Source organism: Mycobacterium sp. E787 (assembly GCF_001668725.1).
Taxonomy (GTDB): Bacteria; Actinomycetota; Actinomycetes; order Mycobacteriales; family Mycobacteriaceae; genus Mycobacterium.
In genome coordinates this window covers 1-56,620 of record NZ_LZKL01000116.1, presented here as the reverse complement: position 1 = coordinate 56,620, position 56,620 = coordinate 1, and the positions used below count along the sequence as shown (strand labels likewise).

53 protein-coding genes and 1 pseudogene (1 of these 54 cut by a window edge) are annotated in these 56,620 nt (G+C 69.9%); 29 read left to right on the top strand and 25 right to left on the bottom strand.

The genetic code is table 11. The features are described from left to right. Positions 1-466: the 3' portion of a cation:proton antiporter gene (locus A5705_RS22440; protein ID WP_067881234.1), read on the top strand. It extends 830 nt beyond the left edge of the window; the window shows 466 of its 1,296 coding nt (coding positions 831-1,296); its start codon lies off the left edge, out of view; its stop codon occupies positions 464-466. A 4-nt stretch (positions 467-470) separates the two neighbouring features. Here A5705_RS22440 and A5705_RS22435 read toward each other — a convergent pair whose 3' ends face one another. The 3 genes from A5705_RS22435 to A5705_RS22425 all read right to left on the bottom strand — a co-directional run bounded on the left by A5705_RS22435 (position 471) and on the right by A5705_RS22425 (position 3,238). Further along, a complete protein-coding gene (locus A5705_RS22435) occupies positions 471-1,121 on the bottom strand; it encodes a GAP family protein (RefSeq protein WP_067881229.1) in 651 nt (216 codons plus the stop codon). Between the two features lie 30 nt (positions 1,122-1,151). Continuing rightward, complete coding sequence (locus A5705_RS22430) at positions 1,152-2,279, bottom strand: YeiH family protein (RefSeq protein ID WP_067881228.1); 1,128 nt, start codon at positions 2,277-2,279, stop codon at positions 1,152-1,154. Between the two features lie 155 nt (positions 2,280-2,434). Further along, entirely contained in the window at positions 2,435-3,238 is an 804-nt protein-coding gene (locus tag A5705_RS22425) for a Stf0 family sulfotransferase (RefSeq protein ID WP_067881226.1), read from the bottom strand. Positions 3,239-3,638: 400 nt separating this feature from the next. On the opposite strand from A5705_RS22425, the gene A5705_RS27945 reads away from it, so the two are divergent. After that, positions 3,639-3,938, top strand: a complete 300-nt coding sequence (locus tag A5705_RS27945) for a hypothetical protein (protein WP_156738437.1) — start codon at positions 3,639-3,641, stop codon at positions 3,936-3,938. A gap of 15 nt (positions 3,939-3,953) precedes the next feature. Here A5705_RS27945 and A5705_RS22420 read toward each other — a convergent pair whose 3' ends face one another. Further along, positions 3,954-6,563 (bottom strand): LuxR C-terminal-related transcriptional regulator, encoded by a 2,610-nt coding sequence (locus A5705_RS22420; protein ID WP_067881223.1) that lies wholly within the window; start codon positions 6,561-6,563, stop codon positions 3,954-3,956. A gap of 1,021 nt (positions 6,564-7,584) precedes the next feature. Here A5705_RS22420 and A5705_RS29245 point away from each other — a divergent pair. From A5705_RS29245 to A5705_RS22410, 3 genes and pseudogenes are all read left to right on the top strand, one after another. Beyond that, positions 7,585-7,842, top strand: a pseudogene (locus tag A5705_RS29245) (DivIVA domain-containing protein); the annotation flags it as partial. 36 nt (positions 7,843-7,878) lie between these two features. Beyond that, entirely contained in the window at positions 7,879-8,424 is a 546-nt protein-coding gene (locus A5705_RS29240) for a DivIVA domain-containing protein (protein ID WP_369829618.1), read from the top strand. Positions 8,425-8,464: 40 nt separating this feature from the next. Continuing rightward, positions 8,465-8,929: a hypothetical protein gene (locus A5705_RS22410; RefSeq protein ID WP_068280141.1), complete on the top strand. Its 465-nt coding sequence runs from the start codon at positions 8,465-8,467 to the stop codon at positions 8,927-8,929. Positions 8,930-8,952: 23 nt separating this feature from the next. On the opposite strand, the gene A5705_RS22405 is transcribed toward A5705_RS22410, so the two are convergent. Continuing rightward, positions 8,953-10,545, bottom strand: coding sequence for a CdaR family transcriptional regulator (locus tag A5705_RS22405; protein ID WP_156763203.1), 1,593 nt, complete (start codon positions 10,543-10,545; stop codon positions 8,953-8,955). An 84-nt stretch (positions 10,546-10,629) separates the two neighbouring features. Between A5705_RS22405 and pruA the strand changes: the two genes are divergently transcribed. The 4 genes from pruA (at position 10,630) to A5705_RS22385 (ending at position 14,324) form a co-directional block, all read left to right on the top strand. Continuing rightward, positions 10,630-12,270 (top strand): L-glutamate gamma-semialdehyde dehydrogenase, encoded by a 1,641-nt coding sequence (gene pruA / locus A5705_RS22400; protein ID WP_068280138.1) that lies wholly within the window; start codon positions 10,630-10,632, stop codon positions 12,268-12,270. Further along, the gene (locus A5705_RS22395; RefSeq protein ID WP_068280135.1) at positions 12,270-13,232 is read left to right on the top strand and encodes a proline dehydrogenase family protein; all 963 of its coding nucleotides are present in this window, start codon (positions 12,270-12,272) and stop codon (positions 13,230-13,232) included. Before pruA ends, A5705_RS22395 begins: the two co-directional genes overlap by 1 nt. A 103-nt stretch (positions 13,233-13,335) precedes the next feature. Next, positions 13,336-13,554: a hypothetical protein gene (locus tag A5705_RS22390; RefSeq protein WP_068280132.1), complete on the top strand. Its 219-nt coding sequence runs from the start codon at positions 13,336-13,338 to the stop codon at positions 13,552-13,554. Positions 13,555-13,586: 32 nt separating this feature from the next. Further along, on the top strand, positions 13,587-14,324 hold the full coding sequence (locus tag A5705_RS22385; RefSeq protein WP_068280125.1) for an MBL fold metallo-hydrolase: 738 nt from the start codon (positions 13,587-13,589) through the stop codon (positions 14,322-14,324). An 83-nt stretch (positions 14,325-14,407) separates the two neighbouring features. Here the strand turns inward: A5705_RS22385 and A5705_RS22380 are convergent, their stop codons facing one another. From A5705_RS22380 to A5705_RS22340, 9 genes are read right to left on the bottom strand one after another with little or no spacing between them, the layout of a single operon-like run. Continuing rightward, positions 14,408-15,013 carry a TetR/AcrR family transcriptional regulator gene (locus A5705_RS22380; protein ID WP_067881202.1) on the bottom strand — a complete coding sequence of 202 codons (606 nt, stop codon included), beginning with the start codon at positions 15,011-15,013 and terminating at the stop codon, positions 14,408-14,410. After that, on the bottom strand, positions 15,010-16,080 hold the full coding sequence (locus tag A5705_RS22375; RefSeq protein ID WP_068280123.1) for a zinc-binding dehydrogenase: 1,071 nt from the start codon (positions 16,078-16,080) through the stop codon (positions 15,010-15,012). Before A5705_RS22375 ends, A5705_RS22380 begins: the two co-directional genes overlap by 4 nt. 11 nt (positions 16,081-16,091) lie before the next feature. Then, positions 16,092-17,261: a lipid-transfer protein gene (locus A5705_RS22370; RefSeq protein ID WP_068280120.1), complete on the bottom strand. Its 1,170-nt coding sequence runs from the start codon at positions 17,259-17,261 to the stop codon at positions 16,092-16,094. Next, positions 17,258-17,710, bottom strand: coding sequence for a MaoC family dehydratase (locus A5705_RS22365; protein WP_068280117.1), 453 nt, complete (start codon positions 17,708-17,710; stop codon positions 17,258-17,260). Before A5705_RS22365 ends, A5705_RS22370 begins: the two co-directional genes overlap by 4 nt. Continuing rightward, complete coding sequence (locus A5705_RS22360; RefSeq protein WP_068280113.1) at positions 17,707-18,798, bottom strand: acyl-CoA dehydrogenase family protein; 1,092 nt, start codon at positions 18,796-18,798, stop codon at positions 17,707-17,709. The genes A5705_RS22365 and A5705_RS22360 overlap by 4 nt, the downstream gene beginning before the upstream one ends. 8 nt (positions 18,799-18,806) lie before the next feature. Further along, the gene (locus A5705_RS22355) at positions 18,807-19,205 is read right to left on the bottom strand and encodes a Zn-ribbon domain-containing OB-fold protein (RefSeq protein WP_068280110.1); all 399 of its coding nucleotides are present in this window, start codon (positions 19,203-19,205) and stop codon (positions 18,807-18,809) included. Then, on the bottom strand, positions 19,205-19,753 hold the full coding sequence (locus A5705_RS22350; protein ID WP_067881172.1) for a MaoC family dehydratase N-terminal domain-containing protein: 549 nt from the start codon (positions 19,751-19,753) through the stop codon (positions 19,205-19,207). Before A5705_RS22350 ends, A5705_RS22355 begins: the two co-directional genes overlap by 1 nt. Then, positions 19,750-20,949 (bottom strand): acyl-CoA dehydrogenase family protein, encoded by a 1,200-nt coding sequence (locus tag A5705_RS22345; RefSeq protein ID WP_067881169.1) that lies wholly within the window; start codon positions 20,947-20,949, stop codon positions 19,750-19,752. Before A5705_RS22345 ends, A5705_RS22350 begins: the two co-directional genes overlap by 4 nt. Beyond that, positions 20,949-22,172 (bottom strand): cytochrome P450, encoded by a 1,224-nt coding sequence (locus tag A5705_RS22340; RefSeq protein WP_068280107.1) that lies wholly within the window; start codon positions 22,170-22,172, stop codon positions 20,949-20,951. Before A5705_RS22340 ends, A5705_RS22345 begins: the two co-directional genes overlap by 1 nt. Positions 22,173-22,341: 169 nt before the next feature. On the opposite strand from A5705_RS22340, the gene A5705_RS22335 reads away from it, so the two are divergent. The 5 genes from A5705_RS22335 to A5705_RS22315 all read left to right on the top strand — a co-directional run bounded on the left by A5705_RS22335 (position 22,342) and on the right by A5705_RS22315 (position 29,981). After that, positions 22,342-23,811: an aldehyde dehydrogenase family protein gene (locus A5705_RS22335; protein ID WP_068280101.1), complete on the top strand. Its 1,470-nt coding sequence runs from the start codon at positions 22,342-22,344 to the stop codon at positions 23,809-23,811. Beyond that, entirely contained in the window at positions 23,808-26,015 is a 2,208-nt protein-coding gene (locus A5705_RS22330) for a CaiB/BaiF CoA-transferase family protein (RefSeq protein ID WP_068280098.1), read from the top strand. Before A5705_RS22335 ends, A5705_RS22330 begins: the two co-directional genes overlap by 4 nt. A 128-nt stretch (positions 26,016-26,143) precedes the next feature. After that, the gene (locus A5705_RS22325; protein ID WP_067881158.1) at positions 26,144-27,052 is read left to right on the top strand and encodes an alpha/beta fold hydrolase; all 909 of its coding nucleotides are present in this window, start codon (positions 26,144-26,146) and stop codon (positions 27,050-27,052) included. 22 nt (positions 27,053-27,074) lie between these two features. Beyond that, positions 27,075-28,496: an acyl-CoA synthetase gene (locus A5705_RS22320; protein WP_068280096.1), complete on the top strand. Its 1,422-nt coding sequence runs from the start codon at positions 27,075-27,077 to the stop codon at positions 28,494-28,496. Between the two features lie 207 nt (positions 28,497-28,703). Then, positions 28,704-29,981 carry an MFS transporter gene (locus A5705_RS22315; RefSeq protein WP_067881320.1) on the top strand — a complete coding sequence of 426 codons (1,278 nt, stop codon included), beginning with the start codon at positions 28,704-28,706 and terminating at the stop codon, positions 29,979-29,981. 1 nt (position 29,982) lies between these two features. Here A5705_RS22315 and dapD read toward each other — a convergent pair whose 3' ends face one another. After that, entirely contained in the window at positions 29,983-30,936 is a 954-nt protein-coding gene (gene dapD / locus A5705_RS22310; protein WP_156763202.1) for a 2,3,4,5-tetrahydropyridine-2,6-dicarboxylate N-succinyltransferase, read from the bottom strand. An 86-nt stretch (positions 30,937-31,022) separates the two neighbouring features. Here dapD and dapE point away from each other — a divergent pair, with 86 nt between their 5' ends. Genes dapE through A5705_RS22295 form a run of 3 tightly spaced genes read left to right on the top strand, consistent with a single transcriptional unit; the run spans position 31,023 to position 32,765 of the window. Beyond that, positions 31,023-32,087, top strand: coding sequence for a succinyl-diaminopimelate desuccinylase (gene dapE / locus A5705_RS22305; protein WP_067881152.1), 1,065 nt, complete (start codon positions 31,023-31,025; stop codon positions 32,085-32,087). A 33-nt stretch (positions 32,088-32,120) separates the two neighbouring features. Beyond that, a complete protein-coding gene (locus tag A5705_RS22300; protein WP_067881149.1) occupies positions 32,121-32,369 on the top strand; it encodes a type II toxin-antitoxin system Phd/YefM family antitoxin in 249 nt (82 codons plus the stop codon). Next, positions 32,370-32,765 carry a type II toxin-antitoxin system VapC family toxin gene (locus A5705_RS22295; RefSeq protein WP_068280094.1) on the top strand — a complete coding sequence of 132 codons (396 nt, stop codon included), beginning with the start codon at positions 32,370-32,372 and terminating at the stop codon, positions 32,763-32,765. It abuts the gene before it with no gap. 3 nt (positions 32,766-32,768) lie between these two features. On the opposite strand, the gene A5705_RS22290 is transcribed toward A5705_RS22295, so the two are convergent. Together A5705_RS22290 and A5705_RS22285 are read right to left on the bottom strand one after the other, a co-directional pair. Continuing rightward, positions 32,769-34,268 (bottom strand): cellulase family glycosylhydrolase, encoded by a 1,500-nt coding sequence (locus A5705_RS22290; protein WP_067881142.1) that lies wholly within the window; start codon positions 34,266-34,268, stop codon positions 32,769-32,771. Between the two features lie 113 nt (positions 34,269-34,381). Further along, entirely contained in the window at positions 34,382-36,505 is a 2,124-nt protein-coding gene (locus tag A5705_RS22285; protein ID WP_068280091.1) for an AAA family ATPase, read from the bottom strand. A gap of 61 nt (positions 36,506-36,566) precedes the next feature. Between A5705_RS22285 and A5705_RS22280 the strand changes: the two genes are divergently transcribed. The 7 genes from A5705_RS22280 (at position 36,567) to A5705_RS22250 (ending at position 42,527) form a co-directional block, all read left to right on the top strand. Next, positions 36,567-37,130, top strand: a complete 564-nt coding sequence (locus tag A5705_RS22280; RefSeq protein WP_067881136.1) for a TIGR00730 family Rossman fold protein — start codon at positions 36,567-36,569, stop codon at positions 37,128-37,130. Positions 37,131-37,166: 36 nt separating this feature from the next. Then, positions 37,167-38,951 (top strand): long-chain-acyl-CoA synthetase FadD6, encoded by a 1,785-nt coding sequence (gene fadD6 / locus A5705_RS22275; RefSeq protein ID WP_067881133.1) that lies wholly within the window; start codon positions 37,167-37,169, stop codon positions 38,949-38,951. Between the two features lie 447 nt (positions 38,952-39,398). After that, positions 39,399-40,223 carry a dihydropteroate synthase gene (gene folP / locus A5705_RS22270; protein ID WP_068280088.1) on the top strand — a complete coding sequence of 275 codons (825 nt, stop codon included), beginning with the start codon at positions 39,399-39,401 and terminating at the stop codon, positions 40,221-40,223. Next, the gene (locus A5705_RS22265) at positions 40,220-41,176 is read left to right on the top strand and encodes a glucosyl-3-phosphoglycerate synthase (RefSeq protein WP_067881127.1); all 957 of its coding nucleotides are present in this window, start codon (positions 40,220-40,222) and stop codon (positions 41,174-41,176) included. The genes folP and A5705_RS22265 overlap by 4 nt, the downstream gene beginning before the upstream one ends. A gap of 47 nt (positions 41,177-41,223) precedes the next feature. Further along, entirely contained in the window at positions 41,224-41,592 is a 369-nt protein-coding gene (locus A5705_RS22260; RefSeq protein ID WP_068280086.1) for a DivIVA domain-containing protein, read from the top strand. Next, entirely contained in the window at positions 41,589-42,173 is a 585-nt protein-coding gene (locus A5705_RS22255) for a DNA-3-methyladenine glycosylase I (RefSeq protein ID WP_067881122.1), read from the top strand. The genes A5705_RS22260 and A5705_RS22255 overlap by 4 nt, the downstream gene beginning before the upstream one ends. A gap of 186 nt (positions 42,174-42,359) precedes the next feature. Beyond that, the gene (locus tag A5705_RS22250) at positions 42,360-42,527 is read left to right on the top strand and encodes a DUF3117 domain-containing protein (RefSeq protein ID WP_003406247.1); all 168 of its coding nucleotides are present in this window, start codon (positions 42,360-42,362) and stop codon (positions 42,525-42,527) included. A 5-nt stretch (positions 42,528-42,532) separates the two neighbouring features. Here the strand turns inward: A5705_RS22250 and glgA are convergent, their stop codons facing one another. Then, on the bottom strand, positions 42,533-43,696 hold the full coding sequence (gene glgA / locus A5705_RS22245) for a glycogen synthase (protein ID WP_067881120.1): 1,164 nt from the start codon (positions 43,694-43,696) through the stop codon (positions 42,533-42,535). Positions 43,697-43,926: 230 nt separating this feature from the next. On the opposite strand from glgA, the gene glgC reads away from it, so the two are divergent. Continuing rightward, positions 43,927-45,141, top strand: a complete 1,215-nt coding sequence (gene glgC / locus A5705_RS22240) for a glucose-1-phosphate adenylyltransferase (protein ID WP_067881118.1) — start codon at positions 43,927-43,929, stop codon at positions 45,139-45,141. 68 nt (positions 45,142-45,209) lie between these two features. Here glgC and A5705_RS22235 read toward each other — a convergent pair whose 3' ends face one another. From A5705_RS22235 to A5705_RS22210, 6 genes are all read right to left on the bottom strand, one after another. Further along, positions 45,210-46,889 carry a CocE/NonD family hydrolase gene (locus tag A5705_RS22235; protein WP_068280083.1) on the bottom strand — a complete coding sequence of 560 codons (1,680 nt, stop codon included), beginning with the start codon at positions 46,887-46,889 and terminating at the stop codon, positions 45,210-45,212. 18 nt (positions 46,890-46,907) lie between these two features. Further along, the gene (locus A5705_RS22230; protein WP_067881114.1) at positions 46,908-47,582 is read right to left on the bottom strand and encodes an isoprenylcysteine carboxylmethyltransferase family protein; all 675 of its coding nucleotides are present in this window, start codon (positions 47,580-47,582) and stop codon (positions 46,908-46,910) included. Between the two features lie 8 nt (positions 47,583-47,590). Further along, positions 47,591-49,231 carry an ABC transporter permease gene (locus A5705_RS22225; protein ID WP_156763201.1) on the bottom strand — a complete coding sequence of 547 codons (1,641 nt, stop codon included), beginning with the start codon at positions 49,229-49,231 and terminating at the stop codon, positions 47,591-47,593. After that, positions 49,228-50,139, bottom strand: coding sequence for an ABC transporter ATP-binding protein (locus tag A5705_RS22220; RefSeq protein WP_068280080.1), 912 nt, complete (start codon positions 50,137-50,139; stop codon positions 49,228-49,230). The genes A5705_RS22225 and A5705_RS22220 overlap by 4 nt, the downstream gene beginning before the upstream one ends. Then, on the bottom strand, positions 50,129-50,767 hold the full coding sequence (locus A5705_RS22215) for a TetR/AcrR family transcriptional regulator (RefSeq protein WP_067881110.1): 639 nt from the start codon (positions 50,765-50,767) through the stop codon (positions 50,129-50,131). Before A5705_RS22215 ends, A5705_RS22220 begins: the two co-directional genes overlap by 11 nt. Before the next feature lie 297 nt (positions 50,768-51,064). Continuing rightward, entirely contained in the window at positions 51,065-51,733 is a 669-nt protein-coding gene (locus A5705_RS22210) for an O-methyltransferase (protein ID WP_068280074.1), read from the bottom strand. 202 nt (positions 51,734-51,935) lie between these two features. Between A5705_RS22210 and sigE the strand changes: the two genes are divergently transcribed. The 4 genes from sigE to tatB all read left to right on the top strand — a co-directional run bounded on the left by sigE (position 51,936) and on the right by tatB (position 55,250). Continuing rightward, entirely contained in the window at positions 51,936-52,712 is a 777-nt protein-coding gene (gene sigE, locus A5705_RS22205; protein WP_068280072.1) for an RNA polymerase sigma factor SigE, read from the top strand. 143 nt (positions 52,713-52,855) lie between these two features. Then, positions 52,856-53,230, top strand: coding sequence for an anti-sigma E factor RseA (gene rseA / locus A5705_RS22200; protein ID WP_068280070.1), 375 nt, complete (start codon positions 52,856-52,858; stop codon positions 53,228-53,230). Between the two features lie 106 nt (positions 53,231-53,336). Continuing rightward, entirely contained in the window at positions 53,337-54,845 is a 1,509-nt protein-coding gene (locus A5705_RS22195) for a S1C family serine protease (protein WP_068280068.1), read from the top strand. Next, the gene (gene tatB / locus A5705_RS22190) at positions 54,846-55,250 is read left to right on the top strand and encodes a Sec-independent protein translocase protein TatB (RefSeq protein WP_068280065.1); all 405 of its coding nucleotides are present in this window, start codon (positions 54,846-54,848) and stop codon (positions 55,248-55,250) included. An 86-nt stretch (positions 55,251-55,336) separates the two neighbouring features. On the opposite strand, the gene A5705_RS22185 is transcribed toward tatB, so the two are convergent. Continuing rightward, positions 55,337-56,479: an Mrp/NBP35 family ATP-binding protein gene (locus tag A5705_RS22185; RefSeq protein WP_068280062.1), complete on the bottom strand. Its 1,143-nt coding sequence runs from the start codon at positions 56,477-56,479 to the stop codon at positions 55,337-55,339. Positions 56,480-56,620 lie beyond the last annotated feature (141 nt).

Here is a 56,620-nt window from a genome sequence, read left to right as displayed (position 1 = left end):
CCGCAAGCGCCGAATCTTCGACGACTCGATCGACGCGATCAGCAAGGTTGCGTTCGCCTTCTTCATTCCCGTGTACTTCGCGATCGTGGGGCTGAAGCTGGACCTCATCCGCGGTGTCTCGCTGCCCATGATCGTCGTCTTCATCGTCGCCACCTGCGCGGTCAAAATGGCGTCGGTCGCGCTGGCCGGGCGGTTCGCCGGCTTCCGGGGCCTGGACCTGATCAACCTCGGCATCACCACCAACGCCCGCGGCGGCCCTGGCATCGTCCTGGCCAGCGTCGCCTTCGACGCCGGCATCATCAGCTCGAAGTTCTACACCACGCTGGTGGTCGCGGCGGTGCTCACTTCGCAGTTCGCCGGCGCCTGGCTCGACCACATCCTGCGCAAGGGCTGGCCGCTGCTGAAGTCGGACGTCGCGAACGAACCCGTGCAGGTGGTGACGCCGCCGGCGCCGACGCCGGCCTAGCTTTTCACGCGCCGGCCAGGCCGACCGCGAGCAGAACGCCCCCGACGCCCGTGAGCAGGGTGGCCACCTCGATGCGGCGTCGGGACCGGATCCAGGCGTGCAGGGCGCCCATCGTCGCGCGCGTCCGCCGCGGCGCCAGCAGATAGGCGAGCAGCGGAACCTCCACCAGCGCGAAGGCCACGGCGTTGAACATGACCAGCGCCCCGACCTGCGTCGCCGCGGCCGCGCCCGAGGCCAGGATGACGGCCAGCGCGGCCAGGTAGTCCACCGACGGCAGCGCGATGCCGAGGCCGACCACTCCGGCGACCCACAACGAACGCCCGTTCACGAGCCGCCGGCCGTGTGTCGCCAGCCGCTGGGGCACGGCGGCGCGGCGCGTGTCGGGTTTCAGGAGCACCGCGGCGGCGACCAGCAGGGCGAGCACGCCGATGCCGATCTGCACCCTGGGCAAGGTGAAGTACGTCGAGCCCAGCAGCCGGCGGCGCAGCACGAACAAGACGACCAGGCCCACGGTCATGCCCATCGCGAAGCCGCCGCACAGGAACACGAGCAGTTGCAGCAGCGGTCGGGGCCGGTTCAGCATCAGCACCGTCATGCCGACCCGGAACGGTTCGAGGCTCACCGCGACGGCCATCACCAGGATCGTGATCAACATGACGGCCGCCAGGTTACCGTCCGGCCTTCGCTACGTGGTTACGCCCCAATGGAACACGCGGGAGGTGAGCAGCACGAGCCCGAGGGAGACGGATGCGACGACGGTCAGCCCGATGACTGCGACGACGAGCGGACGCCACCCGGTGCGGGCGATCTGCCGGATGTCGGTGGTCAGGCCGACGCCGGCGAACGTCAGCAGGAACGCCCATTTCGACACGTTGGCCAGGTTGGCGGTCTGCCCCTTGCTCAGCCAGTGCGCCGTCGCGATCGCCGAGACCGCGAGGAAGCCGAGCACGAATTTCGGGAACTTCGCCCAGACGAACGCGGCCTTGGCCCTGGCGCCGGGCGCGATCTCGTCGGCCTCCCCGCGGGCGGCCCAGTACAGCGCGAAGCCCAGGACGACGAAGCCGATCAGCGCGTTGCGAGTGGACTTGACCAGCACGGCGATCTTGCCGGCGTGATCGGAGAACAGGTAGCCGGTGGCGGTGGTCTCGGCGGTGTTGTCCACCGCCAGGCCCGCCCACAGGCCGAATTCGTAGTTCGTCAGGCCGAGCAGGTGCCCCAACGGCGGCAACGCGAATAGCGCGACCGCGCCCAGCGCCAGGATCGCCGCGATCGCGTAGCTGACGTCGGCGTTGCGCGCCCGGATCGCGCCCTTGGCGGCCACGATCGCCGACACCCCGCAGATCGAGGTGCCGATCGCCAGCAGCGAACCCAACTTGCCCGACAGCCCGAAGGCGCGCGCGACGATGAGAATGATGGTTCCCGCGACCGCCATGTCCACCAGGATCTGGACCAGGCTGGTGGCGCCGAGCTTGGCGATGTCGCCCAGCACGAATCGCGAACCCAGGGCCACGATCCCAACCTTCAGCCAGAACTGGTAGGTCAGCACGCCAGGCCGAAATATTCGGTGCAGGCCGACGGTGTTGGCGATGACCAGCCCAATCACGATGGCCCACAACACGTATTCGATGTCGGGGACCGTCCAGTGGTGGCGTTTGGCCGCCGCGTTCCACCAGATTTGGGCGTACTTGCCCAGCACGCCCACGGCGATCAGCAGCAGGATGCCGGGCACGTAGTCCAGCGGGCGGCCGCTGGTGAAGGCGGCTTCGGCCGGCTCTTCTTCGGCTTCCGTGGCGTCGACGCTGACGGTGCTCACCGCGTCACCAGGGGATCTTCGGAAGTGCGCCCGCGACCGCCAACGCGACGATCACGCCCGCCAGCAGCGTCGCCCACCAATCTTCGGATAACCGGTTCACGACGCCATGGTGGCGTGGCTCGGGTTCGGGGCCAACCGATTGGCTCGCGCTGAGTTTAGGTGGGCAGCCCGTCGCGCTCGGCGTCGGCACGGTAACGCTCCACCCATTCATCGGAGCGCTGGTCGGCCTGGCGCTCCAGTGCCGGTTCGGGCGCCAGCGCCGGGTCGAGCCCCAACGCCTCGAGGATGGTCGCGACCACCTGAGTCAGGTTGCGCCACAACACCGGGTAGGGAACCTCCAGCGGCTCGATGCCCTCCTCGGCGAACCAGGTCCGCCAGCCCGCCTCCTGGGCGCGCAGCATGGTGACGACGTGCGCGATGGCGCCGGCGTGGTAGGTGGCGCGCGCATCCCGCGTGGGATCGGGCCTGCCGCGCCACACCCGCGTCTGCACCGCGCGCCAGAACGACACGGCCTGCGACACCACGTCGGGCCGGTGCACGTGGATGAGGAGCGGTTCTTCGCCGATGACGTCGCGGATCGCGGCCCGCAGGCCGTCGCCGGACCGGTTCGGCAGGTCCTTCGCGCGGTTCAGCAGCAGCGGCGTTTGGTTCCACATCAGCTTGCCGCCCCAGACGCCGTTCGGTGTCCGGCCGACCGTGCGGATGTAGTCGCGCCAAATCTCGGGCGGCGCGAGGTCCGGCGTCCCTTCGTCGATGGGGTCGAGCAATCGCAGGATCGACTCGTCCTCCACGTCGGCGAACCACTCCCGCGGCTGCGGGGCCTGGCTGGTGGCGGGCAGGTACTGAAAGAACTCCTGGGGTTCCCCGGCCACGCCGGTGGCGCGCAGCGATTCGACCAGCAGCGTGCTGCCGCTGCGCTGAGAAGCCAGCACCAGATATGACGACGGGCCTTCAGTCACCAAGGAAGCCTAACCGGAGCAAAATGCCCCGCAAGTCGTTCGATTGGCTTCACCCTGAACACAACCATTGCGCGATGCGGGGATCACCTGGCGCGTCGACGGGGCCGCTGAATCCGGTGGCGTGGACGGCTTTCGGGGGTAGGGGCATGCCGACGGCGGGCGCTCTGCCCCATCGAGGCGCCCGATCGGCTGTGGCTTTCTGCGACCACAGCGCGGACTCACGGTTCTTCCCCCGGCTGCCCGAGCTGTTCCCGCCGTACTCAACATTGCGATTCGGCAAACGGCGCGCTCAAGAAGTGGAGTAGCGATCGAGTAGTCAACTACGCGTGCCGGGGCGGGGCTCGCTGGGACGATTGGTTGCAGCCCGGTCCCGCACCGAACCAACAGACGAGGGGGCGGTATGACCAACCTCACCATGCGGCGCCTTCGCCCGGTGCTGCGGCTTGTCCCGCACAGCAGGCGGAGGGGTCGTCATCGCGCGCTGCCATACGATCTCCCGGCGGTCCGGATCACCAGCGCACGGCTCGATCACGGTTCCACCGTCCCGCTCTGCGCTATGTGCATCGAAGCCGGCCTGGCGACGGAAGCCACCTACCAGACGAGCGGGCTGGTGTGCGGCTGCGATCGACACATCTACGAGCTGGAGCGAGACGGCAGGGCGGCGATTCACCGTCAACGAAAGCTGACCGCGGCAACATGACGCGATGAACGTCGCTTAATTCTCGTCCCACGACAGTCGTATCAGCTCGACGAGCTGCTCGCGGTCTTCGATGCCGAGCTTGCCGAAGATGCGGTAGACGTGGCCCTCCACGGTCCGCACCGAGACGAACAGCTTTTCGGCGATCTGACGGTTGGACAAACCGGCCGTGACCAGGGTTACGATCTCGCGTTCGCGGGCCGTGATGGGCAACGGCGAGGCGGCCGCTGAGACCGCGGGCGTTCGCATTTCGCCCCTTGCGGCCAACGTGTGCGCGCGGCTCGATGACCGTATTTCCTTGGTGCGCTGGCGATTACGCGCGTGTTCGCGTGCTGCGTGGGCCGCCGCGTCGGCGGCGAGCGCCATCGCGCCCAGGCCGGCGAATCGGTCGCCGGCTGCGTCGAGCACATCTCCGTCGTGTTCGGCCAAGCCGCGGGCGTGCTGGGCGATCGCATCTGCCAGCGGGGTGTTGAGTGTCTCGGCGAGCTGCGCCAACCGCTGGGATTGAGAACGGTCATCGAACCGGACGGCGGTGTGCAGGGCGCGCATCTCGACGGCGCACATCCCGGATTGCCGTGCGAGCTGTGCGGCGCACAGCGCGTGTGTTCGCGCGGCCGTCGTGTCGCCGGCGGCGGCTCGCTCCCAGGCGCGGGCCAGCTCGAGTTCCGGCAAGAACACCGCGACATACGGTCCGTGGGCATCCTCGGCCCTGTGCAGCGCGGCCGCGGCGGCCGCGCTGTCTCCCCGTGCGCCCTCGGCCTGTGCGGACCAGGCAGATACCAGCATCAACCAGCCCGACGGAAAGCCTTGCGCCATGGCCGATATCGAATCCTGAAGGGCGGCACACGCGAACGTCAACCCGCCCCGGGAAAGCTGCACCCATCCGAGCATGGCGTGCAGGAAGGCGTCTGCGGCGGGCCACACCATGGTCGTGGAAGCGTAGCGTTCGCGAACCCGCTCGGCCGCCAAGTCATCACCGGCGGCCGTCAAGGCCACGACTTCGGCCAAACCCATCACAAACCGGCAGGGACCGGATCGATCGAACGCGCCTGCCCGCCCGGCGTCGGCTACCCGCCGGACTTCCTGGAACTGCCCCGTGAGGGCCAACGCCCAACACGTCCACGTTGCAGCCCACATCCTCATCACCGCCGGCACATCGGATTCAAGCACTTCGAATCCCAGGCCCAATGCCGTCCGGAAGTCACCGGAAAAGCATGCGAAGGCCGCTTCCATGGCCGTGACGAGCGGGCGCAGCGCGTCGGAATCGGCGCGGGCCCGTACGTCGGCCAGTGCCAGCCTCGCCGGCTCCACCTGCCGGCAGCTGAAGAAAAGATTCGCGGCGCGCAGACAACCCCACTGCACGACCATCCGCTCGTCGGCACCCTCGGGATCGACGTTGTTGAGCACCGCCTCGACCTCGGCGCCCCGCCCCTGCCAGCCCATCGCCTCCGCCAGCACCAGGGCGGCCGGTAGGCCACCGCCGCGCTCGAAGGCGAATCGGGCCAAGTCCTCTCCGCAATCGATGTCCGACATCGTCATCGCGCTCGCCGCGGCGTCGACGATCACGTCGAGGTCCGGCGTCAGGTCGCTTCGGGTCATGAGTTGCGCCAGCCGTATCCGGGTGCGCACGTCGGGAGACCCCGAATGCTGATGCTGTTTGCGCATCTGCCGCTGAAGTTGTTGTGCCAGCAGGGTTGTCAGCTGTCGCGTGCGCACCACCCCGGCGCGTTGCATCGCCACCTCGCCGAACACGGGGTGACCCAACCGCGCCACCGTGGTGAAGCCGTCGGCAACCAGCCGGATCACTCCGCGTCGCTCGAGACGACTCACCACGTCGGCGTCGCAGAGCTCACGCAGGATCTCCCAGTCCAGCACCTCCGCCGCCGCCAGGATCTCTACGGCCTCCAATTCCTCCGGTGGGAAGGTCTGCAGTCGAAACTCGAGCAGATCGTGGAGTTCGCGGTCCGCACGCAGCGCGCCGTGAAGTTGCCAACCCGCGTCGGTACGCACCAGCACGCCGCTTTCGCGGCCCGCGCCCAGCAAGCTGCGCAGCAGCAGCGGGCTGCCCGCCGACCGGCCGTGCAACGCCGTGATCAGCTCGGTGTCGACGACGCCGCCGAGCACGGCGCGGGCCAGCGCCGCGGTCTGCTCCGGGGTGAATGGGTCAATGTGCAGGCTCAGCAACAACCGCTCCTTCAACAGCGCGGTGACCGCGTCCGGTACCGGCTCGCCGGACCGGATCGTCACGATCAATCGCGCGCTGCCACCGGCCGCGAGTTGTTGCACCAGCGTCGACGACAACGGATCCAGCAGCTGCGCGTCGTCCACGACGACGACGAGGTTGTCTTCCTGCTCCAGGGTGCGTTGCGCGGCCGCGAGCATGGCGGCCGGTTCCCGCGGCGCCACCACGGTCAGGGATCGATAGAACGCGCCCAACGGCACCGCGGAACCGGTCTGGGTGCCCAGCACGTACCGCACCGTCGCCCCGCGCACCTCGAGCGTGTCGGCGAGCGAGTGGGCCAGGGTCGATTTGCCCACCCCGCTGTCGCCGATCAATGCGACGCCGTGCAACTCCGCGTCATCGAGCGCCGCCAGGGCGCGGCGCAGTTCGGCGTCGCGGGCCACCATCGGCCATTCCGACGCGCTCTCCGTTGGCACGACGCGAAACCTCCATGGCCGAGCGTTTTCGGAGAGGCTACTGATTCCGCCCCGCGGTTCGGCCCGAATTGCGATTTCTGGGCAAAATCCGGTTTGCCGGGGTGGCCGCATGCGATTTCCGACCAGAATCATGCCTCTTGCAGGGTTTTTCGGTGGGTATCGTACTCGACGGTCTTAGGCGCGGCGCAAATCATTCTGCGAGCCGCTCCAAACGGGGGTGGTGATCGATCGCAAGATTCCCGCAAGCGGCCGGCGTTATGCTGCTGCTCCCAGCAAAGGCCGAAAGGATGCCGCCATGGACGCCTCCCGGACCCTCGGGAAAATCGTTGTCGGGGCGATGCTGTCGGGTACTGCGGTCATGGGGGTCACCCCCGGGGTCGCGCAGGCCGACGGGCCCGTACCGCCCGGAGCGTCCGGGCCGTACAAATGCTGCCCGGGAGATCCAATCGGGCTTCATGGAAATACCGGACACGGATGCCCGCCCGGGTCGAACGGGCTTGGCGTTCAGTGGGACCGCAGTCAATGCCATACCTGGTGGGGCGTCGTCTGGGGGCACGGAAACGTCGACGCGAGCGTTTGGGAGGGAACCGATCCTCCTCCTCCGGAGGCGACGCAGAAGCCACCGTGCGGGTTTCCTTTCATGTGTTCGGGCACACCGTGATCGGCGGCTGAGCGGCGCCAAACCGTCGGCGTTGCGGGTGCGCTCGGCGTCGATGCGTTGAGCGCGGTCTCGCCGCCCGGTTCGCCGCCTGGCGGGCATCATCAATCCGCGATCGCCGGGAAGTGGGCGACGGTCGGCACCCGGACACCAGAGCGGTGGCGCTTTCGCCCTTCCGCGGTCGACCGGAGCAGGTCATGATTGTCACCGGGGCCGGCAAAGCGGTGCACCGGATGTGGGTATCGCCGCGCAGTGGTTGACACGGGAGAGGCACAAGAATTTCGCAAATGCCCCGCAGTAATCTCTGGCCACACCGCAGCGACAGGAAGCGCCATGGAGATCAACCAGGACGACCCCGAGAAGCGTATCGCCGACCTGGAGCGCCAGTTGGCCGAGCAACAGCGCATGAGAGCCGCCCCCAGCGCGCCCGCGCGACAAAAGTGGAAGGTCAACAGGTTCGCGCCGGCGACGGGCGATGGCCTTACTGCGGAACAGGTTCGCACCGTGACCTTCTCCAAGCCACCCATCGGGAAGTCCGGCTACAACGAAGATCAGGTCGACGCGTTTCTCGACCTCGTCGAGTCGGCCCTGCGAGACCCCGCCGGACGCGCCCTGACCTCGGAGCAGGTGCGCAACGTGGCATTCGCGAGGCCACCGATCGGACGACGCGGGTACAACGAAGACGAGGTCGATGAGTTCCTCGATCTCATCGAGCAGCAACTGAGCCCGCAGCGGGTCGCGGATTCGCAGCCGCACGTGGCCCGGGTGCCCACGACGCACGCCGCGAGTCCCCAGAGCTCGAGCCGCAGGATCATCAACATCTTCAGCTCTGTCTTCAGCAGCTTTTGGTTTTGGTACTTCATCATTTTCGCGCTCTTCGCCGGCGGTGGGGCCTTGTTGCGATTTCTCGGACGCTTCGTTGCCATGGACCGGCCAGCCCCGAACTGGATGGGCATTGCGTTTTTCGCCATACCCGTGCTGATGTTCGTCGGGTATGTGGTTCGGTCGTGGCAAACCCGCAACAGGCGCCGCCGCCGCTTTTGGGCGACGGGCGGCGACGGAGGGGGCGGTTCCGGATGCAGCGGCGGGCACAGCGGCTGCGGCGGCGGTCACAGCGGTTGCGGCGGAGGATCCGGCTGCGGCGGAGGCGGCTGCGGTGGCGGCGGGCATTGACATACCGAAAATCCGCCGGCGCGGCGGTCGGTTCGATCGGATGAACGCCGCGGTCGCGCGGCTGGAGCTTCCCGCGGCGGTGTTCAAAACCTGCCCGTGGGAGCCGAGATCGCTTGTCGACATCGGGTTGCGGCAGTGGCTGCGTTGCTGTGCGCCCGCGCTGCGGGACCATCGCGTGATCGGGATGCCTTCGCGCGCAGTCGATGAGGCGTGGCACGGACTGATCCTGTGCACAGTCCAGTATGCGACGTTCTGCAGGCGGGCGTATGGCCAGTTTCTGCATCACTACCCGGAGGGTGGCGCACCGGAGGAGGTTCGCGGCGCGTTCGATTCAACCGAAGAGCAGCTGCGCAGGACGGTTCTCGCATGGTCGCTCGTCGCAAACCCGGGCGAGCATTGCGTCCTGTGGGATCTGGACCAACGCGTCGGCGTAGACGAGCCCTGGGGTATCGATCGCGAAAGGGTCGCGGCGATCCAGAGCGCTGCGGCGAAAGCCCATGGTTGATTCGACGACACCCGTTCCCTGAGCTACGCCGAGCGCTCGGTCACCCGCAATCCCAGCGAAAACACCAGCCGCACCTCGGGATCCGACAGTGACGTCGACAGTAGCTTCTCGATCCGCCGCACGCGGTACCGAACGGTGTTGGGGTGCACCCGCAGCGCCCGCGCTGCCGCACCGACGTCGCCGAAGCTGTCCAGGTAGGCCCGCAGTGTCTCGACCAGCACCGGGTCCTGCGCGCGCAGGTCGGCTATCCGCGGATCGACGAGCCGCTCGTCCGCGCCGACCAGGGTGACGATCTCGTCGAGCAGGACCGTGGTGCGCGCTTCGGCCAGTGTCGTCACCTGGCCCATCGAAACCGGGTGCCGCCCAGCGCTATCCAGGACGCGGTCGACCTCCGAACGCGCCGCCGCCACCTCCCTCAGACCGGCGACCGGTGCTGCGATGGCGGCCCGCAGCTCGACGCCGAGTTCGGCGCGCAGGGAGCCGATCGTGCCGCGCACCCATGAGGCGACCGACCGCACCTGTGTCTGGGGCAGCAGCACGTAGATGCGGGATTGTCGCGACGCGACCTGGGCGTCGCGCCGAAAAGCGCTGGCGCTCAGCGCCATTACGTCCGCCATCCGTGGGTGCGGAGTCCCGACGGTGTCCCAGCCGACCAGCGCGGCGACGCCGTCGGAGGGGAGGCCGAGTTCGCGGGCGACGGCGGCCGCGTCGGCGGGTTCGGCGACATCCGCCTCCGAGAGCCCGAGAAGTTGCTGCACCCGCCGCGCGTGCGTCGACGGCCGGGCCGCCAGCCGCGCCATGATTCGCGCGGCGAGGACCGCCGCGCCCCGCAGCATGTCCTCGGCGTCGTCGGCCAGGGGCTGCGAGCCCTGCTGCACCCAGATCGCGCCGGCGAACACCGGCGGTCGGCGGGCAGCGGCCGGTGGCTGGTGGATGCCGATCGCCAGCCGCGGACGCAGGCCCAATTCCGGGCGCTCTTCGACACGCACTACCTCGCCGCTGGAGCGCAGCGCATCGAAGATGCCCCATTGACCGATCCATTCCAGATGCTCGGGCGGCCCGGCGCGCCCCAGGATGGACAGGCGGCGCAGTTCGTCGGCCTCGTCGTTCGACGCCGAATAGGCGAGCACGTGCGACTGGGCGTTCTCGATGCTGACCATGCCGTGGATGCGGTCGGCCAGCGACTGCGCCAGGCCGAACAGGTCGGTGCCCGAGTCGTCGACCGGATCGCCGCGGTCGCCGTGATGTTCCAGCACGTGATTGACCAACTGATAGAGCCGCTCCCAACGCGCCCGCGGCTCCACGGCCACCACCGCCGACCCGGCCGCGGCCGCCGCCGCCACCAGGGCATCGGACGGCTCCTTGACGAAGATCGCCGCCGGTGCGGGCGTCCGTCCGTCGAGCCACCGCAGCGCTTCGTCCGCGGTCACGCCGAGCAGGAAGAAGACGTCGGCCGAGCCCGCCGCCGCCGCAAGGCCGAGGCGCACATCGTCGGAATCGATCAGTGCCGCCGACGCCACCGGCAGGTCCAGGCCGCGCGGGGCATCCACCAGGCTGACCAGCGTCGCGTCCAGCGCGAGCAACAGCTGGCCCAGACCGACACCCGCCACCCGCATGTTGTTCGATCTTACTAGCGGCCGCTCTAAGTCTTGTCCAATCGGCCAACACGATCGGGGGGCGCGCCGGGGATCCTGAGCAGCATGGACGCGATCACTGGGTTTTCTGAGGTACCAGCCCCGGCCAACGAGCCGGTCCACGACTATGCGCCACAATCCCCGGAACGCGCTCGCCTGCTCGCCGAGTTGCGCGCGCTGGCCGACCAACCGATCGACCTGCCGCACGTCATCGGCGGCAACCACCGGATGGGCGGGGGCGAGCCATTCGACGTCGTCCAGCCGCACCGGCACGCCGCGAGGCTGGGCATCCTCACCAACGCCACGCACGCCGACGCGGCGGCCGCCGTCGAGGCCGCGATGGCCGCCAAGAAGGACTGGGCGGCTATGCCTTTCGACGAGCGCGCCGCGGTTTTCCTGCGGGCCGCCGATTTGCTGGCCGGTCCGTGGCGCGAAAAGATCGCCGCCGCAACAATGCTCGGCCAATCCAAGTCCGCCTATCAGGCCGAGATCGACTCGCCGTGCGAGCAGGTCGACTTCTGGCGGTTCAACGTCGCGTTCGCCCGCCAGATCCTGGCTCAGCAGCCCATCAGCGGGCCGGGCGAATGGAACCGCAGCGACTACCGCCCGCTCGACGGCTTCGTCTACGCGATCACGCCGTTCAACTTCACCTCGATCGCCGGCAACCTGCCGACCGCGCCGGCGCTGATGGGCAACACCGTGGTGTGGAAGCCGTCGATCACCCAGACCCTGTCGGCGTACCTGACGATGCAGTTGCTCGAGGCCGCGGGTCTGCCGCCCGGAGTGATCAACCTGCTCACCGGCGACGGCTTCGCGGTTTCCGATGTGGCGCTGAACGATCCGCGACTGGCCGGCATCCACTTCACCGGATCCACGGCCACCTTCCAGCACCTGTGGCAGCGCGTGGGTGCCAACATCGGCGGCTACCACAGCTATCCCCGCCTGGTCGGCGAGACCGGCGGCAAGGACTTCGTCGTCGCCCACCCCTCGGCGCGCCCGGACGTGTTGTGCACGGCGCTGATTCGCGGCGCGTTCGACTACCAGGGCCAGAAGTGCTCGGCCGCATCGCGGGCGTTCATCCCGCACTCGGTGTGGCAACGCATGGGCGACACGTTCCTGGGCGAGACCGCCGCGCTGCGCTACGGGGACATCACCGACCTGACCAACTACGGCGGCGCGCTGATCGACCGGCGCGCCTTCCTCAAAAACGTCGACGCCATCGAGCGGGCGAAGGGCGCGCCCGGCGTCACGATCGCGGTCGGCGGCGAATACGACGACGGCGTCGGCTATTTCGTGCGGCCCACCGTGCTGCTGTCCGACGACCCGACCGACGAGTCGTTCGCGACGGAGTACTTCGGCCCGCTGCTGTCGGTGCACGTCTACCCCGACGCCGACTACGAACGGATCCTCGACGTCATCGACACCGGGTCCCGCTACGCGCTGACCGGCGCCGTCATCGCCGACGACCGGGCGGCCGTGCTGACCGCCCAGGACCGGCTGCGGTTCGCCGCCGGAAACTTCTACGTCAACGACAAGCCGACCGGTGCGGTGGTCGGCCGCCAGCCGTTCGGCGGCTCGCGCGGATCCGGCACCAACGACAAGGCCGGCTCGGTGCTGAACCTGCTGCGCTGGACGTCGGCCCGCACGATCAAGGAGACCTTCGTCCCGGCCACCGACCACACCTACCCGCACATGGCGGCCGACTGATGGCCGGGCTGTTCGCCCACACCGTCCGCCCGGCGATCATGGCGGCGGGCCGGTGGGACGGGTTGCGCCGCACCGCCGAGCGGACGCCGATCACCCCCAAGGTGGTGCGGCGGTTCGTGCCCGGCGAGACGATCGACAGCGCGCTGGACAGCGTTGGGGCGCTGCGTGATTCGGGGCGCCTGGTCAGCGTCGACTACCTCGGCGAGGACGTCACCGACGCCGACGACGCCGACGCCGCCGTGCGGGTGTACCTGGACCTGATCGACCGGCTGGGCCGGCTGGGCCCGGGGTGTGGCGGCGTTCGGCCGCTGGAGGTGTCGCTGAAGCTGTCCGCGTTGGGGCAGGCGGTGGACCGCGACGGCGAGAAGATCGCCCGCGAGAACGCCTGGTCGATCTGCGACGCGGCGCGGCGGGCCGGCGTGTGGGTGACGGTGGACGCCGAGGACCACACCACCACCGATTCGACGCTGTCCATCGTGCGCGATTTGCGGGCCGACTTTCCTTGGCTGGGCACGGTTCTGCAGGCCTACCTGAGGCGTACGCATGCGGATTGCCAGGAATTCGCCGCGGCCGGCGCGCGGATCCGGTTGTGCAAGGGCGCCTACGACGAACCCGCATCCGTGGCCTACCGGGACGACGCCGAGGTCACCGACTCGTACCTGCGGTGCCTGCGTGTGCTGATGGCGGGCAGCGGATATCCGATGGTGGCGTCGCACGACCCGGCGGTGATCGACGCGGTTCCCGGCATGGTGCGCGAATCCGGCCGCGGCGTGGGCGATTTCGAATACCAGATGTTGTACGGCATCCGCGACGGCGAACAGCGACGGTTGGCCGACCTCGGCAACCAGGTCCGTGTCTACGTGCCGTTCGGCACCCAGTGGTACGGGTACTTCGTCCGGCGGCTGGCGGAACGACCCGCCAACCTGAAGTTCTTCCTGCGGGCGCTGACGCACCGGGCGTGAACTCGGGGCTTTCAGTGTGAACGCAGGGCGAAGATTTCGCGAAAACCCCGCCGCGGCGGCACACTCAACGCCCAGGATGCACTCTCGCTATAGATTTGGGGCCATGCGTATCAAGCAGCTGCTGGCCGGTTTCACCGTCGCCGCGGCGCTGGGGGTGGGCGCATCCGGTCTCGGCGTCGGCGCGGCGCACGCCGATCCGCCGCCACCCCCGCCGCCCGGGCAACCTTGGGGCCAACCGCCACCGCCGGCCCCGCCGTCGACCGAGCCCCCGCCGTGGTCCCCGCCCCTCGACTTCCCGATTCCCGTGCCAGGCGCGGGCTAGTAGTCGGCTGAGCCGGGCGTAGCCTCTCGGGCATGAGCCTGGTTATCGACGAGATGCCGGATCTCGGCATCTCGCGGGTGTCGCGCTGGATTTTCAACTGCTATGTCCTGAGGGGCGGCGACGGCGTGGTGGTGGTCGACGCCGGGCTACCGCGGGTCGCCCGCGACCTGGCCGCCGTCCTCGGTGGAGCGCTGCAAGCCGTGGTGGCAACGCACGGGCACAGCGATCACGTCGCGGGCGCGTCGGCGCTCGCCGCGCGGCACGGGGCGCCAATCTGGTTGCCCGACAAGACGCTTACCTATCTCGACGGGGTGAAACCGCGCACTCCGACGCCGGCGAAGGCCGCAACCATCTGGCCCACCATGATCGACCAGCCATTCGATCGAATCGGGGTGGCGGGGCTCTTCGGCGGCGCCCGGGTGGCGGGGTACGGCACCCCGCTCGGGATGCGCTGGAGGGGGCCGTCGCCCGCTGGTGGGCTGGCCGAGGGTCAGCCGGTGCCCGGGGCGCCGGATTGGACCGTGGTCAATGCCAACGGTCACACGGACGACAGCATCGCGCTCTGGAACCCGACCACCCGGACGCTGCTGTCCGGCGACGCCGTGCTGTCCGTCCGCGGCCAGGCCTGGCACACGCCGGAGATCGTCGACGCCGAGAGCGCCGCCGCCACCCGCAAGCGCCTCGAGGAACTACCCGTCGCGCATCTGCTGCCCGGCCATGGCCGGCCGGTTCATGCGGCCGACACCGTTTGGGCCCAGCAGCGCCGTTGAGTGTGCGCTCAGGTACTTGAGTGTGCGTCCAGGGCGCCCCTCGGCGCACACTGGACGCCCACGATGCACACTCATCAGCGCCACTAACCGCGCCGGGGCCGCGCGCGATCCCCGGCGAACCCGCGGAGCACGAAGGCGCGCACGAATTCCGCCGCCACCTCGGGGTCGTCCATGTCCAGGGTCGACGACGGCGTGCTGAAGAGCGAGAAGAGTATCCGGGCGAACCATTCGCCGGCGGCCTCGACGTCGAGGTCTTTGCGGACCTCGCCGGTGAGCCGGGCCGCGGCGAGATACGGCGCGAAGAAGTCGACACACTCGCGCAGCAACACCGCGGCGTCCTTGGTCAGCAGCAGGCTGACCGCGTCCTCGTCAAAGTACTTCTCGGAGGCGATGACTCGCCGCGCCTGGGTCACGAACACCGCCGCGCGGCTCAGCTTGTCCTCCAGCGAGCTGCCCCGGTCCATCGCCTTGGACATTTCACAGTAGAACCGTTCGGAGGCGTGTTCGGCGCAGGCTTCGACGATCGCGCCCTTGTCGCTGAAATACTCGTAAATGGTGCTGCGTGAAACGCCGGCTTGCTTGGCGATGTCGACGATGGTGGCCTTGTCCAATCCCTGTCTGCCGAAACAAATGAACGCGGACTCGACGATGAGTTCGCGCGTGTCGGTGCTCTGCGCCGCCTGAGTCATGGCACCAGCGCCCCGCGCGGCACCAGGCCGGCATCGGCCGAGGCGAAGGCGTCGTTGACCTCGGCGAGGTGGAACGGCTTGGGCATCAGCCGGCCGAATGGAAAGTCGGTGTGCTGCAGGAAGTTCAGGCCGATCGCCAGCGTGACGGGGTCGTAGAGCATGACGCCGCGCACGGCCTTGTTGCCGTAGACCAGCGCGCTCGGGTCGAGTTCGAACGTGCGGCCCATCCCCACGTTGCCGACCTCGAGCAGCGTGCCGCCGTTGTTCAGAAAGCCCACCCCGTCGGGGATGACGCCCGGCACCCCGACCACCTCGAGCACCCAGTCGGCGCCGATGCCGTCGGTGTGCTCGCGGACCCGCTCCGCCACCTCGAAGGTCGAGATGCCGCTCGCGTCGATGCAGAAGGTGGCGCCGAAATCGGCTGCGACATCGAGCCTTTCTGGGATCTTGTCGATGACGATAACGGCGGACGCCCCCGCGGTGCGCGCGACGGCGGCGGCGTTGATGCCCAACCCGCCCGCGCCCTGGATGACGACCGTGTCGCCCAGCCGCACGTCGCGGAGCGCGAACAACACCTGGGCGAGGGCGCAATTCAGCGGCGCGACGGCCTCGTCGGCGAGTTCCTCGGGCACCTTGTACAGCGGCTGCCGCCGGCTGGTGTAGTAGTACTCGCCGTGCGCGGCGACGAAGTGCGGCTCCTGGTCATGGGTGCGGTACTCACCGGCCATCAGGTTCTGGCACGCGTGGGGCCGGCCGCGGGCGCACGCGTGACACTGCCCGCAGGTCCAAAAGTAGGGTGTGACGACGCGATCGCCGACGGCCAGCGGCTTGCCGGTCGCGTCAGTGGTGAGTCCCTCGCCGAGTTCGGTTATCTCCCCGACCATTTCGTGGCCCAGGGCAAACGGGCACGGCAACGGCAGCTCGCCGCGGAAGATGTGCAGATCGGATCCGCAGATGCCCGCCATCCGCAGCTTGAGCGCCGCCGTTCCGGGCGCGGGCGCGGTGAGCGGGAACTCGGCCAGCTCGATCGGCCCCCCGGGTGCGGTCAATACCGCGAGCTTGGGCATGAGCTTCCCCCTTAGTCGGCAGGCGCGAGGATCAGTCCGCTGGTGGGCACGCCGGTTCCCGACGTGACGAGCACGTGCTCGACGCCCTCGACCTGGTTGTGCGAGGTGCCGCGGATCTGCCGCACGCCCTCGGTGATGCCGTTCATGCCGTGGATGTACGCCTCGCCGAGCAGCCCGCCGTTGGTGTTGATCGGGAATTCCCCGCCGAGCGACAGCCGCTCCACGGTGGCGAAGTCCTTGGCCTCGCCGCGCCCGCAGAAGCCGAGCTCCTCGAGCTGCGTGAACACGAACGGCGTGAAATGATCGTAGATGAAGGCGGTTTGGATGTCTTGGGGCTTGAGGCCCGAATCGCGCCAGAGCCGGTTGGCGACCACCCCCATCTCCGGGAGCCCCGTGATGTCCTCGCGGTAGTAACTCGTCATCATCTCGCCGTTGGCGGCCGCGCCCTGGGCGGCCGCGGTGATGACCGCCGGCGGCTGGCGAAGATCCCGGGCGCGTTCGGCGCTGGTCACCACCAGGGCGACGCCGCCGTCGCTCTCCTGGCAGCAATCCAGCAGTCTCAGCACGGGTTCGACGATCCAGCGCGAGTTCTGGTGATCCTCCAGCGTGATCGGGCGTTGGTAGAACCAGGCGTCGGGGTTGTTCGCCGCGTGCGCCCGGTCGACGACGGCGATGCGGCCGAAGTCCTCGTTGGTCACCCCGTACGTCGACATGTAGCGCTGGGCGTGCATGGCGACCCAGGCCGCGGGGGTGAGCAGTCCGAACGGCGCATAGTGCGCCATGAACAGCGGGGTCGCGGTCATGTCGCGCCCGCTGCCGCCGAAGCGGAAGCCGGACCGTTCGTTGAACGCGCGCCAGCACACCACGACGTCGGCGACGCCGGTCGCGACGGCCATCGCCGCGTGCACGACGGTGCCGGCCGCCGCGCCGCCGCCGTGATGGACGCGGGAGAAGAAACTCAGGTCGCCGATGCCCACGTTGCGGGCGATGTCGATCTCGTCGCTGGAGTCCATGGTGAAGGTCACCATGCCGTCGACGTCGGCGGGCGTCAGGCCGGCGTCGTCGAGCGCGGCGCTGACCGCCTCGCAGGCCAATTGGAGCTCGCTGCGCCCGGACTCCTTGGAGAACTCGGTCTGGCCGATGCCGACGATGGCGCAGCTGCCGGGAAGCGAGGAGGTCACGCGCCCGCCCCGTCCAGCAGGCTGAGCACCGCGGTCCCGGAGACGTGATCGCCGAGGCTGTTGGAGCCCTTGAACGTCACTTCGACGAAGTTCTCCCCGCCGGAGCCCTCGGTCTTGGACGTCACGGTGCCGGTGAAGCGCAGCGGGTCGTCGGGGAAGCACGGCACACCGAGGCGGATCGACAGGTTCTTCACCATCGCCTCGGGGCCGGCCCAGTCGGTGAGGAAGCGCACGCAGTACCCGTTGGTGGTCAGGATGTTCATGAACAGGTTCGGCGAGCCCTGCTTCTTGGCGAAGTCGCGGTCGTGGTGCACCGGCATGAAATCCCGTGAGGCGATCGCGCCGGCGACGATCATCGTTGTGGTGATCGGGATTTCGAGCGGGGTCACCTCGTCGCCGACGTTGATGTCGGCCCACTTGAGCGTGGTGCGGCTGTCAGCGGTCGTCATCGGATTCCTTCCGGATAGGTACTGCCGATACTGGCCAGCTGGGCGGGCGCGGGACCGAGGGTGAGCTCGTTGTGCTTGGCCCACAGGAAATAGCGGTGCAGCGGGTAGGTCACGTCGATGCCGATGCCGCCGTGGACCTGCTGGGCGCTGGCGGCGACCCGCGAGCCGGCCTCGGCCGCCCAGAACTTCGCGATGCGGGCCGCCCGCTCGGCCTCTCCCGGGGGGCGTCCCCGCGCGATCAGCCAGGCCGCGTGCCAGGTGGTCCAGCGGATCGCCTCGACGTCGATGAAGGCGTCGGCCAGCCGCTGCTGCACGGCCTGGAAGCTGCCGATGGGCCGCCCGAATTGCTCACGGCCGCTGGTGTACTCGGCCGCGATGCGCAGGGCGCGTTCGCAGACGCCGAGCTGGATCGCGCACAGCCCGACCAGGGCGCGGGTGTGCAGCGATCCGACCGGGCCGTCGAGCCGGTCGTCGGCGGAAACGGTTGCGCCATCGAGGAATACGTCGGCGTGCGGTTCGCGGTTGGTGGTCGCGACCGGCCGGACCTCGACGCCGCCGGCGTCGGCGGGCAGCAGGAAGAGGCCGGCGTCGCCCTCGTCGATGTCGGCCGGAACCACGATGGTGTCGGCGATTTGGGCGGCCGGCACCAGCTCCTTGACCCCGTCGAGGCGCCAACGGGGGCCGTCGCGGCGCGCCGTGGCGGCGGGGCCCTGCAGGCCCGCGGTCAGGATGCGGGTCCCGGCGGCGACGCCGGGCAGGAACCGTCGCCGTTGCTCCGGGTTTCCGTGCCGGGCGATCGGGTCGGCGCCGAGCACCAGCGTCGCGTAGGCGGGCACCGGTGCGACGCTCCAGCCGACCTCGGCCAGCAGCACGCCGAGCTCCAGGAAGCCGCCGCCGTTCCCGCCGTCCGCCTCCGGCAGCGCCGCACCCAGCAGGTCGGCGGCGGCGAGCTCACTCCACAGCGCCGGGTCGTAACGGGTTTCGCCGGCCTCCAGCTCGGTCAGCCGGTCGGGGGTGGCCCGGCGCTCGAAGATGTCGCGGGCGAGCTTGGCGATGGTCTCCTGCTCTTCGGTGAACGTGAAATCCATTGCGCCACCTACCGGGCGGGCCGGAACTGGTGCAGCACCAGGTCGTTGTCGAAGGTCTGGTAATAGATTTCGACCGGCATCCCGACCGTGACGTCGGCGGGGTCGATGCCACACAGGTTCGACACCAGCCGCACCCCCTCGTCGAGCTGTACCAGCGCCACGATGTAGGGATAGTCGAAGAACGGGAACCGTGGTTCGTGCGGCATCACGTAGCTGTAGACGGTGCCGCGGCCCGACGACTCGATCGCCTCCCAGTCCAGGGACCGGCAGTGCGGACACATCGGGCGGGGCGGGTGGCGCAGCGCGCCGCACCCGGAGCAGCGCTGGATCAGCAGCTTGTGCTCGCGCAGCCCGTTCCAGAAGAACTCGGTGTCCGGGCTGATGGCCGGCGCCAGGCGGGGGGCCATCAGCGCGCCGGCCTGAATCGCAACACGCGGAATCGCTGACGCCCCAGCACCTCACCGTTCTGGTCGGTGTAGGTGATCAGCCAGGTCAGGAAGAACCCGGTGCCGAGCGCGGTCGTCTTTTCGTCGGAGACCTCCTCGAACACCGACGTCGAGCTGATGACATCGCCCAGCCGGGGATAGCGTTCGATCTCGAATTCCGAGTTGGTGGCCACGGTGCTGGTGTATCCGGCCTCGTCCAGGAACGCCGTTGGGTTGCTGAGGATCTCGACGGGGGCGCCGCCCCGGTCGCCGATCCCCTCCAGCTTCGGAGACGGCATCGTCCAGGTTTGCAGCATGACCGGCGGCGACACGATGCCGCCGAACCGCGACGACGCCGCGAACTCCGGATCGAGGTAGACGGGGTTCATGTCGTCGAGCGCATGGGCCCAGTGCCGAATCATCGGCTGGTTGACCGGATCCGGTGCCACCGAGGGCAGTCCGGTGCCGCCGGTGGGCTGGCCGACGAGCGCCCGCAGTTTGGCGCGCACCTCGGATTCTTGCTCGGTCATGGTCCTCCTGTTGTCTGCTGGGCGCGAAGGTCGCGGGGCGCCCTCGGCATCCCCAACCCGGCCATGGCGATGATGTCACGCTGAATCTCGTTGGCGCCACCGCCGAACGTATTGATGACCGCCCAGCGATATGCGGTTTCCAGGGCGCCGCGCAGCGGCGCGTCCTCGCCGCGGCGCACCCCGTTGCCGTCGAGCACCTCCAGCAGCTGGCGGGCGACCTGTTGCGTGAGCTCGGTGCCGAAGACCTTGGCGGCGGAAGCCTCTCCCATGCCGAGCACGCCTTTCGTCATCGCCGCGTTGACCCGCATGTTGACGAGCTTGTAGGCGGCGACCTGCGCCTCGACCCGAGCCAGAGCGAGCCGCACCCAGGGCTGGTCGATGACGCGGCCACCGTCGAGATCGGTGACGGTGGCCCACTCCAGGGTCTTCTCGAACAGGGGCTCGAGCGCCCCGAGGTTGCCCAGGGCGGCGCGTTCGAAGTTCAACTGGGTGGTGATCAGCTGCCAGCCCTGGTTTTCGCCGGCCACGATGGCGCTGTCCGGGACCCGGACGTCGTCGTAGAACGTGTAGAAGGTCGAGATGCCCGGCATGGTGTGCAGCGGCTGCCAGGAGAACCCGGGCGACGAGGTGGGCACGATGAAGATGGAAATGCCCTTGTGCTTCTTGGCGTTCGGGTCGGTTCGCGCCGCCAGCCAGATGTAATCGGCATACGCGGCGCCGCTGGTGAACATCTTCTGGCCGTTGATCACCCAGTCCGCGCCGTCGCGCACCGCCGTGGTGCGCAGCGACGCCAGGTCGCTGCCCGCGCCCGGCTCGGAGTATCCGATCGCGAATTCCACGCTGCCGTCGAGGATGGCCGGCAGGAATTTCTGCTTTTGCTCCTCGGTGCCGCATTGCATCAAAGTGGGGCCGACCGTGTTGAGCGTCACCAGCGGGATGGGCGCGTTGACTCGCTGCGCTTCTTGGGCGAAGATGAACTGTTCGATCGCCGAGAAACCCCGTCCGCCATATTCTTTGGGCCAGCCGACGCCCAGCAGGTTGGCCGCGGCCAGGGCCCGTACGCATTCCCGCACCTCGGGACCGCCCTCCATGCGCTCGCTGAGCGCCATGGTTCGTTCGGGCGTCATCACCTTTTCCAGCGCGGCGCGGATCTCGGCGCGCAGCCGCTGTTGCTCGGGCGTGTAGTCGAGCTCCATCAACCGGCCGCCCCGAGCCGCACCGGCATCCGCTTCACGCCGGGCACCATCGTGGCCCGCATCCGGTCCACCTCGCCGACCAGCTCCAGCCGGGGAAACCGCCGCAGCAGCTCGTCGAACATGACCGACGCCTCCAAACGCGCCAACTGCGCACCGACACAAGAGTGTTCGCCGCAACCGAACGCGATGTGCGGGTTCGGGTGCCGGGTCACCCTGAACTCCTCGGAATCAGGTCCGAAGATGTCCTCGTCGCGGTTGGCCGACCCGTACAGCATCACCACCGTGTCACCCTCGGCGATGCGCTGCCCGCGGATCTCGACGTCGGCCGTCGCGGTGCGGGCCATGTGCACCACCGGGCTGTTCCAGCGCAGCATCTCCTCGACGGCGCCCGGGATCAGCGACCGGTCCTCGACCACCAGGCGACACTGGTCGGGGTGGGCGATCAACGCCAGCGTGCCCAAGGCGATGAGATTGCGGGTGGTTTCGTTGCCGGCCACCAGCAACAGGAACGCGAAGTTGAGCAGGTCCTCGTCGGTGAGCCGGACCCCGTCGATCTCCGCGCCGGCCAGCACCGACAGCAGGTCGTCGTGCGCCTCGACTCGCCGCTGGGCGATCAGCTTCTGGAAGTACTCGAAGAGCTGCCCCATGGCCACCAGGGGATCGAGTTCGATCTCCGGGTCGGCGCTTCCGGTGGCGGCGTCCGACCACGCCCGGAACTGCTCCCAGTCGTCGGGAGGGGCGCCGATCAGCTCGGCGATCATCCGGGTGGGCAGCGGGGCGGCGATCTCCTCGGCGAACTCGTGGACCGAATCGGGTTGTACGCCATCGAGAATGCCGCGCACGATCTCGCGGATCTTCGGCTCGAGGACGGCCACCCGGCGCCGGGTGAACCCGGAGTTGATCAGCTTGCGCATCTGCCGGTGCCGCGGCGGGTCGGTGAAGATCAGGCTGCCCGGCTGGACCGGGCTCGGCTGTGCCGGATCGGGGATGGTGATGCCCCCCGCCGACGAGAACAGCGCCGGGTTGCTCGACACGAAGCGGACGTCCTCGTACTTCAGCAGCGCCCAGAAGTTCGTCACATCGTTCCAGCACACCGGCGACGACGCGCGCAGCTCCCGGTACGCCGGGTACGGGTCGCCCGCGTAGAAGTCGGGGGAGTGCAACAGAGAAGCGGGAAACGTGGTCCGCACGGCGGGCCTCCCTCGACAGGCGATCCGACACATCACACCAATGTGTCTTGCGACGTTGTGTCTACTCGGTCCGGCCAGGTCTGTCAATGCACCGCCAACGCAATGAAATAGGACGGAATTCGCCGATTTGATGATTGACGCCGGGGAGCCATGGGTGAACACTGGCTGTCTAGATGACCGACGTTCGGGTGAGGAAGCGCGCATGACCGAGCTGCAAACCGCGGGAAGTCTTGTCGACACCTACCAGCTCTACATCGACGGCAGCTGGGTCGACGCGGAGGACGGTCGCTACGACGACATCAATCCGGCCACCGAACAATCGATCGGCACCGCGCCCGACGCCAGCATCGCCCAGGTCGGCGCGGCGATCGACGCCGCGCGCCGGGCCTTCGACAGCGGGCCGTGGGGCCGCATGGGCCCGCAGGAGCGGGCCGGCTGCCTCAACCAGCTCGGCACGGCGCTGCTGAAACACGCCGACGAGTTCTTCGCGCTGTCGCAGGCGGAGTGGGGCTGCGTTTCGAACGAGCGGATGATGCAGATCGACGGGGCCGGATACATGTCGATGGTCGCGGCCCAGCTCGCCGAACAGCTGGGCGAGGAAGCGGTGACCGGGATGAGCGCGGGCACCACGTTGCTCCGTCACCAGCCGCTGGGCGTCGTATCGGTCCTGACGCCGTGGAACTTCCCGCACTGCCTCAACGTCATGAAGCTCAACCACGCTCTGGCCGCCGGCAACACCGTCGTGCTCAAGCCCTCGCCGCTGACCCCGCTCGCGGGGCTCGCACTCGCGCGGATCATCGACGAGGAGACCGACATCCCGCCCGGGGTGGTCAACGTCGTCACGCCGTCGGGCATCGAGGCGGCCAAGCTGCTCACCGCCGACCCGCGCATCGACATGGTGAGCTTCACGGGCAGTTCGGTCGTCGGGCGCCAGGTCATGTCCGCCGCGGGCGACACCATGAAGCGGATCCTGCTGGAGCTGGGCGGCAAGTCGGCCAGCATCGTCCTGGACGACACCGAGGTCACCGACGAGATGTTGCAGCAGATGCTGTTCGACTCGTGCTCGCTGCACGCCGGGCAGGCCTGCATCCTGCACAGCCGGATGCTGCTGCCCGATTCGCTGCACGACGACGTGGTCGACCGGCTTGTGGCGCTGGCCCGCGACGTCAAGGTCGGCGATCCCGCCGACCCCGACGTGCAGATGGGGCCGCTGATCAGCGCGGCGCAGCGGGACCGGGTCCAGGCGCACGTCGACGGCGCGGTCAACGACGGAGCCCGGCTGGCAACGGGCGGTGGCCGCCCGGCCGGCCTGGACGTCGGATTCTATTTCGAGCCAACGATTCTCACCGGCGTCGACCCGGATTCGACCATCGCCCAGGAGGAGGTGTTCGGGCCGGTGTTGACGGTGCTGCGCTACCGTGACGACGACGACGCGGTCGCCATCGCGAACAACTCCCGGTACGGGCTTTCCGGAGCGGTGTGGGGCGGGGATGTGGACCGTGCCGTCGGCGTCGCGCGACGCATCCGCACCGGGCAGGTCGCGGTCAACGGGTGCGGTCCCGGTGGCGCGCCGTTCGGCGGGTTCAAGCTGAGCGGGTTGGGGCGCGAGGGCGGCGGCATCGCCGGCCTGCACCAGTACATGGAACCAATGGCAATCGGGGTACCCGGGTGAGCGGACCCCTCGCGGGGCTGTCCGTCGTCGAAATCACCAGGGAAATCTCCGGCCCTTATGCGGCAAAGCTTTTCGTCGACCTCGGCGCCGAGGTCACCAAGATCGAGCCGCCGGGCGGAGATCCGCTGCGCCACTGGGGCCCGTTTCCCCGCGGCGTTCCGGATCCCGAACGCAGCGGATTGTTTCAATATCTGAACGCCGGCAAGCGAATTGCGGCGCTCGAGGATGCCCGCGAGCTGATCGCGGGTGCGCACCTGGTCATCGAGAACTTCCCGCCCGGAACGCTGGAAGACTGGGGATTCGACCGCGACGCCCTGAGCGGGCTCAACCCGAACCTGGTGCTGCTCCGCATCTCTGCCTTCGGGCAGTCCGGGCCGTGGCGGGACCGGCCGGCCACGTCGCTGACATTGCAGGCGGCGTCGGGCTGGGTCAGCGCCCGCGATCCCGACCGCCCGCCGGTGCAGGTCGGCGCGCGGATCGCCGAGTACGTCGCGGGCGCCTACGGCGCGCTGGGCGCGCTCACCGCACTGCGTTGCGCATCCGATGAGGTTGTGCAGGTGGATGTTTCGGAATTCGAGTCGTTGCTGTCGACGCTGCCGTATCCCATGCTGATGGCGCAGAAGATGCTCGGCCTGGGTCTGCCCGCCAATGCCCGGGGGGCTCCGATGCTGGGCGTGGTCCGCGCCGCCGACGGCTGGGTGGGGATCAACTGCCTGACGGGCCAGCACTGGCTGGACGTGTGCGCGATGCTGGGACTGCCCGAGTTCGGCGAGCAGCAGATCCCGATCATGTTGGGCGGGCCCGAACGCAGCGAATTCTATGCTCGCGCAGAGCCGTTGCTCGCCGAGCAGACCATCGCCGAGATCGTCGACCTGAGCCAGGCGTTGCGGATCCCGGCCACCCCGGTCAACGACGGCGCCACCGTGCTGGAATGTCCGCAATACGCCAAGCGCGAGTTCTTCCTCGACGGCGGGGCGTTCCAACGCCCCGGTGCGCCCTTCCGCCTGACCAAAGGCCCTGTGGTGCAGCATCATCCGGCATCTACTCGGCCGTCGGGGGCCCTTCCCTTTGCGGGGGTGAAGGTGCTCGACCTCAGCACCTTCTGGGCGGGGGCATATCTGACCTGCTACCTGGGCGCGTTCGGCGCCGACATCGTCAAGGTCGAGTCGATCCAGCGGCCCGACGGTTTCCGCTACTCCGGCGCGTTTCCCTTCGAGGGCGACGACTGGTACGAGCGCAGCGGCCTATGGCAGGCCACCAACCTCAACAAGAAGGACCTCACGCTGGACCTGACCTCGCGGCGCGGCCGGGACATCGTCCGGCGGCTGGCCGCACAGGCCGACGTTGTCGTGGAGAACTTCTCGCCGCGCGTGGTCGAGCAGTTCGGTCTGGACTATGACTCGCTGGTGGCGCTGAAGCCCGACGTGATCATGGTCCGGATGCCGGGTTTCGGCCTTCAGGGCCCCTGGCGCGATTACGTCGGCTGGGCGCTCAACTTCGAGCAGACCGCGGGGATGTCGGCCGTCACCGGATACGCGGACGGGCCGCCGTGCAACCCGCAGGGGCCGGCCGACCCGATCGTCGGCGTGCACGCCGGGGTCGCGCTGCTGGCCGCGCTCGAGCACCGGCGCCGCACCGGGGAGGGGCAACTGATCGAGGTCGCCCAGATCGAGGTCGCCGCCGCCGTGGCCGCCGAACCGGTGATCGAGTACTCGATGAACGGCGTCGTGTCAGCGCGGGAAGGCAACCGCCGGCGCGGCTACCTGCAGGGGGTGTACCCGACGAACGAGGACGGCGCGTGGGTGGCCCTGTCGTTACCCGAAGAGCCGGGAGTCGACCACGACGCGTTCGACGCACTGGTCGCCGCGTGGACCCGCACCCAGGCTCCGGAAGCGATCGTCGAAGCCCTTGCGGCGCAGGGCATCCCGGCCGAGCGCGTGATCACCGGAGAGCGGATGTACGAGATCGCCCAGCTCGACGCTCGCGGGTTCTACCAGGAGCTCGTGCATCCCGTCACCGGATCACACCGGTATCCCGGCTGGCCGTTTCGGATCGCCCCCGGGCCGGCGCGTCACCACCGCAGCGCCCCGCCGACGCTGGGTCAGCACAACGACGAGATCCTTTGCGGGCTCGGCCTTTCCGACGACGAGCTGGCCGCCCTGCGGGCCGACAGGGTCATCGGGGAGCGGCCGCTCGGGTCGTAGCGTGGTCGCACCCCATTCACGAAGTGGTAGCGCCCGCGATAGCGGTTTCGGTGAACGGTCATCGGTCCGGACTCGGTGGCGCTCGTGAGCCTTTGGTAATCGGCTCGTCACATGCAAAGCTTCTGGGCATGGTCATCGAGATCGCCCGCCCCAAGCTCGAAGGCAACATCGCCGTCGGCGAGGATCGCCAGATCGGCTTCGCCGAGTTCGGTAACCCCCAGGGGCGCGCGATGTTCTGGCTGCACGGCACCCCCGGCGCCCGCCGGCAGATCCCGGTCGAGGCCCGCGTCTACGCCGAACAGCACAACATCCGGCTGATCGGCCTGGACCGGCCCGGCATCGGGTCGTCGACGCCCCACCGGTACGAGAACATCCGGGCCTTCGGCGACGACCTGCGGACGATCGCCGACACGCTGGGCATCGACAAGATGGCCGTCATCGGCCTGTCCGGCGGCGGCCCGTACGCGCTGGCGGCGGCCGCGGTGCTGTCCGATCGCGTGGTGGCGGCCGGCGTGCTGGGCGGCGTCGCGCCCTTCCTCGGTGACGAGGGCATCACCAGCGGCCTGATGAACCTTGGCAAGCGGGTGGCGCCGCTGCTGCGGCTCGGGGGCGACCCGCTGCGTATCGGCGCCAGCCTGGTGGTCCGGATGATCCGTCCCGTAGCGAACCCCGCGCTGTATCTGTACGCCGCGATATCGCCCGAAGGCGACCGGCGGCTGCTCACCCGGCCCGAGTTCGGGGCCATGTTCCTCGACGACCTGCTCAACGGCAGCCGCAAGCAACTGGCGGCCCCCTTCAACGACGTCATCCTGTTCACCCAGGACTGGGGTTTCCGGCTGGACGAGGTGAAGGTCCCGGTCCGCTGGTGGCACGGCGACAGCGACCACATCGTCCCCTTCGCGCACGGCGAGCACGTCGTGTCCCTGCTGCCCGACGCCGAGCTGATCGTGCTGCCGGGTGAAAGTCATCTCGGTGGGCTGGGCCGCGGCGAGGAGATCCTGTCCACCCTGATCAAGATCTGGGACGAGCAGGCCTGAGGCCGCCGGGTAACCTGCAGACGTGCTACTCGCGTCGCTCAATCCCTCGGCCGTTACCACCACCGACATCGCCGACGCAGTGCGGATCGACGGCGCCACGCTCAGCCGCAGCGACTTGGTCGGTGCCGCAACGTCGGTGGCCGAGCGGGTCGCCGGTGCGAACCGGGTCGCGATCCTGGCCACGCCGACCGCGGCCACCGTCCTCGCGGTCACCGGCTGCCTGATCGCCGGCGTGCCCTTCGTGCCGGTGCCGTCCGACGTCGGCGTGGCCGAGCGCCGGCACATGCTCACCGACTCCGGGGCGGAGGCGTGGCTGGGTCCCGACCCCGACGATCGCGACGGGTTGCCGCACATCCCGGTTCGGTTGCACGCCCGCTCCTGGCACCGCTACCCCGAGCCGTCGCCCGACGCGACGGCGATGATCATCTACACGTCGGGCACCACCGGCCTGCCCAAGGGGGTGCAGCTGAGCCGGCGCGCGATCGCCGCCGACCTCGACGCGCTGGCGGAGGCCTGGCAGTGGACGGCCGACGACGTCCTCGTGCACGGACTGCCGCTGTTCCACGTGCACGGCTTGGTGCTGGGCCTGCTCGGGTCGCTGCGGATCGGAAACCGCTTCGTGCACACCGGAAGACCGACACCGGCCGGCTACGCCCAGGCCTGCTCGGAATGGGGCGGAACCCTGTACTTCGCCGTTCCCACGGTGTGGTCGCGGGTGGTGGCCGACCCGTCGGCGGCCGAGGCGCTGCGGCCGGCGCGGCTGCTGGTGTCCGGCAGCGCGCCGCTGCCGGTGCCGGTGTTCGACCGGCTGGCCGAGCTCACCGGGCATCAGCCCATCGAACGGTACGGCGCGTCGGAGTCGCTGATCACCATCTCGACGCGCGCCGACGGCGAGCGCCGCGCCGGCTGGGTGGGCCTGCCCGTCGCCGGCGTGCAGACCCGGCTGCTCGACGACAACGACGCCCCGGTGCCGCAGGATGGGGAAACCGTTGGGCGGCTTCAGGTTCGGGGCCCGATGATGTTCGACGGCTACCTGAACCGGCCCGAGGCCACCGCGGAGGCGTTCACGCCCGACGGCTTCTACCGCACCGGCGACGTCGCGGTGATCGACGGTGGCGGCATGCACCGCATCGTCGGGCGTGAATCGGTCGACCTGATCAAGTCCGGCGGGTACCGCGTCGGCGCGGGAGAGATCGAGACCTCGCTGCTGGGCCACCCCGGCGTGCAGGAGGCGGCCGTCGTCGGGCTGCCCGACGAGGACCTGGGCCAGCGCATCGTCGCCTACGTCGTCGGCTCCTCCGAGCTGCGGGCCGACGACCTGATCAACCACGTCGCCCAGGAGCTCTCGATACACAAGCGCCCGCGCGAGGTGCGCCTGGTGGAGGCGCTGCCCCGCAACGCCATGGGCAAGGTGCTCAAGAAGCAGCTGCTCGCCGAGGGCTGAGTCGGGCCGAACCCGGGCGCGAGCGTGCGCAGATGTACGGCCTCAACGGCGTGTCTATGTACAAACACGCACGCTCGCGGTGAATGGCCCTTAGGCGACACGCAGCGTTTTGCCAGCTTTTCCGTCGAGCGCGACCGTGAACCTTCACCTACCGTCGTAGGCGTGACGGAACTGCCGACGGTCGCGGCGCGAACCGCCCCGACGCCCATGCGGCGGATTGCGGCCGCCTGCCTCGTCGGCTCGGCGATCGAGTATTACGACTTCCTCATCTACGGCACGGCGGCGGCGCTGGTGTTCCCGACGGTGTTCTTCCCCCGACTCGGTTCGACGCTGGGCATCGTCGCCGCGATGGCGACGTTCGCGACGGCGTTCCTGTCCCGGCCGCTCGGCGCGGCCGTCTTCGGGTACTTCGGCGACCGGCTGGGGCGCAAGAAGACGCTGATCGCCACGCTGCTGATCATGGCCGTGTCGACCGTCAGCGTCGGGCTGGTGCCCAGCACGGCCGCCATCGGCGCCTTCGCCCCCGTGATCCTGATCCTGCTGCGGCTCATGCAGGGGTTCGCCGTCGGCGGCGAATGGGCCGGGTCGGCGCTGCTGAGCGCCGAGTACGCGCCCCCCGGCAAGCGGGGCCGCTACGGCATGTTCACCCTGCTCGGCGCCGGCACCGCGTCCGTGCTGGCCAGCGTGACCTTTCTGGGCGTGAACTTCAGCATCGGCGAAAAGAGCGCCGCGTTCATGCAGTGGGGATGGCGGCTGCCGTTCCTGTTCAGCGCGGCGCTGATCGGCATCGCCCTCTACGTGCGGCTCAACATCGACGAAACCCCGGTGTTCGCCGAGGAGAAGGCCCGCAACCTGGTCCCCAAGGCGCCGCTCGGGGAGCTGTGGCGCGTGCAGCGCCGCGAGATCCTGCTGGCCGGCGGCAGCCTGCTGGGCGGATTCGGGTTCGGCTACCTCGGCCACACCTACCTCCTCATCTACGCCAATTCCCACCTCGGGTATACGCGTGGCTTCATCTGGTCGGTGGGCGCGTTGACCGGGCTGATCAGCATCGCCACGGTCGCGGCCTCGGCCACCCTGTCCGACCGGGTCGGGCGCCGCCGCCTGATGCTGCTGGGCTGGTCGATCCTCTTGCCGTGGGCGTTCGTGGTGATGCCGTTGCTGGACACCCGCAACCCGGCGCTGTACGTGGTCGCCGTCGTCGGCATGGCCGTCGGTGGTGCGATCGGCTCCGGACCCACCGCGGCCTTCATTCCGGAGCTGTTCGCCACGCGGTACCGCTACAGCGGATCGGCGCTGGCCCTCAACCTCGCCGGCGTCATCGGCGGGGCCCTGCCGCCGCTGCTCGCCGGCTCACTGCTGGCGACCTACGGCAGCTGGGCGATCGGCCTGATGCTGGCCGCCCTGCTGGCGGCCGGCCTGTTGTGCACGTATCTGTTGCCGGAAACCATCGGGACGACGATGGGGGCCGGAAGCGAAGACCGGTGACTCAGTTGGCGTGCAGGTCCTCGTTCAGCGCGATGCCCTGACCGTCGCGGGCCACCACCTCGACCGCGCCGGTGACCGAGTTGCGCCGGAACAGCAGGTTGTTCGCCCCGGAAAGCTCGCGGGCCTTGACCGCCGCGCCGTCGGGCGTGGTGACCTTGGTGCCCGCGGTGACGTAGAGGCCGGCCTCGACGATGCAGTCGTCGCCCAGGGAGATGCCCAGGCCCGCGTTGGCGCCGAGCAGGCACCGCTTGCCGATCGAGATGACTTCGGTGCCGCCGCCGGAGAGCGTGCCCATGATGGACGCCCCGCCGCCGATGTCCGACCCGTCGCCCACCACGACGCCGGCCGAGATGCGTCCCTCGACCATCGACGCCCCCAGGGTGCCGGCGTTGTAGTTGACGAAGCCCTCGTGCATGACCGTCGTGCCCGGCGCCAGGTGCGCGCCCAGCCGCACCCGGTCGGCGTCGGCGATGCGCACCCCGGTCGGCAGGACGTAGTCGACCATCCGCGGGAACTTGTCGATGCCGTTGACGGTCACCGTGCCGTGCCGGCGCAGCCGCGCCCGGACCGCCTCGAAGCCCTCGATCGCGCAGGGCCCGCGATTGGTCCACACGACGTTGGTCAATACCCCGAACAGGCCGCCGGCGTTCAGCCCGTGCGGCGCCACCAGCCGGTGCGACAACAGATGCAACCGCAGGTAGGCGTCGTAGGCGTCGGCGGCCACGTCGTCGAGCGAGCCGATGACCGTGCGCACCGCGACGGTCTCGGTGCCGCGGTCGTCGTCGCGGCCGAGCAGCGCGGCCAACTCAGGGGGGATGTCGGACAGCGCCAGCCGCGACGTCCCGCCGATGCCCGATTCCGTCAGCTCCGGGGCCGGGAACCAGGTGTCCAGAATTGACCCGTCGAACGCCAGCGTCGCCAGCCCGATACCCGCAGCTCCAGTCACGGCGGACACGCTACTTGCCTGGGGCGAGCAGACACAAAAGCCCCCGACACGCCGATGAAAAGGGGGCTTTTGCGTCTGGTGGGCAGAATGGGGGCGTGCTGGACTTGCGCGGTGACCCGATCGAGCTGACCGCTGCGCTGGTCGACATCCCCAGCGAATCGCGCGACGAGGCGCGCCTGGCCGACGAGGTGGAGGCCGCGCTGCGCGCCCAGGCGCCGGGTTTCGAGATCGTCCGCAACGGCAACGCCGTGCTCGCCCGCACTTCGTGGGGCCGACCGTCGCGGGTGCTGCTGGCCGGCCACCTCGACACCGTCCCGGTGGCCGACAACCTGCCCAGCCGTTTGGACGGTGCCGACCTGTACGGCTGCGGCACCGCCGACATGAAATCCGGTGACGCGGTCTTCCTGCACCTGGCCGCCACCGTGGCCGACCCGGTGCACGACCTGACGCTGGTCTTCTACGACTGCGAGGAAATCGACGCGGCCGCAAACGGTTTGGGCCGCATCGAGCGCGAGCTGCCGGACTGGCTGGCCGCCGACGTCGCCATCCTGGGCGAGCCCACCGGCGGCTACATCGAGGCCGGCTGTCAGGGCACCCTGCGCGTGGTGATCAGCGCCGCTGGCACGCGCGCCCATTCGGCGCGAGCCTGGTTGGGCGACAACGCCATTCACAAGCTCGGCGCGGTGCTGGACCGGCTCGCCTCGTACAGCCCGCGCCGGGTCGACATCGACGGCTGCGAGTACCGCGAGGGCCTGTCGGCGGTGCGCATCGACGGCGGCGTGGCCGGCAACGTGATTCCCGACGCGGCCTCGCTGACGGTCAACTTCCGCTTCGCCCCCGACCGCTCGGTGGATGCGGCGCTGCAGCACGTGCGCGACGTGTTCGACGGGCTCGACGTGCGCATCGAGCAGACCGATGCCGCGGCGGGCGCGCTGCCCGGCCTGTCGCAACCCGCGGCCAAGGCGCTCGTCGAGGCCGCCGGTGGGCGCGTCAGGGCGAAGTACGGCTGGACCGACGTGGCGCGGTTCGCCGCGCGGGGCATCCCGGCGGTGAACTTCGGTCCGGGCGACCCCAACGTGGCGCACGCGCGCGACGAGCGGGTGCCGGTCGCCAACATCACCGCCGCGGTGGAGATGCTGCGGCGCTATCTCAGTGCGTAGCGCGCTGTAGCACAAAGCGCTACACTAACGGGGATGGTTCGGACAATCGCCCAGCGTGAGCTGCGAAACGACAACGCCAAGGTGATCGAAGCGGTGACGGCCGGTGAGACCTTCGTCGTAACGCGAAACGGCGAGCCGGTAGCCGAGCTCCGTCCCATCAGAGCCGGCCGTCGCTCTTTCATCTCGCGCGACGAAGTCGCGGCGCTGGCGGCGTCCGCCGTGCGGATCGACCATCGCCGGTTTCGCGCCGATCTGGACCGTTTGATCGACCAGGGTCTCTGAGTGTCCTCGGGTCTGGTCGACACCTCCGTGGTGATCGACTGGCATGACCCGGCCGTGGTGGCCGCGCTTCCCGACGAGATCGCGATATCTGCAATCACCGCAGCCGAATTGGCATCCGGTCCGCATCTGGCCGCGAACGCGGTGGAGGCGGCGAAGCGTCAGGCGCGGTTGCAGGAAGTCGAATCCGTACTGGAGCCAATCCCGTTCGACGCGACCGCCGCGCGCAGCTACGGGCTCGTCGTTGCCGCGGTGGTTCGAGAGGGACGAAAGCCCCGGAGCCGATTCGCCGACTTGCTCATCGCGGCCACCGCACACGCGCGTCGCCTCGACCTCTACACCCGCAATGGCGATGCCTTCGCGGGACTGGAAAACCTTATTCGCGTAGTCGCCATTTGAGCATCACGACGGCGCCACGACCACGTCGACGGCCGCGGCCCCCGGATTGGCCACGACGGCCAGCACGGGGGCGTTGGGCGGCGAAACCACCTGTCCGCCTGTGACATTCACCTGATAGCCGTTCGGATACTCGACGGGCGGCACCGAGATGAACGTCTGGGCGCCGGGCGCGAAACTGCCCCCGCGGTCGGCCCGCTCGGTCGTGTAACACAGCCGGAAAACGCCCGACCGGAACGACCACTCCCGCGGCGTCCCCGCCACCACCTGCGGGTAGGGGGAGGCGAGCACGGCGAGCTTCGCGGTGTTGACGTTGGCGCCGGTCGGCGGCAGCGCGGGGTTGAACACCAGCGCCTGGTCGGTCGGCGAGGAACTCGTCTTGTCGTTGCCGGTGTAGGCCCACTCCAGCCAGCCCATCCGCTGGTGATCGGTGTGGCGCATCACCTCGGCGAGGTTGTTCAGGTCGTTGGTGGCGCCGAACTCCGTCAGCAGCGGCGGGATGTGATGGAAGTCCGCGTAGAGGTTGGCGTTGGTGATCGTCAGGCCGTCCTGGAAGCGGCAGGTGATGTTCTTGTGCAACGCCGACTCGATGGCGCAGTAGTCGTGGAACGAGAACCCGGTGCTCGGGTCGACCACCCCGCCGAGGTCGGTGTGGACGCCCTCGTCGGACAGCGTGTTCGGCTCGAAGAACACCAGCGTGGTGGGGTCGGCCGCGCGGATCACCGGCACGACCTTCCGGTAGAACACGGTCAGCTTGTGGTCCTGCACCGGGCAGCCCAGCACGAAGTTGAAGCAGCCCTCCCAGATGAAGCCGGGCCACGGCTCGTTCAGCACCTCGTAGCCGAACACGCCGGGGTTGCCCCGGAAGAAGGACGCGACGTGCGCCCAGGCGCGCGCGTAGTGGTCCTGCAGCCCGATCCCGTCGGGCGCCGGGGCGTTCCGCCAGAACGCGCTCCACGCGTACTCCTCGGCGGGGTTGAGGAAGTAGTTGCCGGGGAAGCCGAGCTGCGGGTTGGGCAGGCCTGCCTGCGCCACCGCCCAGCCCGGCGCGCCCTCGCCCTGGAACGCCTCGTTGTACAGATCCTGATGGAAGTCGAGCAGGCTGACGATGCCGTGCGACGCCAGCGTCGCCACGGTCTGCGCGATCGAGGCGAGGTAGTTGTCGTCGTAGCTGAGCGGCTGCGGCTCGACGGCCGCCCAGATGACACCCAGCCGCATCGCGTTGAATCCATTGGCCTGCAGGAAGGCCGCGTCGTCATCGCCGAACCCGTCGGCCGACGGCTCGTACGGCGGCACCTTGTACACCTGGTTGAGCCCGTGCAGGATGACGACGCGCCCGTCCGCGTCGGTCATCCAGCGGCCGGCGTGGCCGAGCGGCAGCGTCGGCGCGGTGGCCGCCGCCCGGGCGGCCGGTGGGCCGACGACCGAGGCCGCGTCAGTCGTCAGCGCGGCGATCAGCAAACCGGCCGCGAGCAGTCTGGCCGCACGCGAAGGGCGGATACGCATCAGCCTCCCACCGCCGAGCGAAATCACTTTCGGAAAGAGTGAGGCGTCATGGTCACCGCGTTGACACGGCGGTGTCACGGTTGGCGCACAATGCGGCGCGCCCGTTTGCGGTGCTAGGCGCCGAGGCGGCCCGCCTGCGCGGCGGCATCGGCCGCCGCCGCACGCATCCCGACCGCCGCCAGCTCGTCGGACACCGCCCGTAGCGCCGCGCCGTCGCCGGCCGCCAGGGCACGCGCGTGGGCGAGGGCGAGCCGCCCTGCCGCACAGTCGATCTCGCCGCACAGCCGGGCGAGCGGATCCCCCGCGCGGGTGTCCCCGAGGCGGACGGCCTCGTGCCAGGCGCGCAGCGCCACCGCCGATTGGCCGCCGCGTTCGGCCATCCGCGCGGCCTCGCGGGCGGCGGCGACGGCGCCCCGGGCGTCGCGCATGGTGACCAGCCGCCACGCCCGCGCCACGCCGAGCTCCGGGGCGAACAGTGCGGACTTGGTGCCGTGCCGGGATTCGGCCCGGCTCAAGGCTTTCGCGGTCGCGGCGGTGTCGCCCTGCTGGGCCAGCGCGATGGCCAACAGCGTCAGCGACAGCGGCCCCCACGAGTAGCCGGTGCGTTGCAGGATGGCGGCCGCCGGGCCGAGCAGCGCCACGGCGCGGGCGAAGTCGCCGTCGGCGATCAGCACATGCGCCAGCAACACCTCGCCGATCGCGCGGCCCGGCTGCTGCAATTCGGCGAAGTCGGTGAACTGCTGCGCCAATTCGCGCGCCGGGGCGAGCTCGCCCGCCATCAACAGCGCGGTCGTCTGGCCGAGCCCGATCGTGAAGCGCAGCAGCCCGGGGTGCTCGGCGGCCAGGGCGCGCTGCGCCAGCGGTTCGACGTCGCCGAACCGGCCCTGCCGCGCGGCGCAGAGTGCGGACGCGCTGGCGGCCCAGGCCACCGCCTGGTCGTCGGCCGACGGCGACCCCAGCACCTCGCCGGCGACCTTGACCGCGTAGCCGACGTTGCCCGCGTTCATCGCGAAGGTGGCGCCCAGCGCGTCGAGCGTGGTCCGCGGGCCCGGGTCGGACACCCGGCCGCGGATGGTCCGCAGGAACGCGGTGGCCCGTTCGGGTTCGCTGAGCATCCAGAACTGGTTGGCGGCCCGCAGCAGGGCCCAGTCCATCAGCGCCGGCTCGGCCAGCGCGCCCGCGTCGACGGCGGCCAGCACCGCGTCCGCCTCGCGGCCGCGGCCCTGCCAGGCCAGCGCGTGGGCCAGGGCCAGCCGCGCCGCCAGGCCCCCCGACCGCTCCAGCGCCGAGCGGGCCAGCCGTTCGCCGAGCGCGAGGTCGCCCAGCCGCAGCGCCTGCTGCGCGGCGGCGGCGACGTCGGCGGCCCGCTGGGGGGTGTCGCTGTCGAGCGCCAGGTTCGCCAATCGCAGCCGGTCGCTGAGGTGCTCCGACGGGTGCCGCGACAGCACCTCGACGATCTCGGTGCGCCGCCGGCGTGCGTCGTCGGCGCCCAGCGCGGCGAGCGCGCGCTCGGCGAACAGCGGGTGCGCCGTGTACACGACGGGGTCGTCGGAACGCCCGCCGCGGTCCCGGGTCTCCGCCGCGCCGAGGTCCACGGCCTCGCTGGCCGCGCCCGGGCCGGCGAGGGCCGTGAGGTCGGCGAGCGACAGCGGTTCCTCGATGGCGAGATAGTCCAGCACGACCCGCGCCGCGGCCGGTAACTCGGCGAGGAAGGCGTCGACCTCGGCGGGGGTGGTCACTCCGCCGGGTGCCTCGATGTCGATCCGGTCCAGCAGGCCGTCGGTCCACAGCGCCGCGACGGCCTCGGGCGCCACCTCGGCGCGGGCGGTGACGATCATCCGGGCCGTGCCGGCCAGCGCCAGCTGGTACACCAGCGTGGCCGACAGGACGTCGAGCTCGTGGGCGTCGTCGACGACGAGCAGCAGCTTGCTTTCCCCGTAGCCGCCCAGCGATTCCCGCGCCGCGCGCAACAGCGCCGCGGGCTTGCCGATCTCGGAGATGGCGACCAGGTGGCCGAACGCCCCGAAGGGGACGGGCCGCTCGGTCGGGGTGCCGGTGACCCAGCGGGTCAGCGTGCCCGGGTGGGCGCCCGCGTAGGCCTCGGCGGCCAACCGGGCCAGGGTCGATTTGCCGCACCCGTCGGGGCCGAGCACGACGGCGCCCCGGCCGGCCGCCAGCGCGTCGTTCAGCCGCTGCAACGCCTCCTCATGCTGGGGGACGTTCCATCGAATCGGCACCCGCCGGATTTTATTGCGCGTGGTGTGCGAGCCGCATCGGGTGTGGTCTACCTTTCGTTCTATGCCCTCCGAACGCGATCCGTCAGCCGCCTGGGCGGTGTGCGTGTATTGCGCGTCGGGCCCCGAGCACCCCGAATTGCTTGCGCTCGCTACGGAACTCGGCGAGGCGATCGCCGAGCGCGGCTGGACCCTGGTGTGGGGCGGCGGCCGGGTCTCGGCGATGGGCGCGGTGGCCGGCGCGGCGCGGGCCCGGGGCGGGCGGACCGTCGGCGTCATCCCGCAGAACCTGATGCGCCGCGAGGTCGCCGACGCGCGGGCCGACGAGCTGGTCGTCACCGACACCATGCACGAGCGCAAGCACGTCATGGAGCAGCGCGCGGACGCGTTCGTCGTGCTGCCCGGCGGCGTCGGCACCCTCGACGAGCTGTTCGACGCCTGGACCACGGGTTATCTCGGGGTGCACGGCAAGCCCATCGTGCTGCTCGACCCCTTCGGGCACTACGAGGGCCTGTGGCTGTGGCTGTGCGGATTGGTCGACAGCGGCTACATCGCGCAAGCCGCGATGGACCGGTTGGTGCTGGTCGATAAGGTGGGTGCCGCAGTGGAGGCGTGCGCACCCGCCTGAGTTTGCGGACAGGCGCCCAGGGGAATCGAGGATGACGTGTCCGACCACGACGGGGGAGCGCGCACAGCGGTCAGGCTGACCGACGTCGCATCGCGGGTGCCGGGGGTGCTGGCCGACATCCCGGTGATCATGCGCGGGGCGCTGACCGGGCTGCTCGCCCAGCCGGGCTCCCGCAAATCGATCGGCACGGTGTTCGCCGACCGCGCCGCCCGCTACGGCGACCGGGTCTTCCTGCGGTTCGGCGATCAGCAGCTGACCTACCGCGACGCCAACGCGGCCGCCAACCGGTACGCCGCGGTGCTGGCCGCGCGCGGCGTCGGCAGCGGCGACGTCGTCGCGATCATGCTGCGCAACTCGCCCCAGGCCGTGCTGGCCATGCTTGCGGCGGTCAAGTGCGGCGCCGTCGCCGGCATGATCAACTACCACCAGCGCGGCGAGGTGCTGGCGCACAGCCTGGGGCTGCTGGACGCCAAGGTGCTGATCGCCGAGACCGACCTGGTCAGCGCGGTGGCCGAGTGCGGCGGCGCGGGCGCGACCGAGACGCTCACGGTCGAGGACCTGGAGCGGTTCGCGGTGAGCGCCCCGGCCACCAACCCGGCGTCGGCGTCGGCCGTGCAGGCCCGGGACACCGCGTTCTACATCTTCACCTCGGGCACCACGGGCTTCCCCAAGGCCAGCGTGATGACGCACCTGCGGTGGCTCAAGGCGCTGGCCGCGTTCGGCGGCATCGGGTTGCGGCTGAAGAGCTCCGACACGCTGTACAGCTGCCTGCCGCTGTACCACAACAACGCGCTGACGGTCGCGCTGTCGTCGGTGATCAACTCGGGGGCGACGCTGGCGCTGGGCAAGTCGTTCTCGGCGTCGAAGTTCTGGGACGAGGTGATCGCCAGCGAGGCCACGGCGTTCATCTACATCGGCGAGATCTGCCGGTACCTGCTCAACCAGCCGGCCAAGCCGACCGACCGCGCGCACAAGGTGCGGGTGATCGCCGGCAACGGGCTGCGCCCGGAGATCTGGGACGAGTTCACCCAGCGGTTCGACATCGCGCGGGTCTGCGAGTTCTACGCCTCGAGCGAGGGCAACACCGCGTTCATCAACGTCTTCAACGTGCCGCGCAGCACCGGCGTGTTCCCCATGCCGCTGGCCTACGTGGAGTACGACCCCGACACCGGCGAGCCGCTGCGCGACGACAGCGGCCGGGTGCGCCGGGTGCCCCCCGGCCAGCCGGGGCTCCTGCTCAGCCCGGTGAACCGGCTGCAGCCGTTCGACGGCTACACCGACAAGGAATCGAGCGAAAAGAAGTTGGTGCGCAACGCCTTTCGTGAGGGCGACGTGTGGTTCAACTCGGGCGACGTGATGAGCCCACAGGGCATGGGCCACGCCGCGTTCGTCGACCGGCTCGGCGACACCTTCCGGTGGAAGGGTGAGAACGTCGCGACCACGCAGGTCGAGGCGGCGCTGGCGTCGGATGCGTCGGTCGAGGAATGCACGGTGTTCGGCGTGGAGATCCCGCGCACCGGCGGCCGCGCCGGGATGGCCGCGGTCCAGCTCCGCGAGGGCGCCGAGTTCGACGGCCAGTCCCTGGCCCGGGCCGTATATGACCAGCTGCCGCCGTACGCGCTGCCGTTGTTCGTGCGGGTGGTCAAGACGCTAGAGCACACGTCGACGTTCAAGAGCCGCAAGGTGGAACTGCGCGACCAGGGCTACGGCCCCGGCGTCGAGGACCTGCTGTATGTGCTGGCCGGCCGCGACGAGGGCTATGTGCCGTACTACGACGAGTACCCCGAGGAAGTGGCCGAGGGTAAGCGGCCCAAGGGCTGAGTCGCCGCACGGCCGCGACGGCCTGGGCGTTGAGTGTGACGCGTGGGCGTTGAGTGTGAGGCCTGGGCGTTGAGTGTGAGGCCTGGGCGTTGAGTGTGAGGCGTGGGCGTTGAGTGTGAGGCCTGGGCGTTGAGTGTGAGGCGTGGGCGTTGAGTGTGAAGCGTGGGCGCGAATCCGGCCGGGATTCCCACCCTGTGTTCACTCCCAAAGCCGTGAGTTCACGGTCAACGGCTGAGCCGTCGCCCCGGCCGCCGCGTGTGAAGCGTGGGCGCAAATACGGCGGCCGCGGTCGCACCCGGTCCCGGGGCCGCGCCCGGCGCGGTGACCAGGCACCATGTACGGGTGCGTTCGACACCGCCGGCGTCAGCCGGCCAATCGACACCGCCGGCGTCAGCCGGCCACTCGACTCTCTGCGGGCGGCCCGTCGCCGGCGATCGCCCACTGATCATGGCGATCGTCAACCGCACCCCGGATTCGTTCTACGACCGGGGCGCGACCTTCGGCGACGAGGCCGCCCGGGAGGCCGCCCACAACGCCATCGCCGACGGCGCCGACGTCATCGACGTGGGCGCGGTCAAGGCCGGGCCCGGCGAGACGGTCGACGAGCAAACCGAGATCGCCCGGCTGCTGCCGTTCATCGAATGGCTGCGCGGCGCCTACCCCGAGCAGCTGATCAGCGTCGACACCTGGCGCTCAGGCGTGGCGCGGGTGGCCTGCGCTGCCGGCGCGGACCTGATCAACGACACCTGGGGCGGCATCGACCCCGCGCTGCCGGAGGTGGCCGCCGAGTTCGGGGCGGGGCTGGTGTGTTCGCACACCGGCGGGGCGCTGCCGCGCACCCGGCCGTTCCGGGTGAGCTTCGGCACCACCACGCGGGGGGTGGTGGACGACGTCATCGGCCGGGTCACCGCGGCGGCGGACCGGGCGGTGGCGGCCGGGGTGGCCCGCGACCGGGTGCTGATCGATCCGGCCCATGATTTCGGCAAGAACACCTTCCACGGGCTGCTTTTGTTGCGACACGCGGGCGAACTTGTTAACACCGGATGGCCCGTCCTGCTCGCTTTGAGCAACAAGGACTTCGTCGGGGAGACTTTGGGTGTGGAACTGACCGAACGGCTCGAGGGGACGCTGGCAGCCACCGCGCTGGCGGCGGCGGCCGGGGTCCGGATGTTTCGGGTGCACCAGGTCGCGGCCACCCGGCGGGTGCTCGAGATGGTGTCCTCGATCCAGGGGACTCGCGCGCCGGCACGCACGGTACGGGGGCTCGCATGACGGACGTGGTAGACCTCGCCAGCGAGGGCGTGCTCGCCGCGCGCCCCGGGGACGTTCTGCTGGCCGACCGCAATTGGAACCGGCCCGGCTGGACCGTCGGCGAACTGGAAGAGGCGAAGGCCGGGCGGACCGTCTCGGTGGTGTTGCCCGCCCTCAACGAGGAAGCCACCGTCTCCTCGGTGATCGAAAGCATCTCGCCGCTGGTGGACGGCCTGGTCGACGAGCTGATCGTGCTGGACTCCGGCTCCACCGACGACACCGAGATCCGCGCGATTGCCGCCGGCGCGCGCGTCGTCAGCCGGGAGCAGGCGCTGCCCGAGGTGCCCGTCCGGCCGGGCAAGGGCGAGGTGCTGTGGCGTTCGCTGGCGGCCACCAGCGGCGACATCGTGGTGTTCGTCGACTCCGACCTGATCAACCCGCACCCGATGTTCGTGCCGTGGCTGGTGGCCCCGCTGCTGACCGGTGACGGGATTCACCTGGTGAAGAGCTTCTATCGGCGGCCGCTGCACGGCGCCGAGGCGGGCGGCGGTCGGGTCACCGAGCTGGTGGCCCGGCCCTTGCTCGCGGCGCTGCGCCCGGAACTGGGCCGCATCCTGCAGCCGCTCGGCGGCGAGTACGCGGCCAGCCGGGAACTGCTGACGTCGCTGCCGTTCGCCCCCGGCTACGGGGTGGAGATCGGCGTGCTGGTGGACACCTTCGACCGGCTGGGCCTCGACGCGATCGCGCAGGTGAACCTCGGGGTGCGGGCGCATCGCAACCGGCCGTTGGCCGAGCTGGGCGCGATGAGCCGCCAGGTCATCGCGACCCTGCTCTCGCGCTGCGGGATCCCCGACTCCGGGGTCGGGTTGACCCAGTTCTTCGCCGACGGCGCCCAGGGGTTCGGCTACACCGCGCGCACCTCGCCGGTGTCGCTGGAGGATCGGCCGCCGATCAATCGGGTCAGGCCCCGCTAGGGCCCACGCGCGCCGGGATGTCGGCGGCATAGGGCAATATCGAACGCGTGGCGTTGGTGTTGCTGTACCTGGTGGTACTCGTCCTGGTGGCGATCGTGCTGTTCGGCGCGGCGAGCCTGCTGTTCGGCCGTGGCGAGCAGCTGCCGCCCCTGCCGCGGGGGACGACGGCGACCGTGCTGCCGGCTTACGGGGTCACCGGCGCCGACGTCGACGCCGTCAAGTTCACCCAGGTGCTGCGTGGATACAAGACCAGCGAGGTGGACTGGGTGCTGGACCGGCTCGCCCGCGAGCTCGAGGCGCTGCGCGGCGAGCTGGCGGCGGCGGTGCACGCCTCGGCTTCCGCGGCCCCCGAGAGCGAGGGCGAGCCCGATTCGGTGGAACCCGACGAGCGCGAGGATCGTCAGGACTCAGTGTGAGCGACGACGACGGGCTGGTGCGGTGCGGCTGGGCGGCCATTCGGCCCGGGCCGGACTTCGGGATGTACCGCGACTACCACGACCGGGAATGGGGCCGCCCGCTGCACGACGGGGTGGCGCTGTTCGAGCGGATGAGCCTCGAGGCGTTCCAGAGCGGCCTGTCGTGGCTGATCATCCTGCGCAAGCGGGAGAACTTCCGGCGCGCCTTCGCCGGGTTCGACATCGAGACGGTCGCGGGCTACACCGACGCCGACGTGCAGCGGCTGATGGCCGACGAGGGGATCGTCCGCAACCGGGCCAAGATCGACGCGACGATCGCCAACGCGCGCGCCGCCGCCGAGCTGGGATCCGCCGAGGACCTGTCCAAGCTGTTGTGGTCGTTCGCGCCGTCACCGCGGCCGCGTCCCGCCGACGGGTCCGAAATCCCCTCGGCCAGCCCCGAATCGAAGGCGATGGCGGCCGAGCTCAAACGGCGCGGGTTCCGTTTCGTCGGGCCGACCACCGCCTACGCGCTGATGCAGGCGACCGGCATGGTCGACGACCACATTCGCGGTTGCTGGGTGCCGGCAAACCCCGGTTAGGGGCCCGATGACGCGTCAGAAGCGGGTCTTTGTATAACTGTCGCCCCCGATAGGGAACAATGGAGGGGTGATTTGGCAGGCGATGCATTTCAAAGTCGGGTATGGCTGGAAATCCACTGGCGGGGCATGCTCGGCGCCGACCAGGTCCGCCACGCCGGGCCAGCTCGAAGCTGAAGGGAGCACTCGATGGCGGCGATGAAGCCCCGTACCGGAGACGGTCCTTTGGAGGCAACCAAGGAGGGGCGCGGCATCGTTATGCGAGTACCGCTTGAGGGCGGCGGTCGGCTGGTCGTTGAGCTGACGCCCGACGAGGCCGCGGCCCTCGGTGACGAACTCAAGGGCGTCACCAGCTAAACGGCTTACGCAGAGACCTTCCGGTAGATCTCCAGCGTCTGCTCGGCCACGTGGGCCCAGGAGAAGTCCTCGATGCAGCGCTGGCGTCCCGCCTCGCCATAGCGTTTGGCCTTGTCCGGGTCGGCGACCAGCTCGTTGACCGCTGCGGCCAGCCCCGCCCGGTAGCCCGCCGGATCGTCGGGGTCGTAGTGGACCAGCGACCCGGTGATCCCATCCCTGACCACCTCCGGTATCCCGCCGACGTCGGAAGCCACCACCGCCGTCGCGCACGCCATCGCCTCGAGATTGACGATCCCCAACGGCTCGTACACCGACGGGCATACGAACACCGTTGCCGCCGAGAGTATTTCGCGTAGCTCCCCGATGGGCAGCATCTCCCTGATCCAGAACACCCCGTCGCGGTCGCGGGCCAGCTCGCCCACCGCGGCGCGAATCTCCTCGGCCAGTTCCGGGGTGTCGGGGGCCCCGGCGCACAGCACCACCTGAACCCCGGGGGCGAACCGGTGCGCGGCGGCCACCAGGTGCGCGACGCCCTTCTGCCGGGTGATCCGCCCGACGAAGGCCACGGTCGGCCGGCCGGGGTCGACGCCGAGCTCGGCGAGCACCGATCCGGTCTGCATCGGCCCGGCGGGATACCAGACGTTGGTGTCGACACCGTTGCGGATGACGTGCACCAGGCTCGGGTCCAGCGTTTGGTAGACCCGCAGGATGTCTTCGCGCATCGCCGCGCTGACCGCGATGACGGCGTCGGCGGCCAGCACCGCGGTCCGTTCCACCCACGTCGAAATCTGGTAGCCGCCGCCGAGCTGTTCGGCCTTCCACGGGCGCAGCGGCTCGAGCGAATGCGCGGTCATGACGTGCGGAATGTCGTAGAGCAGCGCGCTCAGGTGCCCGGCGAGGTTGGCGTACCAGGTGTGCGAATGCACGACGGTGGCCGCCGACGCGGCGTTGGTCATCATCAGGTCAGCGGACAGGGTGGACAGCGCGGGGTTGGCGCCGTGGATGCGCGGGTCGGGTTGCTGCGCGAAGGCGTCGGGGCGCGGCGCGCCGATGCAGTGCACGTCGACCGCGCAGAGCCGCCGCAGTTGCGCGACGAGTTCGGTGACGTGTACCCCGGCCCCCCCGTAGACATCTGGTGGGTACTCCCGCGTCATCATCGCCACCCGCATACTCCGCACGGTAGTTCGGCGACGCCGCGGCCCGCGAGTCGGGCGGCGAGAAAATTTGCCGAATCCGGTTTTCGGCGCGGCTGTCGAGCGGGCCTGCGCAATAATGGGCGGTATCGGGTTGTGAAACGTGGCGAGAACGACGCCAAATACCTTGACAGGCAGTCCGTCAGAACGGCGTCCACCGGGATTCCCCCTGGCAGCGGCTGGCGGCGGCCGATAGTTTGGGAGCCATGAGGGAAGCGCCACACGTGCTGGGCATTGTCCTGGCCGGCGGTGAGGGCAAGCGGTTGTATCCGCTGACCGCGGACCGGGCGAAACCCGCGGTTCCCTTCGGTGGCGCCTACCGGCTGATCGACTTCGTGCTCTCCAACCTGGTCAACGCCCGCTATCTGCGGATCTGCGTTCTCACCCAATACAAGTCGCATTCACTCGACCGCCACATTTCGCAGAACTGGCGGTTGTCCGGCCTGGCCGGCGAGTACATCACGCCGGTTCCCGCGCAGCAGCGCCTCGGCCCGCGCTGGTACACCGGCTCGGCCGACGCGATCTATCAGTCGCTCAACCTGATCTACGACGAAGATCCGGACTACATAGTCGTTTTCGGCGCCGACCACGTCTACCGGATGGATCCCGAGCAGATGGTCCAGTTCCACATCGAAAGCGGCGCCGGCGCGACCGTGGCCGGCATCAAGGTCCCCCGCAGCGAGGCTTCGGCCTTCGGCTGCATCGACGCCGACGACTCCGGCCGCATCCGCGCGTTCGTGGAGAAGCCGCTGGATCCGCCGGGCACCCCCGACGACCCCGCGTCGACGTTCGCGTCGATGGGCAACTACATCTTCACCACCAAGGTGCTCATCGACGCGATCCGCGCCGACGCCGACGACGACCACTCCGATCACGACATGGGCGGCGACATCATCCCGCGGCTGGTGGAGGACGGGATGGCGGCGGTGTACGACTTCTCCGACAACGAGGTGCCCGGCGCCACCGACCGCGACCGGGGCTACTGGCGCGACGTCGGAACGCTGGACGCGTTCTACGACGCGCACATGGACCTGGTCTCGGTGCACCCGGTGTTCAACCTCTACAACAAGCGCTGGCCGATCCGCGGCGAGTCCGAGAACCTGGCGCCGGCCAAGTTCGTCAACGGCGGCTCGGCGCAGGAGTCCGTCGTGGGTGCCGGCAGCATCATCTCGGCGGCCTCGGTGCGCAACTCGGTGCTGTCGTCCAACGTCGTGGTCGACGACGGCGCGATCGTGGAGGGCAGCGTGATCATGCCGGGCGCGCGGGTCGGGCGCGGCGCGGTGGTGCGCCACGCGATCCTGGACAAGAACGTCGTCGTCGGGCCCGGCGAGATGGTGGGCGTCGATCTCGAGAAGGACCGCGAGCGCTTCGCCATCAGCGCCGGCGGCGTGGTCGCCGTCGGCAAGGGCGTCTGGATTTAGTCCCGCCAGCAGACGCAAAAGCCCCCATTTCGGCCGTTAAATGGGGGCTTTTGCGTCTGCTCGGCGTATTACCGGACCTCCGGGACCAGCAGGTGCGCGTCGTGGCGCGGCCCCCAGTGCAGGGTGACGCGGCCGCGGGGCGAGCTCTCGTAGGCCGCCGGCATCTGACCGATCAGCGGATTGGCCGGGCACAGCCACCGCCCGGCGACCACCAGGCGCAGCTGCTCGCGGGCCCGGAACAGCGTGGCCGACGGCCCCAGCGCGACATCGACCGCGACCACCTCGCCGGCGGCGACCGGACGCGGATCCGCGCACGATGGGACGGGCTCCCACGGCCGGGACAGCTCGGGGTCCAGCGCCCGCAGCGCGACCCGCTGCCACCCGGTGGTCACGCGGTCGCGCCCGTAGCCGTAGGACCCCTCGAAGGCGACGAACCGGCCGGCACGCCACTTCTCCACGCCCACGAACAGGTTGGCGTCGTCGCAGCCGTCCAGCGCCACCCACAGCCGGGCGGCCATCGGGCCGGTCAGCTCGACGTCGGCGGGCACCGTCCAGCTGAAAGCCGCTGCGGCGGAATGCGTTTCGAACGCGATGCTGCCGGCCTCGGCCGGCCGCTCCGGCACCAGCGCCCCGGCGTCGCCCAGATACAAGGGGCGCCAACGGGTTCGGGGTAGCGGCCAGTCCGCCTCCTCGCGCACCGCGGCGACGGTGTCGCGGTCCTCGCGGACCTCGAGGCGGACGCTGCGGGAACCGGCCGCGCCGTCGAGCACGCCCCGGAAGAAGTCGAGCTGTTCGGCCCGCGCGGCTTCGGAGTAGAACGTCGCCCACTTGCCGCCCCGATGGGTGTACAGGCGGGCGTGGGCCGAGCCGGCGTGAGTGAAGGCCCGGATCGACCCGCGGCTGTGCAGGTTGTTGTCCGAGAAGCTGCCGCAGACCAGCATGGGCACCGTGATCGCGGACAGGTCGGGCACCACCGAGCGCCAGAAGTCGTCGCGCAGCGGGTGGGCGTCCTGCATCCGCTCCAGGTCGTAGGTCTGCCGCGTATCGCGACGCAGGTTGCGCGACCACATCCTTGTGAACCCGTGTTCGCGAACGCCGCCGGGGAAGGTCAGGTCGCGGTAGGCGTCGGTGAAGCCCTCCCACGGGCAGATCGCCCGCAGGGCCGGCGGTGCCAGGGCGGCGACGGCGTACTGGCTGATGGCAAGGTAGGAGACCCCGAGCATGACGACGCGGCCGTCGCACCATGGTTGGCCGGCGATCCACTGCACCAGGTCGTAGCTGTCCTCGGCCTCCCTGCGCGACAGCAGGTTTCCGGTGCCGTCGGAGTGGCCGCAGCCGCGCGAGTCGGCGTTGACCACGGTGAAGCCCCGCGCGGTCCACCACGCCGGATCCGGCGCCTCCCAGCCGGTGAGCGCCGAGAAGGTCACCGGCCGCGGCTGGCGCAACACCCGGTATTGGATCGAGAACGTCCACCTCCCGCGCCGCCGCCTCGGCAGATTGTCCTTGCCGTACGGATGGATGCTGAGGATGACCGGCCGGGCTTCGTCCGTCCGTCGATAGACGTTGATCCGCAACGCCGTGCCGTCGCGGGTGGGGACGGCGACGTCGGGCTCGACGAGGACGTCCGATGGCGCGGCGGTGACGGTGATGGGGGGTTTGGCGATGCCGCGCAGCCGGGTCAGTGCGTATCGCAGGGCGCCGGGGCGGCGCCATGGCCGGTCGAGCGCCGGTGCCGGATTTCGCGCCACGCAAATACCTTAGGACCTCTACCAGACATTGGGCACCAACCGGTACCGCACGTGCTGCGCGTACTCGCGGTAGCCAGGCAAGTCCCGGGTGAGCAGCTCCTCCTCGTCGAGGATGCGCAAGACGAGCGCCGCGACGCCCGGGATCACGAAGAGCAGTCCCCAGTAGGAGCCGAGCGCCAGCGGGATGCCGACCATCATGATCACGCTCCCGACGTACATCGGGTGCCTGACGAACTTGTAGACGCCGGTCGAGGCCACGGTCTGGCCGGCCTCGACCGTGACGGTGGACGCTGCGTAAGCGTTTTGGATGACCACCAGCATGGACAGTCCGAGGCCGGCGGCCAAGAGGACCTGGCCGAGCACACACACCCATGCCGGAACGGTCGACCAGCCCATTCGATGATCGAGGGCGCTGAATGCCATCATCCCGAAGATGGTCAGGAAATTAGCGGTGATGATGAACTTTTGAGCCGTTCGCGTTTCCGCCCTCGGCCCGGCGCGCATGCGGCGCTGCAGCGTCGCGGGGTTGTTGCGCGCCAAATAGATCGTGGGGCCGATCGTCGACAGCGTGAACACGGCGATGAAAGCCCATCCCTGCCAATAGCGCAGCGTGCCGGCCGGTCCGAACAGGATCAGGCCGTAGAAGGCCAATCCGAGTACCGCGGATGTCGCCAATCGAAGTGCAAGTTTCATAACCCCTCCTAGCAACGCAGATCGCGACGTCGAAAAGCCATGGCCCCCAAGATGATCAGGGCGGTATCGATGGCCAGCAGCCACACCAGCGGCACGGCGGTGAAATCGGCGCCGACCCGCGGCGTGTGCGCGAACGGTTCCAGGTCGAGCACCCACTGCGGCAGCCGGGCCAACTCGCCGATCAGGTACAGGGCAACGAACCCCACCAGCACACCCCACGCGACGGGCGTGAACCGCGGCGCCACACCGAACAACGCGACCGTGATTGCGGCGAGCAGCCAGACGCCGGGCAATTGGACGGCCGCGGTGCCGACCACGACGGCCAGCTTGCCGCCGACGTCGCCGGCGGCCACGCCGTAGACGACCCCGCCGGCCACGCCGCTGGCCAGCATCGCGACCGCGGATCCGATCAGCGCGGCGCCCAAATGGCTTGCCAGCCAATGAATTCGGGAGACCGCGCCGGCCAGCGTAGTCTCGGCGCGCTGGCCGGATTCCTCCTGATGCAAGCGCAGGGTGAGCGAAATGGCGAACGCGGCGGCGACCATGCCCATCATGGCGTATGCCACCGCGATGAAGGCCTCCTCCAGGACGCTGGTGCCGCCCATCCGCGCGACGATGTCGCGCACGACGGTGCTACCGCCCAGCTGGTCGCCGATGCCGTGCACCACGCTGCCCATCAGCAGGCCGTACAGGCACAGGCCCACGGTCCACAGCAGCAGCGCGCCGCGGTCCAGCCGCCACGTCAGGCCGTCGACTCCGCCCAACCGCGGCCCGGCCCCGCCCGGACCGGCGCGCTCGGCGACGAGGCCGGCGCCCACGTCGCGCCCGGCGAGCAGCCGGTAGGCCACCAGGGTGAGCGCCGCCGTCGTCGCCAGGTGCAGCAGCAGGACCCACCAGCGGTCGCCCGCGTAGGGCCGGACCTGCAGCGACCAGCCCAGCGGCGAGAGCCACGACAGCCTGCCGTCGCCCGCATCGCCGATGGCGCGCAGCGTGAAGGCGGCCCCCAGTACCGCGAACGCGGCGCCCCGGGCGAACCGGGCGCTCGGCGACAGCTGCGCGGTTACCGCGGCGACCGCGGTGAAGACCAGGCCGGAGCAGGCCAGCGCCGCCCCGAACGCCAGCGATCCACTGGCCGGGACGTCGGTCGTCAGCAGTCCCGTCGCGCCGATCGCGCCGGTGGCGACGGACGCCCCGAACGACAACAGCAGCGCCGCGCTCAGGCTGGCGTAGCGACCGATCGCGGTCGAGTCCACCAGCTCGGTCCGGCCGGTCTCCTCATCGGCGCGGGTGTGTCGGATCACGGTGAGGATGACGGCCACCGCGATCAGCAGGTGGAACATCCCGGCCTTCCAAATGCCCACGGCCCCAAGGCTGTCGTTGTAGACCTGGCCGTAGAGCGCGCGCTGGGCCGGGCTGGCCATGATCGCCGCGGCGAAACCGGCACGGGCGGCCTGGGTCGGGTAGACCTTTTCGATGCTGCCGATGTACACGGTGGCCAGGGGCACGGACAGCAGTAGCACCCACAGCGGCAACGAGACCCGGTCGCGGCGCAGGTAGAGCCGCAGCATGGCAAGCGTGCCGGAGAAGTTCGAAGCGGTCCGCGGCGCCGGATGTGCGGGCCGCGGCCGATCCAGGATCGCGGTGCTCATGCTGAGACCTTGTCCGTGGTGTTGTAGTGGCGCAGGAACAGTTCCTCGAGGGTCGGGGGCTGGCTGACGAGTGAGCGCACGCCGGCGTCGCCGAGCGCCCGGATGAGTTCGCCCAGGCTTTCGCTGTCGACCTGCGCGCGCAGCGTGTTGCCATCGATGCTGACGTCCTCAACGCCCCTGATCCGGGTGAGATCGCCCGGGTCGCCGATGACTTCGGCCTTGATCGAGGTGCGGCTGAGATGCCGCATGGACTCCAGCGAGCCGCTCTCGACGGTCTTTCCCGACCGGATGATGGTGACCCGTTCGCACAGCGCTTCGGTCTCGGCCAGGATGTGGCTCGACAGCAGGACCGTCGTGCCGCGGTCACGCGCCTCTGCGACGCACTGCTGAAACACGTTCTCCATCACCGGGTCCAGCCCGCTGCTGGGCTCGTCCAGGAGCAGCAGCCAGGCGTGTGACGAGAACGCGGAGATCAGGGACACCTTTTGCCGGTTGCCCTTCGAGTAGGTGCGCGCCTTCTTGTGCGGGTCGAGGTCGAAGCGCTCGATGAGCTCGGCGCGACGCCGCTCGTCGATGCCGCCGCGCATGCGGGCCAGGAGGTCGATGGTCTCGCCGCCGGTCAGCGACGGCCACAGGGTCACATCGCCCGGCACGTAGGCGATGTGGCGGTGCAGTGTCACCGCGTCGGTCCACGGGTCGCCGCCCAGCAGCCGAGCGGTGCCGCCGTCGGCCCGCACCAGGCCGAGCAGGATGCGGATGGTCGTCGACTTCCCGGCACCGTTGGGCCCCAGGAAGCCGTGCACCTCGCCCTCGCGCACCGTCAGATCGAGGCCGTCCAGTGCGCGCACCGCGCCGAAATTCTTCGTCAGGCCGCGGATTTCGATGGGTGCGGCGTGGTCAGCTGGCATGGGATCCTCCTTGATCGTCGGCGGCCAGGAATGCGTCGTACATGGTGCGGTCCACCATCAGGCCCTCGGTGTAGATCTCCAGGGCGGGCAGAATCATGTCGCTGGCGTAGTCGCGCAGGACCGCACGCAAATCGGTTGGCGTGTCGTGCATTTGTATGTAGAGCAGGAGGCTGCCGCCTCCGGTGATGCCGAGATATTTGGCCCGGGCCTTCGGGTCACGGCTGGGCTTTATCGTCCCGGCCCGCACGCCTTCGTCCATATACTCTTCGACGTTCTCAATCATCCTCTGCCACAACATCTTCGCGAGGTCGCCACCGGTCTGCATGCTGCGAACCAGGTAGGCCGTCAGTGGGGCGAATTCCTCGATCTCGGCGAGCTGCGCGAACCAGGTGGCGGGGTCGTTGGATCGCATCGCCTCCGATTTGGTGCTGCGGATCTGTTCGGCGACGTAATCGTCGCAGGCCTTGCGCAGGCCGTCCTTGGATCCGAAGTGGTGGATGACCAGCGCGGCGCTCACCCCCGCCGCCTCGGCGATCGCGCGCAGACCCACGTCGAACCCCCGCTCGCCGAACTGCTCGATGGCCGCGTCACGGATCCGGGCGGCGGCGGTCAGGTCGGCTGAACGCATGTTCAGTACGCTAAACGCTCGTTCAGCCGCCGGTCAAGGGGGCGCGCCGTCAGGAATCCGTCAAAATCGCTAGCCCCGGGCGGGCAGTGACGCGCCGCGAATGGATGTCCAACAGCACTCGGGCTTCGACAACTCGAGCCAACCTCGGCGGCGGGGCGTACAACATGGGCTTCTTCAACCGGCGTGACGGATTTAGTCCTGGGCAACGCCACCGAACGTGCACTCACGGCGGAATTTCAGCCAAAAACTCGCCGCCAGTGCACGCTCGGCGCGGCGGTCAGAGCCGGCGACCCGCCGCTAGTCCCGGACGGCCGCCAGCAGTCCGTCGCCGAGCGGCACCAGCGCGGGGGTGAGCCGCTCGTCCTCGGCGATGAGCCGGGCCGCCTCGCGCACGGCGGCCACCTCGGCGTCGCGTGCCGCGGGATCGCCCGCGCGGCCGCCCAGCGCCGCCCGGTGCACCACGATGACGCCCCCGGGCCGCAGCAGCCGCACCCCCTCCACGACGTAGTCGGGCTGGTCGACCGGGTCGGCGTCGATGAACACCAGGTCGTAGGACTCGTCGGCGAGCCGGGTGAGCACCTCCTGGGCGCGCCCACTGATCAGCCGGGTGCGCGAGGGTCCGATCCCGGCGTCGGTGAACGACTGCTTGGCCAGCCGCAGGTACTCGGGCTCGATGTCGATCGTGGTCAACACGCCGTCGTCGCTCATGCCCGACAACAACCAGAGCCCGCTGACCCCGGCGCCGGTGCCGACCTCGGCGACGGCCTTGCCGCCGCTGAGCTTGGCCAGCAGGGCCAACAGCGCACCCACGGCCGGCGTCACGGCGCCGGCGCCGATCTCCTCGGCGCGCTCGCGGGCCGCCGCCAGCAGCGCGTCCTCCGAGATCGATCCCTCGGCGTGCGCGCAGAGTGACTCGGCTCGACTGGGAGCCGTCTGGCCGGGGGCTGCTGCGTCGGTGCCGTCCATGCCCCGCAGCGTATTCCAAATTGCCGCGCAGCCGGGCAGGCGCGCCTGACTCGAACCTGGCCGACACGCCCGGATCCTGCGGGGCGACGCAAGTCACTCGCCCGCCAATTCGCCCTGTTCAGCGCAGGTAACGATATGGTTTCTCAGCTAAACTTCAGACTGCTCCTATGTCGCGCATACGCCGATGGGCGACGGTATGCGTATGGAACGGGGTTCGCGGGGGGCCGGGAATACAAGCCGCCGGAATGGGAATACAGGCTGGGAACTCCGCGTTGACGCGGTCGACGAACTGCCGAACCTTGATGGCAGGCCGATTCTGGAGGATCCAATCACCACAGCGCTTTTGAGTCCGACCACGATGTCGCACGCGCAGGAATGCCGCGACGACGAGTGGGTGGAGACGACGGACGCGTTACAGGGCACCGCGGTGTTCGACGCGACGGGGGACAAGGCCACGATGCCGTCGTGGGACGAGCTCGTGCGCCAGCACGCCGACCGGGTGTACCGGCTGGCCTACCGGTTGTCGGGCAACCAGCAGGACGCCGAGGACCTGACCCAGGAGACCTTCATCCGCGTCTTTCGGTCGGTCCAGAACTACCAGCCCGGGACGTTCGAGGGCTGGCTGCACCGCATCACCACCAACCTGTTCCTGGACATGGTTCGCCGGCGCGCCCGCATCCGCATGGAGGCGCTGCCCGAGGACTACGACCGGGTGCCGGCCGACGAGCCGAACCCCGAGCAGATCTACCACGATTCGCGGCTGGGGCCCGACCTGCAGGCGGCGCTGGATTCGCTGCCGCCGGAGTTTCGCGCCGCGGTCGTGTTGTGCGACATCGAGGGCCTGTCGTACGAGGAGATCGGCGCCACCCTCGGCGTCAAGCTGGGCACCGTGCGCAGCCGCATCCACCGTGGACGCCAGGCGCTGCGCGACTACCTGGCCGCGCATCCCGAGCACGGGCTGCACGCCGAGTCGGCGTAGCTGCCCTCGCCCGCCTGACGGCTCATCCACAGCCGAATAGCACCGTTGGACGCGAGAATCCGACGGCTTTAAGCGCTGTACGCGCGGTATGGGGCGCGACCTCGCGCTACATTCGTGAGAGGGCGGTAAGAAAGGAACGGGTGATGGCGGATCGAGGCGAGGTGTTCCGCCGCGCATTCTCCTGGCTGCCCGCACAGTTCGCCTCCCAGAGCGACGCGCCCGTCGGCGCACCGCGCCGGTTCCGATCCACCGAGCATCTGTCCATCGAGGCGATCGCGGCTTTCGTCGACGGCGAGCTGCGGATGAACGCCCACCTGCGCGCCGCCCACCACCTCTCGCTGTGCCCGGAATGCGCGGCTGAGGTGGAGGACCAGAGCCGGGCGCGCGCCGCGTTGCGCGATTCCCACCCGATCCGCATCCCCACCAACCTGCTGGGACTGCTCTCCGAAATCCCCCTTCACCCGTCGGACGACGACACGTCCGAGCGCGATACGCGCGACCAGCGTAAGCGCCGATAACCGGCGCGCCCGTGGATACTAGGGTGGGTAAGCACAATGCCGCCGCGCCGCAACGCGCCCGGTAAGCGGCCTGCTCGAGCGCTCAAGAAGAGGATCCAGAACAAACGTGACCTCCGACGGCAATAACAGCGGCAACGGCGAGGACCGCCTGGCGCCGCGCCCCATCTCCCGGCCACCGGTCGACCCCGCGTCGCGTCAGGCGTTCGGCCGTCCCACCGGGCTCCGGGGCTCCTTCGTGGCCGAGCGGGTGCGCCCGCCGAAGTTTCGCGAGCAGTCCGAGTTCACGCCGCACGACCCACCGGCCGATCCCGTCCTCGCGGAGGCGTTCAGCCGGCCCGCCGGGACGGCGGACACGCTGCAGCGTCACCCGATCGACGCCGGCGCGCTGGCCGCCGAGCAGGACGGCGCCGAGCCCGAGGGCGCGGAAGACCCCTGGCGCGACCCCGCCGCCGCCGCGGCCCTGGGGACGCCGGCCGTCGCGCCGGCCGGACCGCAGGCGGTACCGGGCTACGGCGGCAAGCTCGGGGTCCGCGACGTGCTGTTCGGGCGCAAGGTGTCCTACCTGGCGCTCGCGGTCCTGCTGTTGATCGCGCTGGTCATCGGTCTGATCGGCGGTGTGATCGGCCGCAAGACGGCCGAGGTGGTCGAGGCGTTCACCACCTCGAAGGTCACGCTGTCGACGCCCGGCAACAGCGAGCTGCCGGCGGGCCGGTTCGCCAAGGTGGCGGCCGCCACCGCCAACGCCGTGGTCACCATCGAGTCGAAGAGCGACCAGGAGGGCATGCAAGGCTCTGGGGTCGTCATCGACGGCCGCGGCTACATCGTCACCAACAACCACGTCATCTCCGAGGCGGCCAACAACCCCAGCCAGTTCAAGACGACCGTGGTCTTCAACGACGGCAAGGAGGTGCCGGCCAACCTGGTGGGCCGCGACCCCAAGACCGACCTGGCGGTGCTCAAGGTCGACAACGTCGACAACCTGAGCGTGGCCCAGCTGGGTGACTCCGACAAGGTGCGCGTCGGCGACGAGGTGCTGGCCGCCGGCGCGCCGCTCGGCCTGCGCAGCACCGTGACCCACGGCATCATCAGCGCCCTGCATCGCCCCGTCCCGCTGTCGGGCGAGGGCTCCGACACCGATACCGTCATCGACGCTCTGCAGACCGACGCGTCGATCAACCACGGCAACTCCGGTGGCCCGTTGATCAGCATGGACTCGCAGGTGATCGGCATCGACACGGCCGGTAAGTCGTTGTCGGACAGCGCAAGCGGGCTCGGCTTCGCCATTCCGATCAACGAGGTCAAGTCGGTGGCCCAGGCCCTGATCAAGGACGGGAAGATCGTGCACCCGACGCTGGGCGTCAGCACCCGCTCGGTGAGCAACGCGATCGCCTCGGGCGCCCAGGTGGCCAACGTCAAAGCGGGCAGCCCGGCCCAGAAGGGCGGGATCCTGGAGAACGACGTGATCGTCAAGGTCGGCAACCGCAAGGTCGCCGACGCCGACGAGTTCGTCGTCGCCGTGCGGCAGCTGACCATCGGCCAGGACGCCCCGGTGGAGGTGGTCCGTGACGGCCGGCACGTCACGCTGACGGTGAAACCCGATTCGGACAACGGCTAAGTGTTCGCGAACCTGAGCTGGGAGCACATCCTGGTCCTCGTCGTGGTCGGGCTGGTGATCCTCGGCCCCGAGCGGCTCCCGGGCGCGATCCGGTGGACGTCGAATGCGCTGCGGCAGGCGCGTGACTACCTCAGCGGGATGACGACGCAGCTCCGCCAGGATCTCGGCCCCGAGTTCGACGACCTGCGCGAGCCGCTCGGCGAGCTGCAGAAGCTGCGCGGCATGAGCCCGCGCGCCGCGCTCACCAAGCACCTGCTCGACGGCGACGACTCGTTCCTGACGGGAAACTTCGACCGGCCGGTCAACGGGGCGCCGGCGCAGCCGGCGGAGCCCGCGCGGCCGGTACCGCGGACGCAGCCCGAGCACACCGGCGGACCCGCGCCGTTCGACGCCGACGCCACCTGACGCGTCGGCCGCCCGTCGCGAGCGTGCGCAGTTGTACGCCTGCGACGGCGTGTCGGCGTACAAACACGCACGCTCGCGGAGGAAACTCAGCGCCTGGCCGGGTCCAGCCCCAGCGACACGCCCGCCAGCCCCCGCTTGCGCGACGAGAGGCTGTCGGCCACGCCGCGCAGTTCCTTGCCGACGGGGGAGTCCGGCGCGCTCAGCACGATCGGTAGGCCGGCATCACCGGCGGCGACCAGCGCCGGGTCCAGCGGGATCTGGCCCAGCAGCGGCACATCGGCGCCAACCGCGCGCGACAACCGCTCGGCGACCTGCCGGCCGCCGCCCTCGCCGAACACCTGCATCGTGGTGCCGTCGGGCAGCACCAGCCCGGACATGTTCTCGACGACGCCGACGACGCGCTGTCGGGTTTGCAGCGCGATGCTGCCGGCCCGTTCGGCGACCTCGGCCGCCGCCAGCTGCGGCGTGGTCACCACCAGGATCTCGGCGTTGGGGATCAGCTGTGCCACCGAGATGGCGACGTCCCCGGTGCCGGGCGGCAGGTCGAGCAGCAACACGTCGAGGTCGCCCCAGTACACGTCGGCCAGGAACTGCTGCAGCGCGCGGTGCAACATCGGTCCGCGCCACACCACCGGCGTGTTGCCCTGGGTGAACTGGGCGATCGAGATGACCTTCACCTCGTGGGCGACGGGCGGCAGGATCATCGACTCGACCTGAGTGGGCCGATCGGTGGTGCCCATCATGCGCGGGATGGAATGGCCGTGAATGTCGGCGTCGAGCACCCCGACGGACAGGCCGCGCGCGGCCATCGCCGCGGCCAGGTTGACCGTGACCGTCGACTTTCCGACGCCGCCCTTGCCGGAGGCGACGGCGTAAACCCGGGTCAGCGAGCTGGGCTGGGCGAACGGGATGACGGGCTCGGCGGCGTCCCCGCGCAGCTGCTTGCGCAGCTCGGTGCGCTGCTCGTCGCTCATCACGTCCAGGCTCACCTTGACGGCCCCGGTGCCGGGCACGTCGGCGACCGCGCTGGTGACGCGCTCGCTGATCTCGGCCTTCTTAGGACACGCGGAGGTGGTCAGGTAGATCGCGACGTGCACGCCGCCGTCGCGCTCGACGTCGACGCTCTTGACCATCCCGAGTTCGGTGATGGGACGGCGCAATTCGGGGTCGATCACCTTCCCCAGTGCGGTACGGATGGCCGCGCTCAGGTCGGCAGTGTCGTTGGACATCACCGCCGAGTCTAGGCGTGCTTGGCGGGGCCGTTTGGCGGCGACCCGCTTCACGCGGCTTCGCCGCGCTTGCGATCGCCGCGGGGCAGGTCAGCCGGCCGGGCCGGGCGCCCTGGGCGGGCCGGCGGCCGGGCCCGGGCC

Bases quoted from the DNA above. Each gene is read 5' to 3' on its own strand.
- A5705_RS22280 (WP_067881136.1), top strand. From the start codon at position 36,567: ATGCCCTCCGAACGCGATCCGTCAGCCGCCTGGGCGGTGTGCGTGTAT.
- folP (WP_068280088.1), top strand. From the start codon at position 39,399: ATGGCGATCGTCAACCGCACCCCGGATTCGTTCTACGACCGGGGCGCG.
- A5705_RS22405 (WP_156763203.1), bottom strand. From the start codon at position 10,545: ATGCGGGTGGCGGGTGTCGGTCTGGGCCAGCTGTTGCTCGCGCTGGAC.
- A5705_RS22395 (WP_068280135.1), top strand. From the start codon at position 12,270: ATGGCCGGGCTGTTCGCCCACACCGTCCGCCCGGCGATCATGGCGGCG.
- A5705_RS22390 (WP_068280132.1), top strand. From the start codon at position 13,336: ATGCGTATCAAGCAGCTGCTGGCCGGTTTCACCGTCGCCGCGGCGCTG.
- A5705_RS22220 (WP_068280080.1), bottom strand. From the start codon at position 50,139: ATGCCAGCTGACCACGCCGCACCCATCGAAATCCGCGGCCTGACGAAG.
- A5705_RS22300 (WP_067881149.1), top strand. From the start codon at position 32,121: ATGGTTCGGACAATCGCCCAGCGTGAGCTGCGAAACGACAACGCCAAG.
- A5705_RS27945 (WP_156738437.1), top strand. From the start codon at position 3,639: ATGACCAACCTCACCATGCGGCGCCTTCGCCCGGTGCTGCGGCTTGTC.
- A5705_RS22420 (WP_067881223.1), bottom strand. From the start codon at position 6,563: ATGGTGGCCCGCGACGCCGAACTGCGCCGCGCCCTGGCGGCGCTCGAT.
- A5705_RS22385 (WP_068280125.1), top strand. From the start codon at position 13,587: ATGAGCCTGGTTATCGACGAGATGCCGGATCTCGGCATCTCGCGGGTG.
- A5705_RS22185 (WP_068280062.1), bottom strand. From the start codon at position 56,479: ATGTCCAACGACACTGCCGACCTGAGCGCGGCCATCCGTACCGCACTG.
- glgC (WP_067881118.1), top strand. From the start codon at position 43,927: ATGAGGGAAGCGCCACACGTGCTGGGCATTGTCCTGGCCGGCGGTGAG.
- A5705_RS22290 (WP_067881142.1), bottom strand. From the start codon at position 34,268: ATGCGTATCCGCCCTTCGCGTGCGGCCAGACTGCTCGCGGCCGGTTTG.
- A5705_RS22335 (WP_068280101.1), top strand. From the start codon at position 22,342: ATGACCGAGCTGCAAACCGCGGGAAGTCTTGTCGACACCTACCAGCTC.
- A5705_RS22325 (WP_067881158.1), top strand. From the start codon at position 26,144: ATGGTCATCGAGATCGCCCGCCCCAAGCTCGAAGGCAACATCGCCGTC.
- A5705_RS22345 (WP_067881169.1), bottom strand. From the start codon at position 20,949: ATGGAGCTCGACTACACGCCCGAGCAACAGCGGCTGCGCGCCGAGATC.
- A5705_RS22375 (WP_068280123.1), bottom strand. From the start codon at position 16,080: ATGCCCAAGCTCGCGGTATTGACCGCACCCGGGGGGCCGATCGAGCTG.
- A5705_RS22225 (WP_156763201.1), bottom strand. From the start codon at position 49,231: ATGAGCACCGCGATCCTGGATCGGCCGCGGCCCGCACATCCGGCGCCG.
- A5705_RS22315 (WP_067881320.1), top strand. From the start codon at position 28,704: ATGCGGCGGATTGCGGCCGCCTGCCTCGTCGGCTCGGCGATCGAGTAT.
- rseA (WP_068280070.1), top strand. From the start codon at position 52,856: ATGGCGGATCGAGGCGAGGTGTTCCGCCGCGCATTCTCCTGGCTGCCC.
- A5705_RS22250 (WP_003406247.1), top strand. From the start codon at position 42,360: ATGGCGGCGATGAAGCCCCGTACCGGAGACGGTCCTTTGGAGGCAACC.
- A5705_RS22435 (WP_067881229.1), bottom strand. From the start codon at position 1,121: ATGTTGATCACGATCCTGGTGATGGCCGTCGCGGTGAGCCTCGAACCG.
- A5705_RS22210 (WP_068280074.1), bottom strand. From the start codon at position 51,733: ATGGACGGCACCGACGCAGCAGCCCCCGGCCAGACGGCTCCCAGTCGA.
- A5705_RS22365 (WP_068280117.1), bottom strand. From the start codon at position 17,710: ATGACGACCGCTGACAGCCGCACCACGCTCAAGTGGGCCGACATCAAC.
- A5705_RS22380 (WP_067881202.1), bottom strand. From the start codon at position 15,013: ATGACTCAGGCGGCGCAGAGCACCGACACGCGCGAACTCATCGTCGAG.
- A5705_RS22340 (WP_068280107.1), bottom strand. From the start codon at position 22,172: ATGTGTCGGATCGCCTGTCGAGGGAGGCCCGCCGTGCGGACCACGTTT.
- sigE (WP_068280072.1), top strand. From the start codon at position 51,936: ATGGAACGGGGTTCGCGGGGGGCCGGGAATACAAGCCGCCGGAATGGG.
- A5705_RS22230 (WP_067881114.1), bottom strand. From the start codon at position 47,582: ATGAAACTTGCACTTCGATTGGCGACATCCGCGGTACTCGGATTGGCC.
- A5705_RS22215 (WP_067881110.1), bottom strand. From the start codon at position 50,767: ATGCGTTCAGCCGACCTGACCGCCGCCGCCCGGATCCGTGACGCGGCC.
- A5705_RS22410 (WP_068280141.1), top strand. From the start codon at position 8,465: ATGAACGCCGCGGTCGCGCGGCTGGAGCTTCCCGCGGCGGTGTTCAAA.
- pruA (WP_068280138.1), top strand. From the start codon at position 10,630: ATGGACGCGATCACTGGGTTTTCTGAGGTACCAGCCCCGGCCAACGAG.
- A5705_RS22265 (WP_067881127.1), top strand. From the start codon at position 40,220: ATGACGGACGTGGTAGACCTCGCCAGCGAGGGCGTGCTCGCCGCGCGC.
- A5705_RS22360 (WP_068280113.1), bottom strand. From the start codon at position 18,798: ATGGATTTCACGTTCACCGAAGAGCAGGAGACCATCGCCAAGCTCGCC.
- A5705_RS22355 (WP_068280110.1), bottom strand. From the start codon at position 19,205: ATGGCCCCCCGCCTGGCGCCGGCCATCAGCCCGGACACCGAGTTCTTC.
- glgA (WP_067881120.1), bottom strand. From the start codon at position 43,696: ATGCGGGTGGCGATGATGACGCGGGAGTACCCACCAGATGTCTACGGG.
- A5705_RS22350 (WP_067881172.1), bottom strand. From the start codon at position 19,753: ATGACCGAGCAAGAATCCGAGGTGCGCGCCAAACTGCGGGCGCTCGTC.